The 56,523-nt window shown below is 61.1% G+C and carries 50 protein-coding genes and 1 tRNA gene (1 of these 51 only partly in view); 33 read left to right on the top strand and 18 right to left on the bottom strand.

Annotated elements, in window-relative coordinates:
* On the bottom strand, nucleotides 1–332 hold the 5' portion of the coding sequence (locus tag G5134_RS16535) for a DUF1456 family protein (RefSeq protein WP_005309414.1). Its footprint begins 148 nt before the window's first position; only the first 332 of its 480 coding nucleotides appear in the window; the start codon lies at nucleotides 330–332; its stop codon lies off the left edge, out of view.
* Between the two features lie 71 nt (nucleotides 333–403).
* The gene (gene barA / locus G5134_RS16530) at nucleotides 404–3,115 is read right to left on the bottom strand and encodes a two-component sensor histidine kinase BarA (RefSeq protein WP_065017323.1); all 2,712 of its coding nucleotides are present in this window, start codon (nucleotides 3,113–3,115) and stop codon (nucleotides 404–406) included.
* A gap of 153 nt (nucleotides 3,116–3,268) precedes the next feature.
* Here barA and rlmD point away from each other — a divergent pair, with 153 nt between their 5' ends.
* The 14 genes from rlmD to rpoS all read left to right on the top strand — a co-directional run bounded on the left by rlmD (nucleotide 3,269) and on the right by rpoS (nucleotide 17,893).
* On the top strand, nucleotides 3,269–4,591 hold the full coding sequence (gene rlmD, locus G5134_RS16525) for a 23S rRNA (uracil(1939)-C(5))-methyltransferase RlmD (RefSeq protein WP_065017324.1): 1,323 nt from the start codon (nucleotides 3,269–3,271) through the stop codon (nucleotides 4,589–4,591).
* A gap of 264 nt (nucleotides 4,592–4,855) precedes the next feature.
* A complete protein-coding gene (gene relA, locus G5134_RS16520) occupies nucleotides 4,856–7,069 on the top strand; it encodes a GTP diphosphokinase (RefSeq protein WP_005309420.1) in 2,214 nt (737 codons plus the stop codon).
* An 82-nt stretch (nucleotides 7,070–7,151) separates the two neighbouring features.
* The gene (mazG, locus tag G5134_RS16515) at nucleotides 7,152–7,949 is read left to right on the top strand and encodes a nucleoside triphosphate pyrophosphohydrolase (RefSeq protein WP_017764744.1); all 798 of its coding nucleotides are present in this window, start codon (nucleotides 7,152–7,154) and stop codon (nucleotides 7,947–7,949) included.
* A 141-nt stretch (nucleotides 7,950–8,090) separates the two neighbouring features.
* Nucleotides 8,091–9,728 carry a glutamine hydrolyzing CTP synthase gene (pyrG, locus tag G5134_RS16510; RefSeq protein WP_005309423.1) on the top strand — a complete coding sequence of 546 codons (1,638 nt, stop codon included), beginning with the start codon at nucleotides 8,091–8,093 and terminating at the stop codon, nucleotides 9,726–9,728.
* Nucleotides 9,729–9,817: 89 nt separating this feature from the next.
* Nucleotides 9,818–11,119, top strand: a complete 1,302-nt coding sequence (gene eno / locus G5134_RS16505) for a phosphopyruvate hydratase (protein ID WP_065017325.1) — start codon at nucleotides 9,818–9,820, stop codon at nucleotides 11,117–11,119.
* Nucleotides 11,120–11,297: 178 nt separating this feature from the next.
* Nucleotides 11,298–11,615 carry a cell division protein FtsB gene (gene ftsB, locus G5134_RS16500; protein WP_005309428.1) on the top strand — a complete coding sequence of 106 codons (318 nt, stop codon included), beginning with the start codon at nucleotides 11,298–11,300 and terminating at the stop codon, nucleotides 11,613–11,615.
* Nucleotides 11,608–12,339: a 2-C-methyl-D-erythritol 4-phosphate cytidylyltransferase gene (gene ispD, locus G5134_RS16495; protein WP_065017326.1), complete on the top strand. Its 732-nt coding sequence runs from the start codon at nucleotides 11,608–11,610 to the stop codon at nucleotides 12,337–12,339. Before ftsB ends, ispD begins: the two co-directional genes overlap by 8 nt.
* A complete protein-coding gene (gene ispF, locus G5134_RS16490; RefSeq protein WP_065017327.1) occupies nucleotides 12,336–12,812 on the top strand; it encodes a 2-C-methyl-D-erythritol 2,4-cyclodiphosphate synthase in 477 nt (158 codons plus the stop codon). Before ispD ends, ispF begins: the two co-directional genes overlap by 4 nt.
* The gene (gene truD / locus G5134_RS16485; protein ID WP_065017328.1) at nucleotides 12,812–13,870 is read left to right on the top strand and encodes a tRNA pseudouridine(13) synthase TruD; all 1,059 of its coding nucleotides are present in this window, start codon (nucleotides 12,812–12,814) and stop codon (nucleotides 13,868–13,870) included. Before ispF ends, truD begins: the two co-directional genes overlap by 1 nt.
* Nucleotides 13,851–14,597: a 5'/3'-nucleotidase SurE gene (gene surE / locus G5134_RS16480; protein ID WP_005309435.1), complete on the top strand. Its 747-nt coding sequence runs from the start codon at nucleotides 13,851–13,853 to the stop codon at nucleotides 14,595–14,597. The genes truD and surE overlap by 20 nt, the downstream gene beginning before the upstream one ends.
* A gap of 4 nt (nucleotides 14,598–14,601) precedes the next feature.
* A complete protein-coding gene (locus tag G5134_RS16475; RefSeq protein WP_005309437.1) occupies nucleotides 14,602–15,219 on the top strand; it encodes a protein-L-isoaspartate(D-aspartate) O-methyltransferase in 618 nt (205 codons plus the stop codon).
* Complete coding sequence (locus G5134_RS16470) at nucleotides 15,216–15,797, top strand: YqaA family protein (protein WP_010635013.1); 582 nt, start codon at nucleotides 15,216–15,218, stop codon at nucleotides 15,795–15,797. The genes G5134_RS16475 and G5134_RS16470 overlap by 4 nt, the downstream gene beginning before the upstream one ends.
* Nucleotides 15,798–15,806: 9 nt before the next feature.
* Entirely contained in the window at nucleotides 15,807–16,862 is a 1,056-nt protein-coding gene (locus G5134_RS16465; RefSeq protein WP_065017329.1) for a peptidoglycan DD-metalloendopeptidase family protein, read from the top strand.
* A 47-nt stretch (nucleotides 16,863–16,909) separates the two neighbouring features.
* The gene (gene rpoS / locus G5134_RS16460; RefSeq protein WP_065017330.1) at nucleotides 16,910–17,893 is read left to right on the top strand and encodes an RNA polymerase sigma factor RpoS; all 984 of its coding nucleotides are present in this window, start codon (nucleotides 16,910–16,912) and stop codon (nucleotides 17,891–17,893) included.
* 84 nt (nucleotides 17,894–17,977) lie between these two features.
* On the opposite strand, the gene tsaD is transcribed toward rpoS, so the two are convergent.
* Nucleotides 17,978–18,991 (bottom strand): tRNA (adenosine(37)-N6)-threonylcarbamoyltransferase complex transferase subunit TsaD, encoded by a 1,014-nt coding sequence (gene tsaD, locus G5134_RS16455; protein WP_065017331.1) that lies wholly within the window; start codon nucleotides 18,989–18,991, stop codon nucleotides 17,978–17,980.
* Between the two features lie 179 nt (nucleotides 18,992–19,170).
* On the opposite strand from tsaD, the gene rpsU reads away from it, so the two are divergent.
* From rpsU to G5134_RS16430, 5 genes are all read left to right on the top strand, one after another.
* Nucleotides 19,171–19,386, top strand: a complete 216-nt coding sequence (rpsU, locus tag G5134_RS16450; protein WP_005309452.1) for a 30S ribosomal protein S21 — start codon at nucleotides 19,171–19,173, stop codon at nucleotides 19,384–19,386.
* Between the two features lie 15 nt (nucleotides 19,387–19,401).
* Nucleotides 19,402–19,845 (top strand): GatB/YqeY domain-containing protein, encoded by a 444-nt coding sequence (locus G5134_RS16445; RefSeq protein WP_017780947.1) that lies wholly within the window; start codon nucleotides 19,402–19,404, stop codon nucleotides 19,843–19,845.
* 88 nt (nucleotides 19,846–19,933) lie between these two features.
* Nucleotides 19,934–21,721, top strand: coding sequence for a DNA primase (dnaG, locus tag G5134_RS16440; protein WP_017764736.1), 1,788 nt, complete (start codon nucleotides 19,934–19,936; stop codon nucleotides 21,719–21,721).
* A 183-nt stretch (nucleotides 21,722–21,904) separates the two neighbouring features.
* On the top strand, nucleotides 21,905–23,800 hold the full coding sequence (gene rpoD / locus G5134_RS16435; RefSeq protein ID WP_264082799.1) for an RNA polymerase sigma factor RpoD: 1,896 nt from the start codon (nucleotides 21,905–21,907) through the stop codon (nucleotides 23,798–23,800).
* Nucleotides 23,801–23,993: 193 nt separating this feature from the next.
* Nucleotides 23,994–24,070 (top strand) — tRNA-Ile (locus G5134_RS16430).
* Nucleotides 24,071–24,137: 67 nt separating this feature from the next.
* Here G5134_RS16430 and G5134_RS16425 read toward each other — a convergent pair.
* The 4 genes from G5134_RS16425 to purH all read right to left on the bottom strand — a co-directional run bounded on the left by G5134_RS16425 (nucleotide 24,138) and on the right by purH (nucleotide 28,296).
* Nucleotides 24,138–24,701 (bottom strand): cytochrome b/b6 domain-containing protein, encoded by a 564-nt coding sequence (locus G5134_RS16425; protein ID WP_065017338.1) that lies wholly within the window; start codon nucleotides 24,699–24,701, stop codon nucleotides 24,138–24,140.
* On the bottom strand, nucleotides 24,682–25,056 hold the full coding sequence (locus tag G5134_RS16420) for a cytochrome b562 (RefSeq protein WP_005309462.1): 375 nt from the start codon (nucleotides 25,054–25,056) through the stop codon (nucleotides 24,682–24,684). Before G5134_RS16420 ends, G5134_RS16425 begins: the two co-directional genes overlap by 20 nt.
* 247 nt (nucleotides 25,057–25,303) lie before the next feature.
* Entirely contained in the window at nucleotides 25,304–26,593 is a 1,290-nt protein-coding gene (purD, locus tag G5134_RS16415) for a phosphoribosylamine--glycine ligase (RefSeq protein ID WP_065017339.1), read from the bottom strand.
* Between the two features lie 110 nt (nucleotides 26,594–26,703).
* On the bottom strand, nucleotides 26,704–28,296 hold the full coding sequence (gene purH / locus G5134_RS16410; RefSeq protein ID WP_290037352.1) for a bifunctional phosphoribosylaminoimidazolecarboxamide formyltransferase/IMP cyclohydrolase: 1,593 nt from the start codon (nucleotides 28,294–28,296) through the stop codon (nucleotides 26,704–26,706).
* Nucleotides 28,297–28,704: 408 nt separating this feature from the next.
* Between purH and zntR the strand changes: the two genes are divergently transcribed.
* From zntR to G5134_RS16395, 3 genes are all read left to right on the top strand, one after another.
* Entirely contained in the window at nucleotides 28,705–29,142 is a 438-nt protein-coding gene (zntR, locus tag G5134_RS16405; protein ID WP_005309469.1) for a Zn(2+)-responsive transcriptional regulator, read from the top strand.
* The gene (locus G5134_RS16400) at nucleotides 29,132–29,668 is read left to right on the top strand and encodes a dihydrofolate reductase family protein (RefSeq protein ID WP_290037351.1); all 537 of its coding nucleotides are present in this window, start codon (nucleotides 29,132–29,134) and stop codon (nucleotides 29,666–29,668) included. Before zntR ends, G5134_RS16400 begins: the two co-directional genes overlap by 11 nt.
* Nucleotides 29,669–29,796: 128 nt before the next feature.
* Nucleotides 29,797–30,015 (top strand): alternative ribosome-rescue factor A, encoded by a 219-nt coding sequence (locus tag G5134_RS16395; RefSeq protein ID WP_017783463.1) that lies wholly within the window; start codon nucleotides 29,797–29,799, stop codon nucleotides 30,013–30,015.
* A gap of 116 nt (nucleotides 30,016–30,131) precedes the next feature.
* Here the strand turns inward: G5134_RS16395 and hemW are convergent, their stop codons facing one another.
* Together hemW and rdgB are read right to left on the bottom strand one after the other, a co-directional pair.
* Nucleotides 30,132–31,277: a radical SAM family heme chaperone HemW gene (gene hemW, locus G5134_RS16390; RefSeq protein ID WP_017785671.1), complete on the bottom strand. Its 1,146-nt coding sequence runs from the start codon at nucleotides 31,275–31,277 to the stop codon at nucleotides 30,132–30,134.
* 128 nt (nucleotides 31,278–31,405) lie between these two features.
* Complete coding sequence (rdgB, locus tag G5134_RS16385; protein ID WP_017785672.1) at nucleotides 31,406–32,002, bottom strand: RdgB/HAM1 family non-canonical purine NTP pyrophosphatase; 597 nt, start codon at nucleotides 32,000–32,002, stop codon at nucleotides 31,406–31,408.
* A 221-nt stretch (nucleotides 32,003–32,223) separates the two neighbouring features.
* Here rdgB and G5134_RS16380 point away from each other — a divergent pair, with 221 nt between their 5' ends.
* The 3 genes from G5134_RS16380 (at nucleotide 32,224) to G5134_RS16370 (ending at nucleotide 35,100) form a co-directional block, all read left to right on the top strand.
* Nucleotides 32,224–33,387 (top strand): multidrug effflux MFS transporter, encoded by a 1,164-nt coding sequence (locus G5134_RS16380; protein WP_026141725.1) that lies wholly within the window; start codon nucleotides 32,224–32,226, stop codon nucleotides 33,385–33,387.
* Between the two features lie 108 nt (nucleotides 33,388–33,495).
* The gene (locus G5134_RS16375; protein WP_290037350.1) at nucleotides 33,496–34,545 is read left to right on the top strand and encodes an oxidoreductase; all 1,050 of its coding nucleotides are present in this window, start codon (nucleotides 33,496–33,498) and stop codon (nucleotides 34,543–34,545) included.
* Between the two features lie 309 nt (nucleotides 34,546–34,854).
* Nucleotides 34,855–35,100, top strand: coding sequence for a hypothetical protein (locus tag G5134_RS16370; RefSeq protein WP_005309486.1), 246 nt, complete (start codon nucleotides 34,855–34,857; stop codon nucleotides 35,098–35,100).
* Between the two features lie 98 nt (nucleotides 35,101–35,198).
* Here the strand turns inward: G5134_RS16370 and rimJ are convergent, their stop codons facing one another.
* Together rimJ and G5134_RS16360 are read right to left on the bottom strand one after the other, a co-directional pair.
* Nucleotides 35,199–35,750: a ribosomal protein S5-alanine N-acetyltransferase gene (rimJ, locus tag G5134_RS16365; RefSeq protein ID WP_065017344.1), complete on the bottom strand. Its 552-nt coding sequence runs from the start codon at nucleotides 35,748–35,750 to the stop codon at nucleotides 35,199–35,201.
* Nucleotides 35,750–36,304: a GNAT family N-acetyltransferase gene (locus G5134_RS16360; RefSeq protein ID WP_065017345.1), complete on the bottom strand. Its 555-nt coding sequence runs from the start codon at nucleotides 36,302–36,304 to the stop codon at nucleotides 35,750–35,752. Before G5134_RS16360 ends, rimJ begins: the two co-directional genes overlap by 1 nt.
* A 352-nt stretch (nucleotides 36,305–36,656) precedes the next feature.
* Between G5134_RS16360 and G5134_RS16355 the strand changes: the two genes are divergently transcribed.
* Nucleotides 36,657–38,426, top strand: coding sequence for a M4 family metallopeptidase (locus G5134_RS16355; RefSeq protein ID WP_010634996.1), 1,770 nt, complete (start codon nucleotides 36,657–36,659; stop codon nucleotides 38,424–38,426).
* Between the two features lie 52 nt (nucleotides 38,427–38,478).
* Here the strand turns inward: G5134_RS16355 and G5134_RS16350 are convergent, their stop codons facing one another.
* Nucleotides 38,479–39,378, bottom strand: a complete 900-nt coding sequence (locus G5134_RS16350; RefSeq protein ID WP_017764724.1) for a LysR family transcriptional regulator — start codon at nucleotides 39,376–39,378, stop codon at nucleotides 38,479–38,481.
* A gap of 209 nt (nucleotides 39,379–39,587) precedes the next feature.
* Between G5134_RS16350 and mdtH the strand changes: the two genes are divergently transcribed.
* On the top strand, nucleotides 39,588–40,781 hold the full coding sequence (gene mdtH, locus G5134_RS16345) for a multidrug efflux MFS transporter MdtH (protein WP_005309498.1): 1,194 nt from the start codon (nucleotides 39,588–39,590) through the stop codon (nucleotides 40,779–40,781).
* A gap of 61 nt (nucleotides 40,782–40,842) precedes the next feature.
* Here the strand turns inward: mdtH and G5134_RS16340 are convergent, their stop codons facing one another.
* From G5134_RS16340 to aspA, 3 genes are all read right to left on the bottom strand, one after another.
* Complete coding sequence (locus G5134_RS16340) at nucleotides 40,843–41,934, bottom strand: porin (protein WP_025202181.1); 1,092 nt, start codon at nucleotides 41,932–41,934, stop codon at nucleotides 40,843–40,845.
* 201 nt (nucleotides 41,935–42,135) lie between these two features.
* Nucleotides 42,136–43,455 carry an anaerobic C4-dicarboxylate transporter gene (locus tag G5134_RS16335; RefSeq protein WP_005309503.1) on the bottom strand — a complete coding sequence of 440 codons (1,320 nt, stop codon included), beginning with the start codon at nucleotides 43,453–43,455 and terminating at the stop codon, nucleotides 42,136–42,138.
* A 127-nt stretch (nucleotides 43,456–43,582) separates the two neighbouring features.
* Entirely contained in the window at nucleotides 43,583–45,025 is a 1,443-nt protein-coding gene (aspA, locus tag G5134_RS16330; protein ID WP_005309505.1) for an aspartate ammonia-lyase, read from the bottom strand.
* A gap of 449 nt (nucleotides 45,026–45,474) precedes the next feature.
* Between aspA and G5134_RS16325 the strand changes: the two genes are divergently transcribed.
* Complete coding sequence (locus G5134_RS16325) at nucleotides 45,475–45,951, top strand: FxsA family protein (protein ID WP_042051174.1); 477 nt, start codon at nucleotides 45,475–45,477, stop codon at nucleotides 45,949–45,951.
* Nucleotides 45,952–45,974: 23 nt separating this feature from the next.
* On the opposite strand, the gene G5134_RS16320 is transcribed toward G5134_RS16325, so the two are convergent.
* Entirely contained in the window at nucleotides 45,975–47,375 is a 1,401-nt protein-coding gene (locus G5134_RS16320; RefSeq protein ID WP_019839813.1) for an MATE family efflux transporter, read from the bottom strand.
* Between the two features lie 181 nt (nucleotides 47,376–47,556).
* Here G5134_RS16320 and G5134_RS16315 point away from each other — a divergent pair, with 181 nt between their 5' ends.
* The 5 genes from G5134_RS16315 (at nucleotide 47,557) to G5134_RS16295 (ending at nucleotide 52,321) form a co-directional block, all read left to right on the top strand.
* On the top strand, nucleotides 47,557–47,850 hold the full coding sequence (locus G5134_RS16315) for a co-chaperone GroES (RefSeq protein WP_005309514.1): 294 nt from the start codon (nucleotides 47,557–47,559) through the stop codon (nucleotides 47,848–47,850).
* A 42-nt stretch (nucleotides 47,851–47,892) separates the two neighbouring features.
* Complete coding sequence (gene groL, locus G5134_RS16310) at nucleotides 47,893–49,527, top strand: chaperonin GroEL (RefSeq protein ID WP_005309517.1); 1,635 nt, start codon at nucleotides 47,893–47,895, stop codon at nucleotides 49,525–49,527.
* 95 nt (nucleotides 49,528–49,622) lie between these two features.
* Nucleotides 49,623–50,120, top strand: a complete 498-nt coding sequence (locus G5134_RS16305) for a molybdopterin-binding oxidoreductase (protein ID WP_021464683.1) — start codon at nucleotides 49,623–49,625, stop codon at nucleotides 50,118–50,120.
* A gap of 23 nt (nucleotides 50,121–50,143) precedes the next feature.
* Nucleotides 50,144–52,075: a putative bifunctional diguanylate cyclase/phosphodiesterase gene (locus tag G5134_RS16300; RefSeq protein WP_005309523.1), complete on the top strand. Its 1,932-nt coding sequence runs from the start codon at nucleotides 50,144–50,146 to the stop codon at nucleotides 52,073–52,075.
* Nucleotides 52,076–52,132: 57 nt separating this feature from the next.
* Nucleotides 52,133–52,321 (top strand): hypothetical protein, encoded by a 189-nt coding sequence (locus G5134_RS16295; RefSeq protein ID WP_080628999.1) that lies wholly within the window; start codon nucleotides 52,133–52,135, stop codon nucleotides 52,319–52,321.
* A 73-nt stretch (nucleotides 52,322–52,394) separates the two neighbouring features.
* Here G5134_RS16295 and rluA read toward each other — a convergent pair whose 3' ends face one another.
* Together rluA and rapA are read right to left on the bottom strand one after the other, a co-directional pair.
* Nucleotides 52,395–53,051 (bottom strand): bifunctional tRNA pseudouridine(32) synthase/23S rRNA pseudouridine(746) synthase RluA, encoded by a 657-nt coding sequence (gene rluA / locus G5134_RS16290; protein ID WP_139432155.1) that lies wholly within the window; start codon nucleotides 53,049–53,051, stop codon nucleotides 52,395–52,397.
* A 130-nt stretch (nucleotides 53,052–53,181) separates the two neighbouring features.
* Entirely contained in the window at nucleotides 53,182–56,049 is a 2,868-nt protein-coding gene (gene rapA, locus G5134_RS16285) for an RNA polymerase-associated protein RapA (protein WP_260752943.1), read from the bottom strand.
* Nucleotides 56,050–56,523: the final 474 nt, after the last annotated feature.

Here is a 56,523-nt window from a genome sequence, read left to right as displayed (position 1 = left end):
AGCATCTCCTCTTCCTTGAAGTTGAGGCCGATGCGCAGCTTGCGCAGGATCATGTTGTTGTTGATCCGGTTCGGGATCACTTGGGGCGGTGCATCTTCCCGCGCGCCGCGGCGCACCAGGATCAGGCCGTCGAGGAACTGGCTCAGGGCTGAATCCGGGCAGGCGGCGAAGCCAGCCTCCTGCACCTCACCCTCTTCTGCCTCTTTCATCAGCCAGCCGTGCAGCTGGGCGTGGGTGACGGTCAGGTTGCCCTTGGCGAACATGTCGACCATCTGGTCGTTGCTGATGCTGAGGGCGTAGCGCAGGCGGCGCAAAATATCGTTGTTGGTCATGTCGACTCCTGTGGAAACGGCGCAACTTTACCATCTGGCGGGGCCCGCGTCAGAAAAAGCGGGCCACCGGGTCAGGCGAGGTAGCGGGGGGCCTCCTGGCGCACCTGCTCCATCGCATCCTGCAGCTCCAGCAACTCGGGCTCGAGTTCGGCCACCGCCACCCCGTCCCGCAACTGCTGCTCCAGCTGGGAGAGCAGTCGCTGCAGGCGAGGCACCCCCGAGTAGGCGCAGCCGCCGTTGAGTCGATGGAGCTGGGCCAGCACCTCACTGTCCTCCACCTGGCCGGCGAGCGCCGCCTCCAGCACAGGATCCACCTCGTCGAAACTGGCCATCAGCATGGTCAGCATCTCCTTGGCGAGATCCCGCTTGCCCGCCGCCTGGCGCACCGCCAGCGACCAGTCGATCTGCTGGCTGGCGTGATTCTGGTGGCGACGATGGGCGAAGTCGGTGATGAGCTTGGCCAGCATGGCCTCGTCGATGGGCTTGGCCAGGTAGTCGTCCATGCCCTGGCGGATCAGCCGTTCCCGCTCGCCGGGAATGGCGTGGGCGGTGACCGCGACTATGGGGGTCTCGGTGTTGAGGGACTGGCTGCGAATCGCCTGGGTGGCGCTGATGCCGTCCATGATCGGCATCTGGATATCCATGAAGATGATGTCGAACGGCTGGCTCTGGGCCAGTCTGACCGCCTCCTTGCCGTTCTTGCACACAACTACCTGGCTCACCATCTCCTTGAGCATGGCGGCGATGAGCTTGAGGTTGGCGGCGTTGTCGTCCACCGCCAGCACCTTGATCTCCTGCACGCTGCGCGGGGAGGGCTCTGGCAGCGGGGCGCTGCGCACCGCCTCGGGGGAGAGCAGGGCGTGCAGCAGCTTGCGGTGGTTGATGGGCTTGGAGAGGCAGTGCTGGGCACCGTGGGCCAGCATGGCCTCGTAGAGCGAAGGCTCATGGCTGCTGAGCAGCACTATGGTGTTCTGCTGGCCATCCAGCCCGTCGAGACGCGCCACCACCTGCTGCGGGCTGTGCTGGGTACCGCTGCCGATGATCACCATGTCCTGGCTGCTCATCTCGGGCCAGGGGTCGTCGTCGGTCAGGGAGTGCACCTGCAACTGCCACTCCGCCAGCAGGGCGCAGATGGCGGAGTGGCTGAAGGGATCCGGTTCCAGCAGCCAGACCCGCTTGCCCTGGATGCGATCCAGCGGCAACCGGTCGGTCTGGGGCAGGGGTGAGACCTCCAGATCCAGGCTGAAGGAGAAGACAGATCCCTTGCCGAGTTCCGATTCGAAGCGGATCTGCCCTCCCATCTGCTGCACCAGCTTCTGGGTGATGACGAGGCCCAGGCCGGTGCCGCCATAGCGGCGGGAGATGGAGGAGTCGGCCTGGTTGAAGGCCTGGAACAGCTGGCGCTGCTGCTCTTCCGAGATGCCGATGCCGGTGTCGCGGATCAGCACGTTGAGCCGCACCTTGTTGCCGCTGAGGCTGCCGGTCTGCTCGATGCGCACGTCTACGTTGCCGCGCTCGGTAAACTTGATGGCGTTGCCGGTGAGGTTGGTCAGCACCTGCTGCAGGCGCATGGGGTCGCCGGTGAGGTAGTCCGGCACCTCGGCATCCACCTGCAGGGAGAGCTCCAGCTGCTTGTCGTGGGCGCTGGGGCCGAGCAGGTGCATGGTCTCGTTGAGGGTGTCGCGCAGGCTGAAGGGGATGTGCTCCAGCTGCAGCTTGCCCGCCTCCAGCTTGGAGAAGTCGAGGATGTCGTTGATGATGCCGAGCAGGTTGCGGGCCGACTTCTCGATGGTCTGCATGTAGTCGGTCTGGCTCGGAGTCAGGCTGGTCTTGAGCAGCTGGCGGGTAAAGCCGATGACCCCGTTGAGCGGGGTGCGCAGCTCGTGAGACATGTTGGCGAGGAACTCCGACTTGACCCGCGCCGCCTCCTGCGCCCGCTTCTTGGCCATGTCGAGCTCGACGTTCTGGATCTCGATCTGCTCCAGCGTCTCGCGCAAGTCTGAGGTGGCCTGATCGATGCTCTGCTGCATCTCCTCGTGGTATTCCGAGAGCGCCTTGGCCATGGCGTTGATGCCGTTTTTCAGCATGTCCAGCTCGCCGGTGAGCTGACCGCTGACCCGGGTATCGAGCCGCCCCTCCCTGATCTTGTGCACCGCCTGCACCATGTCGGTGATGGGCTGGGTCACGCTCTTGACCAGCCGAAAGCCGAACAGGGTGCTGAAGGCGATGCCAATGAGCACCATGATCACCGCGAAGAAGGTGTCGCGGTACTGCAGGATCATGGCCCGGTCTGTGGTCATCTGCATGGAGATGTAGCCGATCATCGGCGGCTCCACGTCGCTTGGCAGCGGGAAGCCGTCCATGCTGGTCTCGGCCTGGATCGGGGTGCGCAAGATGATGTCGTCGCCATAGAGGGTGACGCTGGTGAGCTCGGGGATCTGGCTGCCGTCCGGCAGCCGCAGCCGGGTGAAGTCCCTGTGGTAGTTGGACGTCACGAACAGCTGGTTGTCCTGGGTGAAGACGGCGATGGACTTGATGAGCGGCGAGTTCTTGCGGTGGGTGAGGCCGATCAGCCGCTTGAGTGATTCGCGGCTGTGCTGGGTCATGCCGTATTCGCTGGCGATGGCCAGCGGCTCTATGATGTTGATGCCCTGATCGATCAGGTTGTTTTCCAGCTGCTGATAGCGGTGGAAGGTGAAATAGCCGGCCATCAGGCCGCCGATGATCAGGGTCGGCAAGATGGTAAAGGCCAGCACACGCGCCCGAAGGCCGTATTTGGTCATGCGGATGATCCCCCGATGAGCAGGGTTGGCAATGGCGTAAACGAGCGGGTGCGGGCCCACAGGCCGTATTTGGTCATACTATTATTCTTGTGGGACAATAGCCTGCTGCAGATTCCACAATCATGACATAGCCACCTATAGGCACCAAGTTTTATGGCCCAGTTTTTCAAGCCCCAAAAGAAATCCACCCAGCCCCAACGTATTGAATTTACGGTAGACAGCCTGGATCACCACTGCGTCGGTATCGGCCGCCATCAGGGCAAGGCGATCTTCATCGAAGGGGCGCTGCCCGGTGAGCAGGTCAAGGCCCGCATCCTCGAAGACAAGAAGCAGTATGCCCACGCAGCCCTGCAACAGGTGGTGACCCCGGCGGCCAATCGCATCGCCCCCTTCTGCAGCCACTACCGCGAGTGTGGCGGCTGCAGCGCCCAGCACCTGGCTGAGGCGGATCAGCGCGCCACCAAGGAGGCCGGCCTGGTCAGCCTGTTCGAGCGGCTCGGCAACATCCAGCCCCCGGCGCTCGAGCCCGTGCTGGGCGGGGAGTCCCGCGCCTATCGCCGGGTCTGCAGGTTGGCCATCAAGTTCGACAAGAACGGCCGCTGCACCCGGGTGGGCTTTCGTCGTCGCCAGTCGAACGATCTGGTGGAGATCAGTGGCTGCCCCGTGCTGGCCGAACCGCTCTCCGCGCTGATCGCCCCGCTGCGCGAATGCCTCAACCGCCTCAAGAGCCAGCGTGAGCTGGGCCATGCGGAGCTGATCCAGGCCGAGCAGGGGATCCTGATGTTGCTGCGCCATACCGGCCGGCCGACCGAGGCGGATCGGGCGCAACTGATCGAGTTTGCCGAGGCGCAGGGGATCGACCTCTATCTGCAGGCGGCCGACGAGCAGATTGAGCCGCTGCACCGACAATTTGCACCCTCCTACTCGCTGGATGGCCTGTCTCTTGCATTCGCTCCCGGTGACTTCATCCAGGTCAACGGTCCGGTCAACCAGCGCATGGTGGAGCAGGCACTGAACTGGCTCGAGGCGGGCAAGGATGACAAGGTGCTCGATCTCTTCTGCGGCATCGGCAACTTCACCCTGCCGCTGGCCTGTCAGGCCCGCGAAGTGGTGGGGGTGGAAGGGGAGCTGGCCATGGTGGCCCGTGCCGAAGAGAACGCCCGTCGCAACGGCATCGAGAACGCCCGTTTCTACAAGGCGGACCTGAGCGGTGACATCGCCGGCATGTCCTGGGCGCGGGAAGGGTTTGATCTGGTGCTGCTGGATCCGGCCCGTCCCGGTGCGTTCGAGGTGATGGAGCACGTCGTGAAACTTTCACCCAGACGGGTGGTCTACGTTTCCTGTAATCCGGTCACCCTGGCGCGCGACAGCCAGGTGCTGGTGAAAGGGGGCTATCGGCTGGTGCGCCTCGGCATGCTCGACATGTTCCCGCACACCGGCCACCTGGAGTCCATGGCGCTGTTCGAGCGCAAATAGACGGGCGGTAATGGGCAAAACGGGCGTGGTGGCGGTGCCATGAAAGGGCCGCCGTCAGCTGACAATGGTGGCGTCCATAACGCTGTCTGGGCAGGCATGATTGGGGTAATCTAGACCCTTGTAAATCGGCAGGGCCTGGCGGAGAACTCTATTGTTTTTCTTGACAATATGCCTTGAAAAATTCTCCGCAGATCCCCATTTGAGGCAATCTCATGAGGGGAGGGGGCGACAGCCTTCGGCCCAATAATTTAAAGGATTGATACCATGGTTGCGGTTCGCGATATTCATTTGAAAGACAACTTCACCCTGGAGGAGTGGGTCAGCTCGCTCACCCTGAGTGACAGTGACAAGGATCAACTGCGAACCGTCTACCAGTACTGTCTGACGCTCGGTGACGAAGCGCTCACCAACCGGCTGCTGGTGCGCGGGGTCGAGATGGTAGGCATCCTGCTGATGCTCAGCATGGATCTCGGCACCCTCAAGGCCGCCATCATCTACCCCTTCGTCGAAGCCGGTCTCATCAGCCAGGAGCGGATGGACGAGGACTTCGGTCCCAAGATCGCCAAGCTGGTGGAAGGGGTGCTGGAGATGGAGGCTATCCGCTCCCTGCAGACCCTGCACCGCAGCGAAACCTCGCCGGAGCAGGTCGACAACGTGCGGCGCATGCTGCTCGCCATGGTCGAGGATGTGCGCGCCGTGGTGATCAAGCTGGCGGAGCGGATCGCCTGCCTGCGGGAGGCGAAGAAGGCCGATGAAGAGACCCGGGTGCTGATGGCCCAGGAGATCACCAACATCTACGCCCCGCTGGCCAACCGGCTCGGCATCGGTCAGCTCAAGTGGGAACTTGAAGATCTCGCCTTCCGCTACCTGCACCCGGATACCTACAAGCAGATCGCCAAACAGCTCGACGAGAAACGGCTCGATCGGGAGCGCTACATTCGCGAGTTCGTGCAGTCACTGCGCGATGCCCTGAAAGAGGCGGGAGTCGAGGCCGAGGTCTACGGCCGGCCGAAACACATCTACAGCATCTGGCGCAAGATGCAGAAGAAGCACCTCGAGTTCAACGAGCTGTTCGACGTGCGTGCGGTGCGGGTGGTGACCAAGCGGCTACAGGATTGCTATGCGGCACTTGGCATCGTTCACACCCACTTCCACCACATTCCCCGCGAGTTTGACGATTATGTCGCCAACCCCAAACCCAACGGCTACCAGTCCATCCATACCGTGGTGGTGGGGCCCGAGGGCAAGACGGTGGAGATCCAGATCCGTACCGACCAGATGCACCAGGATGCCGAACTCGGTGTGGCTGCCCACTGGCGCTACAAGGAAGGGGCTCAGGCCGGTGGCAAGGCCAACAATTTCGAAGACAAGATCGAGTGGCTGCGCAAGCTGCTCGCCTGGCAGGAGGATCTCTCCGAGAGCGGTTCCCTGCTCGAGGATCTGCGCAGTCAGGTGTTCGAGGACAGGGTCTACGTCTTCACTCCGAAAGGGGATGTCATCGACCTGCCAGCGGGGGCCACGCCCCTCGACTTTGCCTATCACGTCCACAGCATGATCGGCCACCGCTGCATCGGCGCCAAGATCGACGGCCGCATCGTGCCATTCACCTATGCGCTGCAGACCGGCGATCAGGTGGAGGTGATCACCCAGAAAGAGCCGAACCCGAGTCGCGACTGGATGAACCCCAACTCAGGCTTCCTGCGCTCCAGCCGGGCGCGGGCCAAGGTGGCCACCTGGTTCAGAAAGCTGGATCGGGACAAGAACATCGTTGCCGGGCGCGAGTTGTTCGACAAGGAGCTGGATCGCCACAACCTCAGCATGGCCAAGATCGACAAGGGCAACATGCTGCGCCGCTTCAATCTGGAGAGCACCGACGATCTGCTGGCCGGCATCGGCAGCGGCGACATCCGCATCAACCAGGTGATCAACTACCTGGACACCTGCTACAACAAGCCGACGGCGGAGGAGGAAGATCGCCGCCTGCTGGAGAAGCTGGAGCAGAAGGCCAATGCGCCGTTCCGCCACAAGCCCAAGGATCACATCGTAGTGGAAGGGGTCGGCAACCTGATGACCCACATCGCCCGCTGTTGCCAGCCGATCCCCGGGGATGCCATCCAGGGCTTCATCACCATGGGGCGCGGCGTCTCCATCCACCGGGAGGATTGCGAGCAACTCAAAGAGCTGTCGCGCCGCAACCCGGAGCGGTTGATCGACGCGGTATGGGGGGAGAACTACTCCGGCGGTTACGGTCTCACCATCCGCATCCTCTCCAACGACAGATCCGGCCTGCTGCGCGACATCACCACCGTGCTCGCCAACGAGAAGATCAACGTGATGGGGGTGCGCTCGCGCTCCAACGTGCGCGAGCAGACCGCCGAGATCGACATGGAGCTGGAAATTTACAACATCAACGCCTTCAACCGGGCGTTGGCCAAGCTCAGCCAGCTCAACGACGTGATCAGCGCCAAGCGCCTCTGATCGTACGCAACACTGCACTCGTGACCGACCGCCAGGTCGGTCACTGTTTTCTCCCGGTAGCATCAAGAAAAGCGAACATCCCATGTCCCAACGTTACGACCTGCCCCAACTGCTCGCCATCATGGCCAAATTGCGCGACCCGAACGGGGGCTGCCCCTGGGATCTCAAGCAGAGCTTCCAGACCATAGTGCCGCACACCCTGGAGGAGGCCTATGAGGTAGCCGACGCCATCGAGACCGAAGATTGGCAGGGGCTGAAAGGGGAGCTGGGGGATCTGCTGTTCCAGGTGGTGTTCTATGCCCAGCTTGGCAAGGAGCAGGGGCTGTTCGACTTTGCCGACATCGTCGACACGGTGAGCGAGAAGCTCATTCGTCGCCACCCCCATGTCTTCTCCGATGCCGACCTCGGCGACGAGCAGGCGGTGAAGGTGAACTGGGAGGCGGAAAAGGCCAGGGAGCGGGCGGCGCTCGACAAAGAGAGCGTGCTTGACGACATCCCCCTCTCGCTGCCGGCCCTGACCCGCGCCGCCAAGATCCAGAAGCGCTGCGCCACCGTCGGTTTTGACTGGAAGACCCTGGGCCCGGTAGTGGACAAGATCCACGAGGAGATCGACGAGGTGATGGAAGAGGCGCTGATGGCCGACGTGGATGAAGCGCGGGTGAGTGACGAACTCGGCGATCTGCTGTTTGCCACCGTCAATCTGGTGCGTCATCTGGGCAAGGATCCGGAGCAGGTGCTGCGGGGCGCCAACGCCAAGTTCGAACGCCGCTTTCGTCAGGTTGAACAGTTTATCGCCGCGGAAGGGCTGAAAATGACCGACTGCAGCCTCGAGAAGCTGGATGCCGCCTGGGTCAAGGCCAAGGAAACCGAACAAAGTTGATTTGGCGCAAGATGGGGGCGCCGGGAGCCTGATAGATTTTTGTTCATTGTTTGGGAGAGGGGGTTTTGGTATACTGTTTCCCCGTCCTGCTTCATCCCCGAAGCACCCCTTAAAATTCCCTAAACTTCTTTCAGGTTCAGCATGACGACAAAATATATTTTTGTAACTGGTGGCGTTGTTTCATCCCTCGGCAAAGGCATTGCCGCAGCTTCTCTGGCAGCCATTCTGGAAGCCCGTGGTCTGGATGTGACCATCATGAAACTGGACCCCTATATCAACGTGGATCCGGGCACCATGAGCCCGACCCAGCACGGTGAAGTGTTCGTAACCGAGGACGGGGCCGAGACCGATCTGGACTTGGGCCACTACGAGCGTTTCATCCGCACCAAGATGACCCGCCGCAACAACTTCACCACCGGTCGCATCTACGCCGACGTGCTGCGCAAAGAGCGCCGCGGCGACTATCTGGGCGCCACCATTCAGGTGATCCCGCACATCACCAACGCCATTAAAGAACGGGTGATTGCCGGTGCCGAAGGCCATCAGGTTGCCATCGTCGAAGTGGGCGGTACCGTGGGCGACATCGAGTCCCTGCCGTTCCTCGAAGCCATTCGTCAGCTGGCTGCCGAAGTGGGTCGCAACAACGCCATGTTCATGCACCTGACCCTGGTGCCTTATCTGGCCGCCGCCGGCGAAGTGAAGACCAAGCCGACCCAGCACTCCGTGAAGGAGCTGCTCTCCATCGGTATCCAGCCGGATGTGCTGATCTGCCGTTCCGACCGCGCCATTCCGGCCAACGAACGTGCCAAGATCGCCCTGTTCTGCAACGTGCCGGAGCGTGCCGTCATCTCCATGAAGGACGTCGACTCCATCTACAAGATCCCGGCGCTGCTGAAATCCCAGAACCTGGACTCCTACATCACCGAGCGCTTCGGCATCGAGTGCAAGGAGGCCGATCTGGCCGAGTGGGAACAGGTCATCTATGAAGAGGCCAACCCGACTGCAGAAGTGACCATCGGCATGGTAGGCAAGTACGTCTCCCTGCCGGATGCCTACAAGTCCGTCAACGAGGCGCTCAAGCACGGCGGTCTGAAGACCCGTCTCTCCGTCAACATCAAGTACATCGATTCCCAGGACATCGAGACCCGTGGCGCCGAGCTGCTGGAAGGTCTGGACGCAATCCTGGTGCCGGGTGGCTTCGGTGAGCGCGGCGTGGAAGGCAAGATCCTGGCGGCCCAGTATGCCCGCGAGAACAAGATCCCGTATCTCGGCATCTGCCTCGGTATGCAGGTTGCGATGATCGAATTCGCCCGCAACGTGGCCGGCATGGCCGGGGCTCACTCCTCCGAATTCAAGAAAGATTGCGCCTACCCGGTAGTGGGTCTCATCACCGAGTGGGTGGATGACGAAGGCAACGTCGAGACCCGGACCGAGAAGTCCGATCTGGGCGGCACCATGCGTCTGGGTTCCCAGCTCTGCCACCTGGTGGAAGATTCCAAGGTGCGTCAGATGTACGGCAGCCCGACCATTTACGAGCGCCACCGTCACCGTTATGAAGTGAACAACAAGCTGCTGCCGCAGATCGAAGCCGCGGGCCTGAAAGTGACCGGTCTCTCCGCCGACAAGAAGTTGGTGGAAATCATCGAGATCCCGGATCACCCCTGGTTCGTGGCCGCGCAGTTCCACCCGGAGTTCACCTCGACTCCTCGTGATGGCCACGCCCTGTTCGCCGGTTTTGTGAAGGCGGCGGGCGAGTATCAGAAGCGTAATCTGAAGTAATTGAAAATAAATGCGGTTGGGGCCCTGTGCCACAGCCGCTTTTTTTGGCATATTTTTGTTGTTTTTTTACGAAACCTGAGGAAATACACATGTCCAAGATCGTTAAAGTGATCGGTCGTGAAATCATCGACTCCCGTGGTAACCCGACCGTTGAGGCCGAAGTTCACCTGGAAGGTGGTTTTGTTGGTATGGCAGCCGCTCCGTCTGGCGCGTCCACCGGTTCCCGCGAAGCGCTGGAACTGCGTGACGGCGACAAGAGCCGTTTCCTGGGTAAAGGCGTGCTGAAAGCCCTCGAAGCCGTCAACGGCCCGATCGCTCAAGCGCTGCTGGGTAAAGATGCCAAGGACCAGGCCACTGTCGACCAGATCATGATCGACCTCGACGGTACCGAGAACAAATCCAAGTTCGGCGCCAACGCCATCCTGGCTGTTTCCCTGGCCAACGCCAAAGCTGCCGCTGCTGCCAAAGGCATGCCGCTGTACGCCCACATCGCCGAGCTGAACGGCACCCCGGGTGTCTACTCCATGCCGCTGCCCATGATGAACATCATCAACGGTGGTGAGCACGCCGACAACAACGTCGACATCCAGGAGTTCATGATTCAGCCGGTTGGCGCCAAGACCCTGAAAGAAGCCGTTCGCATGGGCGCCGAAGTGTTCCACAACCTGGCCAAAGTGCTGAAGTCCAAGGGCTACAACACTGCAGTTGGTGACGAAGGTGGTTTCGCTCCGAACCTGAAATCCAACGCCGAAGCGCTGGAAGTGATCGCCGAAGCCGTTGCTGCTGCCGGTTACAAGCTGGGCACCGACGTGACCCTGGCCATGGACTGCGCTGCTTCCGAGTTCTACGACGCAGACAAGAAAGAGTACAACCTGAAAGGCGAAGGTCGTGTCTTCACCTCCAACGGTTTCTCCGACTTCCTGGAAGAGCTGACTGCCAAGTTCCCGATCGTCTCCATCGAAGACGGCCTGGACGAATCTGACTGGGAAGGCTTCGCCTACCAGACCCAGAAACTGGGCAAGAAAATCCAGATCGTGGGTGACGACCTGTTCGTAACCAACACCAAGATCCTGAAGCGCGGTATTGACAACGGCATCGCCAACTCCATCCTGATCAAGTTCAACCAGATCGGTTCCCTGACTGAAACTCTGGCTGCCATCAAGATGGCCAAAGACGCTGGCTACACTGCCGTCATCTCCCACCGCTCCGGTGAGACCGAAGACGCGACCATCGCCGACCTGGCTGTGGGTACCGCTGCTGGCCAGATCAAGACCGGTTCCATGAGCCGTTCTGACCGTGTTGCCAAGTACAACCAGCTGATCCGTATCGAAGAAGCCCTGGGTGCCAAGGCTCCGTTCCGCGGTCTGAAAGAAGTGAAGAACCAGGCTTAATCGTCGCCTGTTCTCTTGCTTCACAAAGCCCCGCCATCCGGCGGGGCTTTTTCGTCTGTGTCACCCCCATCCCCGGATTCTGCATTTTTTGTTCCGACCGAACCCATCCGGGACACAGGCTTTCTTTTGTCTTGCCTGCGAATATGGGAAACTAGGCCGCTTGAAGGAGACTCAGTGCATGCGGCTACTCACTCTTATCCTGCTCTTCCTGTTGGGAGGGCTTCAATACGACCTCTGGCTGGGGAAGAATGGCCTGTCTGACTATCGCGAGCTGTCCGATGCCATCACCCGGCAGCAGCAGGACAATCTGGTACTCAAGGATCGCAACAACCTGATTTATCGCGAGATTGATGACCTGACCTCGGGTCTGGAAGCCATCGAGGAGCTGTCGCGCAACGATCTTGGCTACATCAAGCAGGGCGAGACCTTCTACCGCATCATTCCCAAGGACAAAGACAAGGGCTCCAGTTCCGGAGACGCAGCCTACGATGACTGATCATCACAGCGGACTGACCGCCATCGTGCCGGCCGCCGGCATCGGCAGCCGGATGGGGGCCGAGTGCCCGAAACAGTATCTGCAGCTGGCGGGCATGACCATTCTGGAGCACACCCTGACCCGGCTGCTCTCCCACCCGGCTATCGGTCAGGTCATAGTGGCGCTGGCTCCCCATGACCGCTGGTTCGATACACTGGCCGTGGCCGCCGATCCGAGGATCCTGCGAGTGGAAGGGGGCGCCGAGCGCGCCTTCTCCGTGCTCAATGCGCTGCACGTGGCGCAAGGGGAGTGGGTGCTGGTGCATGACGCCGCCCGCCCCTGCCTGACCCACGGCGATCTCGATCGCCTCATCGCCACCGCCATGGCCTGTGGCGGAGCCATCCTCGGCAGCCGGGTGCGCGACACCATGAAGCGCTCCGACGCCGCCGGCAACATCCTCGCCACCGTCGAGCGCGAGGAGCTCTGGCACGCCCTGACCCCGCAGATGTTTCCCACCGGCCCCCTCAGGCGGGCGCTGGAGGAGGGGCTGGCACTGGGTGCCACCATCACGGATGAGGCCTCCGCCATGGAGCGGGCCGGCTTCTCGGTGCGAATGGTGGAAGGGCGAGCCGACAACATCAAGGTGACCCGGCCGGAGGATCTCTCCCTGGCGGGGCTCTATTTGCAGCAACAGGACGCGCGCCGGCCGGCGCGACCCGATTCACCCACAGAGGAGCTGGCATGATCCGGATTGGACATGGTTTTGATGTACACAAGTTTGGCGGGGTTGGCCCCTGCATGCTGGGCGGGGTGGCGGTGCCGTATGAACAGGGCCTGCTGGCTCACTCCGATGGTGACGTGGTGCTGCATGCGGTGAGCGATGCCCTGCTGGGGGCCATCGGCGCCGGCGACATCGGCCGCCATTTCCCCGATACTGCGGCCGAATTCAAGGGCATCGACAGCCGCATCCTGCTGCGGGACGTGTTTGCCCGGGTGCAGAAGGCGGGTTATGCCATCGGCAATCTGGATGTGACCATCATCGCCCAGGCGCCCAAGATGGCGCCCCACATCGATGCCATGTGCGGCGTGCTGGCCGCCGATCTGCAATGTGATTTGAACCGGGTGAACGTCAAGGCGACGACCACCGAACAGCTTGGATTCACGGGGCGCAAGGAAGGGATCGCCACCGAAGCCGTCGTCTTACTGGTGAAACAATAATGCTCGAACAACTGGCCTACCTGCACGGGGCGCCCACTGCCCGTGGCATCCTCAAGGCGCAAGCCGCCGACTTCGTGGTCAATGAAGATCTCGGGTTTGACCCCTGCGGCGAGGGTGAGCACATCTTCGTCCAGGTGCGCAAAACCGGCGAGAACACCGCCTGGGTGGCGGGCCTGCTGGCCGATGCGGCCGGGGTTGCCCGCAATGCGGTGACCTGGGCCGGGCTGAAAGATCGCCACGCGGTGACCGAACAGTGGTTCGGTATCCACCTGCCGGGCAAGGCAGAACCGGACCTCTCGGTCATCGAGAGCGACAGCATCCGGATCCTACAGGTGAAACGCCACAACAAGAAGCTGCGAGTCGGCTATCTCAAGGGCAACCACTTCACCCTGCGCCTCACCGCGCTGGAGCAGGCCGACGGGCTGGAGTCCCGCCTGCAGGCCATCGCCGATCAGGGCGTGCCCAACTACTACGGCGAGCAGCGTTTCGGCCGCGGTGGCAACAATCTGGAGGCCGCCAAGGCGATGTTCGCCGGCAAGCGGATCAAGGATCGCAACAAGCGCTCCCTCTACCTTTCCGCCGCCCGCAGTATGCTGTTCAACGCCATCGTCAGCGCCCGCATCGAGCAGGGGCTGGCCCATCAGCTGCTGGCTGGCGACTGCGTGATGCTCAAAGGCAGCCACTCCATCTTCAGCGAAGAGAGCGTGACGCCCGAGCTGGAGGCGCGTCTCGCCTCCGGCGACGTGCAGCTCACCGCGCCTCAGTGGGGGCGTGGTCGCTCTGCCAGCCAGGGCGCCGCCGCCGAGTTCGAGCAGGCGGTGCTGGCACCCTATAGCGATTGGTGCGAGGGGCTGGAGAAGGCGGGGCTGGATCAGGATCGCCGTCCCTTGCTGCTCAAGCCGCAGGCCATGAGCTGGCAGCTGGAAGGGGCCGTGCTGACCCTGTCGTTCTTCCTGCCGGCCGGGGCGTTTGCCACCAGCGTGGTGCGCGAGTTAATGCAGGCCGAAGAGGCCGATCATGGTTTCAGGAATCAATCCGATGAGAATTCTGGTCAGTAATGACGACGGTGTGCATGCCGAGGGGATCCGTGCCCTCAGCGAGGCGCTGGCCGCCTGCGGCGAGGTCATCGTGGTGGCGCCGGATCGCAATCGCAGCGGGGCGAGTCACTCCCTGACGCTGGAAGTGCCGCTGCGGGTCACCCGCATCGCCGAAACCGGATATCATGCGGTGAAGGGAACGCCGACCGATTGCGTGCACCTGGCCGTCAACGAGCTGGTGCGCCCGGAACCCGACATGGTGGTGGCCGGTATCAACCACGGTGCCAACCTGGGGGATGACGTCATCTACTCGGGCACGGTGGCGGCTGCGACCGAGGGGCGCCACCTCGGCTTCCCCTCGCTGGCCATCTCGCTGGTAGGCAAAACCCATTTCGCCACGGCGGCCCACTACGCGGCCTTGCTGGTGAAAGGCATGATGGTGCACCCGCTGCCTGCCGATCAGATCCTCAACGTCAATGTGCCTGACCTGCCCCTCGATCAGATCAAGGGGATTCGGGTGACGCGCCTTGGCAACCGCCACCGGGCGGAGTCGGTGATCTGCACCGAGGATCCCCGCGGTCAGCCCATCTACTGGATCGGCCCCCCCGGCAGCCAGCAAGATGCGGGAGAAGGCACGGATTTCGCCGCCATCGAGCAGGGCTACGTCTCGATCACCCCCCTGACCATCGATATGACTGCCTACAGCAGTCTGGCGGGGCTGGGGGCTTGGTTGGACCTGCAGGGATGAAGGTGTGATAGTACAGCGCCTGTTAAACCAGCTGATCGCGCAGGACATTCGCGATTTCCGCGTACTCGCGGCGATTGCCAAGGTGCCGCGCCAGCTGTTCGTGGATGAAGCCATGGCCCACAAGGCCTGGGACAATACGGCCCTGCCCATCGGTCACGGCCAGACCATCTCGCAGCCCTACATGGTGGCGCGCATGACCGAACTGCTGATCCAGAACAATCCGGCCCACGTGCTGGAGATTGGCACAGGATCGGGTTATCAGACGGCGGTGCTGGCTCATCTGGTGGAGCACGTCTACACGGTGGAGCGGATCAAGTCGCTGCAGTTTCAGGCCCGGCGCCGGCTGCGCCAGCTCGACCTGCACAATGTCTCCGCCAAGCACGGCAATGGCTGGCTGGGTTGGCCCAATAAAGGACCGTTTGACGCCATTTTGGTCACGGCGGCCGCCAGCGAGGTGCCGACGGCCCTCACCGATCAGCTGGCCGACGGTGGTCGGCTGGTGTTGCCGGTGGGGGATAGCCAGCAGACCCTGCAGCTGATCGAGCGGTCGGGCTCCCAGCTCACCAGCCGGATCCTGGAGCCGGTCCGTTTTGTTCCCCTGATTGACGGAGATGTCGAGTGAAGTTGTTTTCCCGCCTCTATGTGCTGGTGATGCAGTGGGCGCGCCACAAGTATGCCCCCTGGTATCTGGCGATCACCGCCTTCATCGAGTCGGTGTTTTGGCCCATCCCGGTGGATGTGATGTTGGCCCCTATGGCGCTCGGCAAACCCCGGCGGGCCTGGCACTATGCCGCGCTGGCCACCCTGTTTTCGGTACTGGGCGCCCTGGTGGGTTACCTGCTCGGTTATGCCCTGTGGGAGCCTGTCGTCCAGCCGCTGGTTGCGTCGGTCGGCTATGAGGACAAGATTGCCGTGGCCGAACAGTGGTTCCAGCAGTGGGGCATCTGGGTGATTTTTATTGCCAGCTTCACGCCGATCCCCTACAAGGTGTTTACCGTGACGGCCGGTCTGCTGCAAATGGCACTGCTGCCTTTCATCGTGACCTCGCTGATCGGGCGTGGCATGCGCTTTTTCCTGGTGGCGGGTCTGATGCGCTGGGGTGGCGAAAAGATGGAGCGCAAGCTGATGCACTATGTGGATGTGCTGGGTTGGCTCTGTATTGGTTTGGCCGTCGTGGCCTATTTCTGGTTTAGTCGTTGAGGATCCACTATGCGTTCGCGTATTTGGCAAGGAAGCAGTGTCGTCGTGTTGTCATGGCTGTTGCTTGCTTGCGCTTCCAGCAAGACCGCCGCCCCCGTCCAGGGACTGGGCAATGACGGTCTTGTTTCCACCATTCCGGCGCGCCAGATGGCGGCCCAGCCCACCATTCAGGGCAACAGCTACACGGTGAAGAAAGGGGATACGCTCTACTCCATCGCCTTCAACTCGGGCAATGACGTGCCCTCGCTGGCCAGCCTCAATGGCATCAGTCCCCCCTACAACATCTATCCGGGTCAGCAGATCCGGCTCGACGCCTCCGGCAGCACCATGGCGGTGGCACGCAGCGCGGGCACCTATCAGGTTCGACCCGGTGATACCCTGAGCAGCATTGGTCGCCAGTTCGGCATGTCGAATCAGACCCTGGCCCAGAACAACAATCTGAGAGCCCCCTTTGCCCTTCAGGTGGGGCAGGTGCTGAACGTGCAGTCCTCCGGGGCGAGCAGTGGCCAGATGGTGGCGGCGACTTCGCCGGTGACCGCTCCTGTGGTCAGCCAGAACAGTGGCCCCAAACCCCTGGCGCCGGCGACGTCAGGTACGACCACTCCATTCATCAAACAAAAAACCGTTGCTCAGCCATCTTCAAAAGAATACGCTCAGGCAAAAGAACAAAAAAACGACAATAAGCCTCAGTCGAGACTTTCTTGGCACTGGCCGACCAAAGGCCGGATCGTCGAGGGTTTCTCTGTTGCAGAACAGGGGAACAAGGGCATAGATATCGCTGGCCAGAAGGGGCAACCCATCTACGCGGCGAGCGGCGGTAAGGTCGTCTATGCGGGTAGCGCACTAAGGGGTTATGGCAAGCTGATCATCCTCAAGCACGATGATGACTACCTTTCAGCCTACGCTCACAACGATGAGCTGCGGGTCAAGGAAGGGGATTCGGTGCAGGGCGGATCTGTCATTGCCAACATGGGTAGCACGGACGCGCCGGATGTGCGATTGCACTTTGAAATCCGGTACAGAGGCAAGTCGATCAACCCGATGAGCCATTTGCCAAAGCGTTAGACCCAGAGAGTTAAGTCTTACTCTGGTGCAGGTCAGGGAGACACGCCATGAGCCAAGAACAACTGGTAATGCAGGATGCAGAGTTAGAGTTCGACGAAGAGCTGGAGAATCAGGAAGAAGAAGAGATACAGGAAGTTGCGGCCGAGGCCGAAGAGACGATTTCCGATGAGCTGATGGCACCTGAACTGAACAAGGTGATGGATGCCACCCAGCTCTATCTCGGGGAGATTGGTTTCTCCCCCCTGCTCACGGCTGAAGAGGAAGTCTATTATGCTCGCCGTGCCTTGCGGGGTGACAAAGCCGCCCGCAAGCGCATGATCGAGTCCAACCTGCGACTGGTGGTCAAGATCGCCCGTCGTTACAACAACCGCGGCCTGGTGCTGCTGGATCTCATCGAAGAGGGCAACCTCGGTCTCATCCGCGCGGTCGAAAAATTCGATCCGGAGCGCGGCTTTCGCTTCTCCACCTATGCCACCTGGTGGATCCGCCAGACCATAGAGCGGGCCATCATGAACCAGACCCGTACTATTCGTCTGCCCATTCATGTGGTCAAGGAATTAAACGTTTACCTGCGCACCGCGCGCGAACTCTCTCATCGCCTCGATCATGAACCGACTGCCGAGGACATTGCCCAGGCGCTCGATCGCTCGGTGGATGATGTGAACCGCATGCTCAAGCTCAACGAGAAGATCACCTCGGTCGATACCCCGATTGGTGGCGATCGCGACAAGGCGCTGCTGGATGTGCTCTCTGATGAGCGTGGCATGGGCCCTGAGCTGGAGTCGCAGGATGATGACATGCGCGCCAGCATAGTGCACTGGCTGGAAGAGCTGAATCCCAAGCAGCGTGAGGTGCTGGCCCGTCGCTTCGGTCTGCTCGGTTATGAGCCGGCGACCCTGGAAGATGTGGGGGCCGAGATTGGCCTGACCCGGGAGCGGGTGCGCCAGATCCAGGTGGAGGGGCTGCGCCGTCTACGGGAGATCCTGCTGGGGCAAGGGCTCTCCATCGAGGCGCTGTTCCGCACCAACTAATGGCTGCGAGTGAACGAAGATGCTTACCAAACAAAACAAAAAGGGGCCTAAGGCCCCTTTTTCAGGTCGGCAGGATCCTCAGGATCAAACCGGATCCAGCGTATCCAGCGGCCAGCGCGGCACGGCCTTCACGGCCAGCGGCTCGAACACGCCCGCTTTCAGGCGTTGCATGCCGGCATAGGCGATCATGGCGCCGTTGTCGGTGCAATATTCGGTGCGCGGATAGAAGACTTCCCCCTTGAGGTTCTCCATCAGCTCGGCCAGCTGGGCGCGCAGGTGACGGTTGGCGCTGACGCCGCCGGCGACTACCAGGCGATTGAGATCGGTCTCCTTCAGGGCGCGGCGACACTTGATGGCCAGTGTATCGACCACCGCATCTTCAAACGCTCTGGCGATATCGGCACGGGTCTGTTCATCATCACCGTTGGCGGCGATGGTGTTGGCGGCAAAGGTCTTGAGGCCGGAGAAGCTCATGTCGAGCCCAGGACGGTCGGTCATGGGACGCGGGAAGGTGAAGCGGCCCTTGAGGCCTTTCTCCGCCAAGCGGGAGAGCAGTGGGCCACCGGGATAGTCCAGACCCATCAGCTTGGCGGTCTTGTCGAACGCCTCGCCGGCGGCATCGTCGATAGACTCGCCCAGCAGCTGATAGCTGCCGATACCGCCGACCCGCACCAGCATGGAGTGGCCGCCGGAGACCAAGAGCGCCACAAAGGGGAACTCGGGGGCCTTCTCTTCCAGCATGGGCGCCAGCAGGTGGCCTTCCATGTGGTGCACGGCGATTGCCGGCTTGTTCCATGCCATCGCCAGCGAGCGGCCTATGGTGGCCCCCACCAGGATGGCGCCAACCAGACCCGGGCCCGCGGTATAGGCGATGCCGTCGATGTCATCCTTGCCCAGTCCGGCCTCTTGCAATGCCGCCTGGATCAAGGGGATCGTCTTGCGCACATGGTCCCGGCTGGCCAGCTCGGGAACGACGCCGCCGTAGTCCGCATGCAGCTTGACCTGGCTGTATAACTGGTGGGAAAGGATCCCTTTTTGATCGTCGAAGATCGCGATCCCGGTTTCGTCACAGGATGTCTCTATGCCCAATACACGCATTGCTAAAAAATTTCACTGCTAAAATGAGACGGCTATGGTAACCTTCGCGGGTTTTTTAAACCAGAGCGATCTCTGCGGGTTTACTTTCATTCCCTGTCCAGAGTATAATTTCGCACCATTTTAAGACATGCTGATCGATTGAAGGTCAGCTAACAATTTATCACTGAGGTGAAAGGCACATGCCAGTAATCAAAGTCCGTGAAAATGAGCCGTTTGACGTTGCTCTGCGTCGCTTCAAGCGTTCTTGCGAAAAAGCCGGTATCCTGTCCGAAGTTCGTAGCCGTGAGTTCTACGAGAAGCCGACTACCATTCGCAAGCGTGCCAAAGCGTCCGCCGTTAAGCGTCACGCCAAGAAGCTGTCCCGCGAAAACGCACGTCGTATCCGCCTGTACTAATCAAGGGATCATGCCGTGTCTCTGAAAGATCAACTCAAGGATCAGCAAAAGCTCGCCATGCTTGCCAAAGACAAGCAGCGGTTGGGCGCGATCCGTCTGTTGATGGCTGAAATCAAGCAGCGTGAAGTTGACACCCGTGTCGAGCTCGATGATCAGGATATCCTCGCTGTGGTGACCAAGATGGTCAAACAGCGCCGTGATTCCATCAGTCAATTCGAGGCCGCCGGTCGCCAGGATCTCGCCGACAAAGAGTCCGCCGAGATCGCTGTGTTGCAGGAATTCCTGCCGCAACAGCTGACCGCAGCCGAGATTGCCGCACTGATTGAGCAAGCCATCGCTGAAAGTGGTGCTGCCGTCATGGCTGACATGGGCAAAGTCATGGCTGTCTTGAAGCCGAAAATTCAGGGGCGTGCCGATGTCGGCGCCGTCAGTGCGCAGGTGAAAACTCGCTTGGCGTAACAGGCAACTCTCTTGTTTGGTCAAAGAAGCCGTGCTTCCCTGGGAATGCGCGGCTTTTTTATTTTCTACGCAATGAAACAGGACGGTTATGGCAGGCAGGATCCCACAATCCTTTATCGATGATCTGCTGGTACGCACAGACATTGTCGAGTTGATCGACTCCCGTGTGCGACTGAAGAAAGCCGGTAAGAACTACCAGGCTTGCTGCCCTTTTCATAACGAAAAAAGCCCCTCCTTTACCGTCAGTCAGGAGAAGCAGTTCTATCACTGTTTCGGCTGCGGTGCCCACGGCAATGCCATCGGCTTTGTGATGGAGTATGACGGGCTCGAGTTTCCCGACGCCATCGAGGAGCTGGCCAGCCTGCATGGCATGCAGGTCCCCCGTGAGCAAACTGCAGGGGGAGCCAGTAATAGCCAACCGGCCGTCAGCAAGGACCTGTTCGAACTGATGAACCAGATTGCGCGCTTCTACGAGAGCAATCTCAAGAACGCGCCGCAGGCGGTGGAGTATCTGAAGGGCCGGGGCTTGACTGGCGAGGTGGTCAAGCGCTTCAACATCGGGTATGCCCCCGGAGACTGGGATCAGGTGCGTCGCCGCTTTGGATCCAGCCGGGAGCACGAGCAATTGCTCATCTCGGGCGGCATGCTGATCCCCCGTGACAGCGGCCCGGGCAGCTATGATCGCTTCCGCGATCGCATCATGTTCCCTATCCGCGACAAACGCGGCCGGGTCATCGGCTTCGGTGGCCGGGTGTTGGGGGATGGCACGCCCAAGTATCTTAACTCTCCCGAAACGCCCATCTTCCATAAAGGGCGGGAGCTGTTCGGTCTCTACGAGGTCAAGCAGGCGCACAAGGATCCACGTCGGATCCTGGTGGTGGAGGGCTATATGGATGTGGTGGCGCTCGGCCAGTACGACATCGATTATGCGGTGGCGGCGCTGGGAACCGCGACCACCAGCGACCATATCCATACCCTGTTTCGCACCACGGCCGAGGTGGTCTGCTGTTACGACGGCGACAATGCCGGCCGTGAGGCGGCTTGGCGGGCATTGGATAACGCGCTGTCCCATCTGCAGGATGGCCGTGAACTCAAGTTCGTGTTTCTGCCGGATGGCGAGGATCCTGACTCGCTGGTACGCCAGATCGGCAAGGAGGGGTTCGAAGCGCTGCTCGATCAGGCTCAGCCGTTTGCCGACTTCATGTTCGAACGTCTCGGTCGTGATGCGGCCCTCTCGGGTGAGGCTGGCAAGTTCGAAGTGGCCAACAAGGCCGCCGAGCTGATCCGCCGGGTGCCGGAAGGCTTTACCCGCGAGGGGTTGATCACCCGCCTCTCCAGCATGATGCGTTGGGGTGAAAACAAGCAGCGGATCGCCGAACTGTTTGCCCGCAACAGTCAGCCGAAGGCCGAGGTGAGCAAGCCCAAGGCGGCCAAGCTGACACCACTGCGCCGGGCGTTGGCATTGATGGTGCAATATCCGGCGATCACCGCGGAGTTGCCAGCCATGCCTGAGCTGGCTGGCCTGCGTCTGCAGGGGATCCAGTTCCTGCTGCAACTGCATCAGCAGATCCTGACTCAGCCCGGGGTTACGACGGGTATCCTGCTGGAACACTGGCGCGGTACCAAAGAGGGAGAGATCCTGGCCCAGCTGGCGATGCACGATCTGTTTGAAGAGGTAAAGCTCGACCAGGAGCCCGATATTCTGGGAGAATTGCAGGATACTTTCGTCGGTTTCATCAACCTGTTCCTGAAGCAGCGCATCGAGGAATTGCAGGCCAAGGTGGCGCAGGAAGGGCTAAGCTCTGAGGAAACTCAGGAGCTGATGATGCTGATCAGAGAGGTGCAGATTGAGAAAAGAAATGAGAGTGGGGCTTGATATTTGAGTGATTAATCCCAATATGAATACCGTTGCCCGAATGGACGGGATTAAAAGCAAACATTTTATAACCGCCTGGCCCCGACAATACTGCGGGCAGGGGTTTCTCATGACCGACGCCGCAACCAGACATAGCATGTCTGGCGGTTTTCTATTAGAATTGGCTATTTGCGCAGCAGCGCACTGTACGCGCAACCTAGCAACACCAACCGGATGAGTTCTATGGAGCAAACCCCGCAGTCTCAGCTTAAACTCCTCGTTGCCAAAGGTAAAGAACAGGGCTACCTGACCTATGCCGAGGTGAACGATCACCTCCCGCAAGACATTGTCGACTCTGACCAGATCGAAGACATCATCCAGATGATCAACGACATGGGTATCCAGGTGGTGGAAAACGCCCCGGATGCCGATGATCTTATCATGGCTGAAGGTGGTACCGCCGATGAGGACGCTGCCGAAGCAGCGGCCCAGGCTCTGGCATCTGTTGAATCCGAGATTGGTCGCACGACCGATCCCGTCCGCATGTACATGCGGGAAATGGGTACCGTCGAACTGCTGACCCGCGAAGGCGAAATCGATATCGCCAAGCGGATCGAAGACGGTATCAACCAGGTACAAAGCTCCGTCGCCGAGTACCCGGAAGCGATTACCTATCTGCTTGAACAATATGACAAGTATGAAGCCGAACAGCTGCGCCTGTCCGACATCATCTCCGGCTTCATCGATCCCAACGAGACCGACGACGTCGCACCGACCGCCACTCACATCGGCTCCGAGCTCAGCGAGGAAGATCTGGCTGACGAGGATGAAGATGAAGACGAAGACGAAGATGGTGATGGTGATGACTCCGACGATGATGGCGACGGTGGTCCGGATCCGGAAGTTGCTCGCGAGAAGTTCGGTGAGCTGCGCGCCCAGTACGAGGTAACCCGCCTCTCCATTCAGCAGAATGGCCGCGCGCACGAAGATACCCAGAATGCCATCGCCCAGCTGGCCGACGTGTTCCGTCAATTCCGCCTGATGCCCAAGCAGTTCGATCGCCTGGTCAACAACATGCGCGAGATGATGGAGCGGGTTCGCGTGCAGGAGCGCATCATCATGAAACTCTGCGTTGAGCAGGCCAAGATGCCGAAGAAAACCTTCGTCGCGGCCTTCACCAACAACGAGTGCGAAACTGCCTGGTTCGAATACCAGAAGCAGGCTGGCAAGGCATGGTCTCCCCGTCTGGTGGAGATGGACGAAGACGTGCTGCGCGCCATCGGCAAGCTGCAGCAGATCGAGGAAGAGACCGGTCTGTCCATCGCCCAGATCAAGGACATCAACCGTCGCATGAGCATCGGTGAGGCCAAGGCCCGCCGCGCCAAGAAAGAGATGGTTGAGGCCAACCTGCGTCTGGTTATCTCCATTGCCAAGAAGTACACCAACCGTGGTCTGCAGTTCCTGGATCTGATCCAGGAAGGCAACATCGGTCTGATGAAGGCGGTCGACAAGTTCGAATACCGTCGTGGCTACAAGTTCTCGACCTACGCCACCTGGTGGATCCGTCAGGCCATTACCCGCTCCATCGCGGATCAGGCCCGTACCATCCGTATCCCGGTGCACATGATCGAGACCATCAACAAGCTCAACCGTATCTCCCGTCAGATGCTGCAGGAGATGGGGCGCGAACCGAACCCGGAAGAGCTGGCCATGCGCATGGGCATGCCGGAAGACAAGATCCGCAAGGTACTGAAAATCGCCAAAGAGCCCATCTCCATGGAGACGCCCATCGGTGATGATGAAGACTCCCACTTGGGCGACTTCATCGAAGATACCACCCTGGCCCTGCCGGCCGATGCGGCCACCAGCGAGAGCCTGCGCAACGCGACCCGCGAAGTGCTGGCCGGTCTGACCGCTCGTGAGGCCAAGGTGCTGCGCATGCGTTTCGGTATCGACATGAACACTGACCACACCCTTGAGGAAGTGGGCAAGCAGTTCGACGTGACCCGTGAGCGTATCCGTCAGATCGAAGCCAAGGCGCTGCGCAAGCTGCGCCATCCGAGCCGCTCTGAAGTGCTGCGCAGCTTCCTGGACGAATAATCCCGGACGTTCCAACCCGGAACAGCAGCCCAAAAGCCCCGCCATGCGGGGCTTTGTTTTATTCGTGGCGATGGGGCGCTGACGATGAACCACGGAACCGCTTGAATATGGATGAAATCTCGCCAAGTGGTTGATATGCCTATGGACTGGCTAACGGACATCCCCTATAATCCACGCCGCAAAAGCACATTTCGGCCCCTTAGCTCAGTTGGTTAGAGCAGTCGACTCATAATCGATTGGTCGCCCGTTCAAGTCGGGCAGGGGCCACCAAATTCCATAAAAAGGCCGCTCATCATGAGCGGCCTTTTTGCTTTCTGGCGTTTCGCCTCAAACTGGGTCAGGAGCCCTGATCCTGCTGGATGGGGGCCTGCTTGGGGGCGCCCGGGCGTCGGGCGGGCAACATGCGTCTCACCAGATTGCTGCGCTGGCGCCAGGAGGTGAACAGGATGGCCAGCAGGTGCAGCGCTATCATCCCCTGCAGGGCCCAGGTGCACCAGACGTGCCAGTCGTCAGCCCCCAGTTCGAACCCCATCTCGGTATTCTGGAACCAGCCGGTGCCGGCGGTGGCCAGGATCAGTAGCCAGAGCGTCCATACCGCCAGCTTGCCGCTGCCGTGGTGACCGGGGGCCGGTGGTGTGCGCTCGCGCAGCTCCACCGCTTGCTGGCGAAAATCTTCCCGGCTTGGGATGAGGGCTCGCAACCGGGCATGACCCCTGGCAAACGAGAGCCCCCACGCCAGGCGCAGGCTGATCAGGGCGATGGCCAGGTAACCCAGCCGCTCGTGCCACTCCTCGCCCGCCTCGTTGAGCCAGAGGTTGCCGATACAGATGGCCGCCACACCCCAGTGGGTGAGGCGGACCAGACTATCCCAGTGGAAGGGATCAGCCTTTTTGCTTGGCATATTTGTGGTACTCCTTCTTCAGGTCGTTGACCTTGGCCAGGTGCTCGCGCGCCTTGGCTTCGTCACCCGCCTTGAGGGCCGCCAGGCTGGCGTCCAGTTCGGTCTGCACTTCGTTCATGCCTTCCAGAAACTTCTCTTTCTTGGCGGCCGGCATGTTCTTCTGCTTGGCGATGTCAAACTGTGCCTTCATCTCGTTGATGTACTTCTCCATGGTGGCGGCATCCTCGGCCTTGACCGCCTGCTTGTAGTTGAAGCCGATCTTCTTCATCGGCTGCTCCAGCTCACCGGCCATGGCGGGCAGGGTCATCAGGCCAAACATCAGGGGCAGCAACAGGGGGCGTACAGTTTTCAACATGGGATTTCCTTATTTAAACGACATGCTTATCGATTCTATGTGGCTTCTTATGAACCCTTGTCTGGATTCATCACAGGCATGATGCCATGACAGTACGTGAACTGTTTGTGAATATTGCTGTTTTTTGTCACAAAGGGTAACGGGGAGGGGGAAGGGGCAAGGAAGATGTTGAGCCAATCGAACTATGCCATATGGGCCATGCTGGCCGAGGGCAAGCTAAAGAGAGGGCCCTTGCGGGCCCTGTTCATTACTGCTGCTGTTCACGCTCGATGGCGCGCCAGCCGATGTCGTTGCGGTAGAAGACGCCGTCCCACTTGATGCGCCCTGCCAGCTGATAGGCCCGCTGCTGCGCCTCGGCGACCGTGTGGCCGAGGGCCGTGGCACACAGTACGCGTCCCCCGGCAGTGACTACGGTATCGCCTTCCATGCGGGAGCCGGCGTGGAATACCTTCTCGCCGCTTGCCTCTTCCACTGGCAGGCCACTGATGGGCTTGCCCTGCTGGTAGTTGCCGGGATAACCGCCGGCGGCCAGCACCACGCCGATGGCGACGCGGGTGTCATAGATGGCCTCGACCTGATCCAGCTTGCCGGCACAGGCCGCCAGGCAGAGCTCCACCAGATCGGAGCGCATGCGCAGCATGATGGGCTGGGTCTCGGGATCGCCGAAGCGGCAGTTGAACTCGATCACCTTGGGATTGCCCTGGCCATCGATCATCAGACCGGCGTAGAGGAAGCCGGTGTAGACGTTGCCTTCGGCCGCCATGCCGCGCACCGTCGGCATGATCACCCGCTCCATCACCTTGCGATGCACCTCGTCGGTGACCACGGGGGCCGGGGAGTAAGCCCCCATGCCGCCGGTGTTGAGGCCGGTATCGCCATCTCCGACCCGCTTGTGGTCCTGACTGGTGGCCATCGGCAGCACGTGCTCGCCGTCCACCATGACGATGAAGCTCGCCTCTTCCCCCTCGAGGAACTCCTCGATCACCACCCGGGCCCCGGCGTCACCAAAGGCGTTGCCGGAGAGCATGTCGCGTACTGCCTCTTCGGCCTCGCTCAGGGTCATGGCAACGATGACCCCCTTGCCGGCGGCCAGGCCGTCAGCCTTGATGACGATGGGCGCGCCCTTCTCGCGCAGGTAGGCCAGGGCCGGCTCCACCTCGGTGAAGTTCTGGTACTCGGCGGTCGGGATGGCGTGACGGGCCAGAAAATCCTTGGCAAAGGCCTTGGAGCCCTCCAGCTGGGCGGCGGCGGCGGTCGGGCCGAAGATGGCCAGCCCCTCGGCGCGGAACGCATCGACCACCCCTTTCACCAGCGGCGCTTCCGGCCCGACGATGGTCAGACCGATGCGCTGCTCTTTGGCAAACGCCAGCAGGGCCGGAATGTCGGTAGCCGAGATGGCCACGTTCTCGATACTCCCTTCGTGGGCGGTGCCGGCATTGCCGGGGGCGACGAAGACCCGGGTCACCAGGGGGGATTGCTTGGCCTTCCAGGCCAGGGCGTGTTCACGGCCGCCGTTGCCAATGATCAGTACTTTCATCGTATCGCTCGCTTCTATTCGTGGTCACGGGCGGGCCTGGGGCCTGCGCCGGTGAAAATAGCCAGGTGAAAAGAGACAACAAAAGGGCCGCCGGCGGCGGCCCTGATCCATCAGTGACGGAAGTGGCGCATGTTGGTGAACAGCATGCACATGCCGTGTTCGTCGGCGGCGTCGATCACCTCCTGATCGCGCATCGAGCCACCGGGCTGGATGACGCAGGAGATGCCGGCGGCGGCCGCGGCGTCGATGCCATCGCGGAACGGGAAGAAGGCGTCGGAGGCCATGACGGAGCCCGCCACGGTCAGCCCTTCATCCTCGGCCTTGATGCCGGCAATCTTGGCCGAGTAGACGCGGCTCATCTGGCCGGCGCCGACGCCGATGGTCTGGCCGTCTTTGGCGTAGACGATGGCGTTGGATTTGACGAACTTGGCCACCTTCCAGCAGAACAGCAGGTCGTTCAGCTCGGCCTCGGTGGGCTGGCGCTTGCTGACCACGGTCAGATCCCCCTGGGTCACCATGCCAAGGTCGCGCTCCTGCACCAGCAGGCCGCCGTTGACGCGCTTGAAGTCAAAGCCTTGTGCCGGCGCGATCCATTGGCCGCACTCGAGCAGCCGCACGTTCTGCTTGGCGGCGACCGCGTCGCGAGCCGCCTGGCTCACGGTGGGGGCGATGATCACCTCGACGAACTGACGCTCGACGATGGCCTTGGCGGTGGCGCCATCCAGTTCACGGTTGAAGGCGATGATGCCACCAAAGGCGGAGGTGGGGTCGGTCTGCCAGGCGCGCTCGTAGGCGCTCAGCAGGTCACTGCCGATGGCCACGCCGCACGGGTTGGCGTGCTTGACGATGACGCAGGCCGGCTGGTCGAACTCCTTGACGCACTCCAGCGCCGCGTCGGTGTCGGCGATGTTGTTGTAGGAGAGGGCCTTGCCCTGCAGCTGGATGGCGCTTGCCACCGAGCCCGGGGCGGCCTGCTCTTCGGCATAGAAGGCGGCGGCCTGGTGGCTGTTCTCGCCGTAGCGCATGTCCTGCTTCTTGATGAACTGGCTGTTGAAGGTGCGCGGGAAGCGGGACTCCTCGTCACCCTCCTTGTTGTCACCGTAAGAGGGAACCAGAGTGCCGAAGTAGTTGGCGATCATGCCGTCGTAGGCGGCGGTGTGTTCGAAGGCGGCAATGGCCAGATCGAAGCGGGTGGCCAGTTTCAGGCTGTTGCCGTTGCCATCCATCTCGCGGATGACGCGGTCATAGTCGGCAGCCTTGACCACGATGGCCACATCTTTGTGGTTCTTGGCGGCGGAGCGAACCATAGTCGGCCCGCCGATGTCGATGTTCTCGACCGCATCGGCCAGGGTGCAATCGGGCTTGGCGACGGTGGCGGCGAAGGGATAGAGGTTGACCACGACCATGTCGATGGGGGAGATGTGGTGCTGAGCCATGATGGCGTCATCTTGCTCGCGACGGCCGAGAATGCCGCCGTGGACCTTGGGATGCAGGGTCTTGACCCGGCCGTCCATCATCTCGGGGAATCCGGTGTAGTCGGAGACCTCGGTCACCGGCAGACCCGCCTCGGCCAGCAGCTTGGCGGTACCACCGGTGGAGAGCAGGGCCACGCCGCGCTCGTTGAGTGCCTTGGCAAATTCCACGATGCCAGTCTTGTCAGACACACTCAGCAGTGCACGGCGAATGGGTCGAGCTTGTTCCATCACACTATCATCCTCAGCATAACGGGGACCGTTCCATGGGAGGCGAGGCTCAACACAGAGAGTCCCCAAATAAATGGAAGTGGGGGATTTCGCAAACCGCTCTCGCCTGAAACCTGCCGCCAGGCAAAAGCGTTTTAGGAAATACCCGCTTGACGCGTCGCTCTCTTGTGGGCGCGTATTCTACACAAAAAATGTGACCCGTGGTGGATTTTTTAAAGTGACAAAGCCTTGTCTGGTGCGGTGTTAAACGTTTTCTGGTGGTTTTTTGTGAAACGTTTGTCTTTTCAGTGTCTTGATGGCAAAAGGGTGGCCGCATCCTCTTTCCCGCTGCCGACTGGCAATCGTCCGGCAAAGGGGCGATAGTGGGTGCCGGTTGTGGTTCTTGACTCATTTGGGAGGGGGAAAGGCATGTATCGGATCGGGGAGCTGGCCAAGGCGTGCGGGGTGAAGGCGGATACTCTGCGCTTTTACGAGAAAAACGGTCTCATCTCGCCGGGCATTCGCAACGAGTCCGGCTATCGCCTCTATGGCGAGCAGGACAAGCGGCGGCTGGAGTTCATCATCCGCGCCAAGTCGGTAGGGTTCTCGCTGGCCGACATCGGCGAGCTGCTGGATCTCGACACCAACAAGGCCAAGGTCACCTGTCAGGAGGTGAAGGCGGTGGCTGACACCAAGCTCGAACAGGTGGAGCAGAAGATCGTCGAACTGACCCGTTTTCGCGACAACCTGCGGGAGCTCTCCAACATCTGCTGCGGTGGCCCGCGCTCGGCGGAGCACTGCGCCATCCTCGAGACGCTGGAATCCGGTGCTCCCTCCCGCCACGAGCACCACGATCATGAGCACTGAGCAGCGCCGGCCCCGGGTATCCGCCTTTCTCGCCCTCTCCCTCGACGGCTTCATTGCCGGGGAGGGGGGTGATCTGGCCTGGCTTGAACCCTACAACGGCGACTCCCAGGAAGAGACCGGCTACGGCGCGCTGATGGCCAGTGCTGATACCCTGCTGATGGGGCGCAACACCTATGACATTGTGAGCGCCTTTCCCGAGTGGTTCTATGGTGACAAGCCGGTGGTGGTATTGACCCACAGACCCGCCGCTCCCCGTGAGCATGTCTCCTTTCGGCAGGGGGCGCTGGCGCAGGTGCTGGACGAGCTGTGGCAGGCGGGCAGCCGCCACCTCTATCTGGATGGCGGCGAGCTGGTGAGGCAGGGTCTGCAGGGGGCCCTGGTGGACGAACTGATCCTGTTCTGGGTGCCGATCACCCTGGGACGCGGGGTGCCGCTCTTTGCTGGATCCCTGCCCGGTGCACTGAGGCCTGTGTCCAGTACCGTGCTGCCGAGCGGGCTGGTGCGGGTCGTCTATCAACTGGCCTGAAGATCCTGCCGACCCCCTTGCAGGCGGGCCGAGAGAGGCGCACAATCGGCGCGTTTTTCGCCACCAGCCCTCCCAAATAAGGTGACAGGGGCGATAGGCAAACACGACAACCCCATCAAGGAGCCGATATGGCCAAGAAGAAGGTGACTTCCGTCACCGCCGAACCCGTCTGCGAACATCAGCGCGGCATCATTCAGGACAACCACCTCAAGGCACTGGTGACCTCTCCCCTGTTTCAGGCCCGGGTCGAACCGAGCAAGAAGGGCAAGGGCAGCTATCAGCGCAAGGCCAAGCACGGCAAGCGGTGGGAGCCCGGCCAACAGCAGATGGTACGCGTCTGCTGCTGAGCGGGCTCCTGCCGCAAGGCATCAGCTAACACAATCAGGGCACCAATGGCGCCCTGATTGTTTCTCTATTCGTTGGTGCTGATTCACTCTCTTGCCGCTAGAGAGTGAACCCGTGCTCATTCGTCCATAAAGAGCTCGAGCAGCACGTTGAGATAGCGATGGCCGAGGGACGTGAGCTGCCAGCTGTCGCCGAGATCCTCGATAAGCTCCTTGCTCTGGGCGATGGCCAGCATGGTTTCTACCCGCTCCAATTCAAGGCCGGTGTAGGCCTCGAACTCCGCCTTGGGGGCCGGTTCAAACAATCTGAACCGGTTCATGAAGTACTCGAGCGGCAGATCGTCCGCGCTCACCTGCCACTGCTCGTCCAGATAGGGGCGGCTCGGGTCCAGATATCCCTTGGGATGCTTCACCTTGGCGGTGCGCAGGATCTGCTGGTTGGCGAGATCCGTCACCTTGCCGTGGGCGCCGCAGCCGATCCCCAGATAGTCGCCGAAGCGCCAGTAGTTGAGGTTGTGGCGGCACTGGTAGCCCGCCTTGGCATAGGCCGAGATCTCGTACTGCTGATAGCCCTTGGCAGTCAGCATGGCGTGGCCCTGCTCGTAGATCTCCCACAGGGTGTCATCTTCCGGCAGTTTGGGCGGCTTGGAAGCAAACGCCGTGTTCGGCTCTATGGTGAGCTGATACCAGGAGAGGTGCGGCGGCGCACAGTCGATGGCCTGCTGCAGGTCGTAGAGGGCATCGTCCAGGCTCTGATCCGGCAGGCCGTGCATCAGATCCAGGTTGAAGGTGGGCAGTGCGATGGCGTGGGCCAGTTCGGCGGCCTTGCGCGCCTCCTCGGGGCCGTGGATGCGGCCGAGCCGGGTCAATTTTTCCTGCTGGAAACTCTGCACCCCGATGGAGATGCGGTTGATGCCGGCCCGCTGGAAGCCGGCGAACTTGTCCGCCTCCACCGTGCCCGGGTTGGCCTCCATGGTGATCTCGCAGTCCGCAGTGAGTTCGATGCGTGCGCGCACCCCGTCCAGCAGCGCCTGCATGGCTTCCACGGAGAGCAGGCTCGGCGTGCCGCCACCGATAAAGATGGAGGAGAGGGGGCGCCCCTGGGCCCAGTGCAGGTCTTGCTCCAGATCCTCCAGCAGGGCAGCCACATACTCGAGGTGGGGCAGCTCCCCCTTCTGGGCGTGGGAGTTGAAGTCGCAGTAGGGGCACTTCTGGACACACCAGGGCACGTGGATATAGAGGGAGAGGGGCGGCAGTTGCAGCATGGGGTTTCCAGTATTCAACAATCAAAAGGGGTCGGGTTGCCCTTGTCGTCGATGACAACGGGGCGCCGCGAACGAAACGGGGGCCGACGGCCCCCATTGTAGATGACAACGCGGCGGGAGACAGCGCTTTAGTTGACCGCCGCCAGGGCCGCTTTCAGCTTGGCCAGGGCCTGACCGCGGTGGCTGAGCTGGTTTTTGAGCTCGGCCGGCATCTGGGCCGAGGTGCAGTCATGGTCGGGGACGAAGAACACAGGGTCATAGCCAAAGCCGTGCTGACCGCGCGGTTCGTCGATGATCATCCCCTCCCAGCTCGCCTGGCAGATGATGGGGGTGGGATCGTCGGCGTGGCGCATGTAGACCAGTACGCACCAGAAGCGGGCGCTTTTCAGGTAATCCGGGGCGCCCTTGAGCTCGGCCAGCAGCTTGTCGATGTTCTCCTTGTCGCTGGCACCAACGCCGGCAAAACGGGCGGAGTAGACGCCGGGGCGGCCGTGCAGCAGATCCACTTCCAGACCGGAGTCGTCGGCAACCGCCGGCAGGCCGGTGACGCGGGCGGCGTGGCGGGCCTTGATGATGGCATTCTCGACGAAGGTGGTGCCGGTCTCGTCGGCATCGGAGACCGCAAACTCGCTCTGTGGGATCACCTGGATCTTCATATCGGCCAGCATGGCGGCCAATTCTTTCACCTTTTTCTGGTTCCCTGTTGCCAGGACAAGCTTGTTCATCGAGCACCTCCGCAAAAATAATCTGCGCATTCTATGCGGGGCTGGCGCCCAGGAAAAGCGCCAATTGCCCTGGATCACCCTCACCGGGGTCATGGCAAGATGTGGATAAAATGAATGTTTCCTGAATGGAATAACAGAAGTGATTAAATACCATTTCAATTCATTACTGTGAGTAAGTAGACTCGCGCCCCAATCCATTTCCCCATGCCACGAGGTGACTGATGCCATTGATTCTTCTGCTTGTACTCCTGGTGCTGTTCAGTCCGCTGGCCATCGACATCTACCTGCCCGCCATTCCGCAGATGGCCGAGCAGCTGGGCGCCGAGGTGACCCTGATGCAGGGCACCATTACCTGGTTCCTGTTCAGCATGGGACTGGGGCAACTGTTGGTGGGGCCGCTGGCCGACCGCTACGGCCGCAAGCCCATCGCCCTCGGCGGCGTGCTGCTCTATGGTCTGAGCGCCCTGGGTGCCGGCTTTGCCGCGAGCCTCGGCGAGCTGATGCTGGCGCGGGTGCTGCAGGGCCTCGGCGCCTGTGCCACCTCGGTGGCCGCCTTCTCGGTGGTGCGTGACAGCTACGGCCCCAAGAAGAGCGGTCAGATGATCTCCTACCTGAACGGTGCCATCTGTTTCATTCCGGCGTTGGCTCCCTTGCTCGGTGGCTGGCTCACCGCCAAGGCTGGCTGGTCGGCCAACTTCTGGTTTATGGCCGGTTATGCGGTCATCGTCGGCAGCTGGCTGCTGTGGCGGATGCCGGAAACCCGTCCGGAAGAGACCCGCAGCGGCGGCCCGCTCATCAGCTGGTCGCGCTACAGCCCGGTGCTGCGCTCCCCGAGCTTCCTGTTCAACGCGACGCTGTGCATGCTGGCGATGGCGGTGATCCTGGCCTATGTCACCGCGGCGCCGGTGCAACTGATGGTGAGGCTGGGGCTGGACATGAGTGGCTTCAGCTACTGGTTTGCTGCCAACGCGGCGCTCAACATCCTGGCCTGCTTCCTGGCGCCCCGTTTCATCGCCAGGGTGGGGCCAAGACGCACCCTGCGCATCGGCCTGCTGGTGCTGTTGCTCTCCGCCATCTCCCTGAGCCTGTCGATGCACATCGATCATCCGCTGGCCATGATGGGTCCGGTATTCCTCTCCAGCATCGGCTTTGCCATGATCCTGGGCTCGGCCGCCGGCATGGCGCTGGCACCATTCGGTCACTGCGCCGGTACCGCCGCCGCCCTGCTCGGCCTGTTCCAGATGAGCGGCTCCGGTGCGCTGGTGGGCTTTATCGGCGCGCTGATGCACGACCCGCTGAACCAGCTGGCGCTGCACATGTGGCTGTTGCTGCCCCCGCTGGTGGTGCTGATGACCCGCCAGGGCCGGCGCTTGTGTTTGCAATAAATCCTGTGCTCTGATGGGCACACTCAGGGGGCCTTGGGCCCCCTTCTCTTTTGGCAGGCCAAAGGTTCGCCTGCATCTCATGACACAGCTACCCGTGGAGAAAACCGGATGAGCCACACAATCAATGCCGCCCTGGTGGGCTACGGCTTTGCAGGCCAAACCTTTCACGCCCCGTTTCTGACCAGCACGCCCGGGCTCTCTCTCGGCTGGGTGGTGAGCCGCGATGCCGCCAGGGTGCAGAGCGATCTGCCCGGCAGCCGGGTCGGTTCGCTGGCCGAGGTGCTGGCGGACCCCTTGGTCGATCTGGTGGTGATCGCCACTCCCAACGACACCCATGCCCCCATCGCCCGCGAGGCGCTGCTGGCCGGCAAGCACGTGGTGATCGACAAGCCGTTCGCCCTGGACCTGGCCGAGGCGCAGGCGCTGGTCGAGCTGGCGGAGAAGCAGCAGCGACTGCTCAGCATCTTCCACAACCGGCGCTGGGACGGGGACTTTCTCACCGTACGCCGCCTGCTGGCGGAGGGGGCGCTCGGTCAGGTCGCCCAGTTCGAATCCCACTTCGACCGTTATCGCCCCGAGGTGCGTCAGCGCTGGCGCGAGGCGGGCGGTCCGGGCTCCGGCCTCTGGTTCGATCTCGGTCCCCACATCCTCGATCAGTCGCTCCAGCTGTTCGGTCAGCCGGACTGGCTGCAGGCGGATCTGGCCCAGCAGCGCCCCGGAGCCCTGGCGGATGACTACTTTCACGTGGTGCTGGGCTATGGCGAGATGCGGGTCGTGCTGCACGGCAGTTGCCTGGTGTCGGCCACCATGCCGCGTTTCGTCATCCACGGCAGCGAGGGTTCCTTCATCAAGTTCGGCATGGATGTGCAGGAGGAGCAGCTCAAGCTCGGCAAGCGGCCACCGGCGGCAGACTGGGGGGTGGACAACGAACCCGGCCAGCTCAGCCGGATCCGCGATGGTCAGCTGCAGCAGCAGAGCGTGGCTGGCGAGGCGGGGGATTACGGCGCCTACTATCGCGGCGTCTGCGCCGCCATCCGCGGGGAGGGAGAGAACCCGGTGCCGGCCGGCGAGGCACTGGCGGTGATGGCGCTGCTGGATCTGGCCCGCGACAGCGCTCGCGAGGGTAAGCGGCTGGCTTGTCAGATCCTGTCTGACTGAGGCGGGGTCCGCGCGTGATGGCCGGCACCATGCAATAGCCGTTTATTGCCAGTCATCACGGGGCCTGCGGTGTTTTATTGTACGAAATTGCGCCGTTTACAGTGTTTTGTGTTAATGTTTGTCGTTGTAGTAGTTCTTTTCATCCAGCCAACGAGAAAATATCATTGTGATACTCGTTTTCATTGGGCGCGTATGGGGATATATTTCGCGCGCCTCTTGGCTCCCGGCATATGGGTTTTTCACCGGGTGAAAGGACGCACTGTGATGGTTGTACCAACCATCTCTCCATATTTTTCTGAGGGTATGCACATGAACAAAGTACTGGTAGCCGGTATCCTGGGTCTGATGTTGACCGCTTGTGGTCAGAAAGAAGAAGCCGCCGCACCGGCCGCTACTCCGGCCGCCGACGTTGCTGCAACTGTTGAGAAAGCCGCTAGCGAAGCCACCTCTACCGTAGAGAAGGCTGCTTCCGAAGCGACTGCAACCGTTGAGAAGGCTGCCGCTGACGTAGCCACCAAGGCAGAAGCCGCAGTGAGCGATGCCAAGGCCAACTAAGCCTGCAACTCATCTGAAAAACGGGCCCGAAGGTAACTTCGGGCCCGTTTTTTATGTCCGCTCGGGCCAGCTCCCCGCCTTGGGCTGGACACCGCCGGCTAGCACGCCGGATTGAGGCGGGAGGTGAGGATGTGATCCTCCCAGCGGCCGTTGATCATCAGGTAGCCTTTGGCGTACCCCTCCCGCTCGAAGCCGAGCCGCTCGAGCAGGGCGCCGCTGCGCTGATTGGCCGGCATGTAGCTGGCCATGATGCGGTGCAGGCCGTGCTCCCTGAACAGATAGTCGATGCCGGCCCCGACGATCTCCTGCATCAGCCCCTGTCCCTGGTGGGCCTGATCGATGGCGTAGCCCAGGTGGCAGGCCTTGAAGGCCCCCATCAGGATATTGGTGAAGTTGCAGGTGGCGATCACCTGCTCGCCATCCGGCTCGAGCGCTACCAGGTGCACCCCGCTGCCGTTGAAGAACTGGCCGTAGCTGTCGCGCAGCCGGCCGTGCCAGTGGCTCAGGGTATAGAAGCTCTCGTCCCGGCTGGGCTCCCAGGGGGTGAGGTGAGCGCGGTTGCGCAGATAGAAATCCAGCATCAGATCGGCCCGCTCGGGAGGCAGTACGGTGAGCCGGCTGCGGGCCGTGCACAGGTGTGGCAGTGCCATCAGTGATCCCTCTGCCCAAGCCACTCGTCGCGCAGCAGGCTGTAGTGAACGTGATCCACGACTCTGTTGGCCAGCCGCTCGGCACGGCGGGTGATCCCCTCCTGCTGCATGCCGAGGCGCTCGCAGACGGCCCGGCTGGGCTCGTTGTCGATGGCGGCGCTGATCTCCACCTTCTCCATCCCCATCTCTTCGAAGGCGTGATGGATCAGGGCCTGGCAGGCGCGGGTGATGATGCCGTTGCCCTGCCAGCGCTCGGCCAGCCAGTAGCCGATGCTGACCTTGGCCAGCGCCTTGTCGATCTGGTTGTAACCGATGACACCGACCACCTCCCCCTGATACTCGATGGCGGTGGTCAGCCCCTCGCCGCGGGCGAATTTCTCGATGGCGTGGCGGATGAAGGTGGCGCTGTCGGCGGGTTGCTGAATGTAGGGGGGCCAGGGTAGCCACTGGGTCAGGTAGTCGCGATTCTCCCGACACAGGGCAAAGAGTTCGCTGGCCATGTCGGGCTGCAGGAACAGCAGCGCCAGCTCGTCATCCAGTTGCCATGAAAACATCCGCACCTCCCGTTGCCGCAGGGGCCCGCAATGGGCCGTCGAACCGCCAATGTAGCCAATCAACCCCTTGTTAGCCAAGGACTTTCAGCCGTTATCAAGGCTGCGCTATCCCCATATGGAGGGGCGGCTCCGACCGTCATTGGGGCGCCTTGTCATTGTTCGGCCTTTCCTGGTGTTATTCGCCATTTTTTCGGCTCTTTACGCTACCAAAAACAGGCAACAGCAGATTCTGCTATGGATTCATGCTGGGCTGTCACATATGACAGGCAGCAATTCCGATCGCGCCAACTAGTGTAGGAGCGCTGGGCAACGGACCCGGCGTGTAATCTTCATCGACTTAAGGAAAAGACGGATGAACAAAGTCTATTTGGCCGTGGTATTGGCCTGCTGGGGAAGCGCAGCCTTGGCTGCAGAACAGGTTGACGTACATCAGGTTGCCGGCATTCAGGGAGCACCGAGCGGTGCCGCCGGCGTCAGCGCGCTGGCCGGGGATGGCGAGTTCCGCCAGGTGCGGGCAGTCAAGCTGCCCAACGGCCAGCAGCGGGTGCGCTATGAGCAGACCTGGCACGGTATCCCGGTCTGGGGTCAGGTGCTGGTGGCCGAGCAGTCCCTCGGTGGCCAGATCAGTCAGGTCTCCGGCCAGATCCTGCGCCAGATCGATGCCGATCTGGCCAGCCCGACCGCGGCCCTGTCGCCGGCCGATGCCGCCAGCAAGGCGCGGGCCGGGGCCAAGGGCAGCAACGAGCGGGTCAAGCTGTTCGTGATGCAGGATGACGCGGGTCAGGCCAAGCTGGTCTATCTGGTCTCTTGGCTGGCGGCGAGCGAAGAGCCGAGCCGTCCCTTCGTGATGATCGATGCCCAGACCGGCAACGAGCTCAAGCGCTGGGAAGGGATCAACCACAAGGATGCCACCGGCCCGGGCGGCAACATCAAGACCGGCAAATATTTCTACGGCTCCGACTTCGGCCCGCTGCAGGTGGATGACAACTGCCGCATGACCAGTGCCAACGTTGACACCCTCAACATGAATCACGCCACCACGGGCGGCACCATCCACCAGTTCACCTGCCCGGAGAACACGGTCAAGGAGATCAACGGTGCCTACTCGCCCCTCAACGATGCCCACTACTTCGGCAACGTGGTGTTCGACATGTACCGCAACTGGTACAACACGGCGCCGCTGACCTTCAAACTGAAGATGCGGGTGCACTACAGCCGCAACTACGAGAACGCCTTCTGGGACGGCAGCCAGATGACCTTCGGTGACGGCGCCACCACCTTCTATCCGCTGGTGAGCCTGGATGTGGCAGCCCACGAGGTGAGCCACGGTTTCACCGAGCAGAACTCGGGGCTGGTCTACTCCGGCCAGTCGGGCGGCATCAACGAGGCCTTCTCCGACATGGCGGGGGAAGCGGCCGAGAACTACATGAAGGGCAGCAACGACTGGCTGGTGGGCGCCCAGATCTTCAAGGGCAACGGCTCCCTGCGCTATTTCGAGGATCCGACCCGGGATGGCAGCTCCATCGGCCACGCCAGCGACTACTATGACGGCATCGACGTGCACCACAGCTCGGGTGTCTACAACCGCGCCTTCTACCTGCTGGCCAACACCAGCGGCTGGAATACCCGCAAGGCCTTCGAAGTGTTCGTGCTGGCCAACCGTCTCTACTGGGGCGCCAACACCACCTTCGATCAGGGCGCCTGTGGCGTGACCAAGGCGGCGACCGATCTCGGTTACAGCGTGACCGACGTGGCGGCCGCCTTTACCACGGTCGGGGTCAATGCCACCTGTGGCGGCACCACTCCGCCCACTGGCAGCGTGCTGCAAAACGGGGTACCGGTGACCGGTCTCTCCGCCGCCAAGGGTGGCAAGCTGAACTTCACCATCGACGTGCCGGCCGGCAAGAGCCAGCTGGTGATCGCCAGCAGCGGCGGTACCGGCGATGCGGACCTCTATGTGAAATTCGGCAGCGTGCCGACCAGCAGCAGCTATGACTGTCGTCCGTACAAGAGCGGCAACGCCGAGACCTGCACCCTGAACTCGCCCAAGGCGGGGACCTGGAACGTGCAGCTGAGCGCCTTCAGCGCCTTCTCCGGAGTGACCCTCAAGGCCAGCTACTGATCATCAGTGGCCGTTGACAACAGTGAAGCGCCGGACTTGTCCGGCGCTTTTTTTATGCGGGTTTGCCCGCCCAGCGGGCGGCCAGGGTGCGGGCGGCCTCCAGCACCCGCTCCTTGGCGGGGTTGGGGCGCTTGCCGCTGCGCCAGGCCATCATCACGTCCCAGTGATCCGGCGGCAGATCCACCACGTCCAGCTGCACCAGCCGGCCAAACTCCAGATCCCGGGCAATGGCGAGCGCCGGCATCAGGGTGATGAAGCCGTGTTCCAGCGCCAGCTCCCGCGCCGCGCTGGCGGGCTGGATGGCGTGCAGCGGGCTCGCCACCTGGCGCAGCAGGCGCAGCTGCAGGATCAGCTCGTCGCAACCGGTGCCCCACTGCTGGGGCGCCAGCCGTTCATTGGCGATGTCCTGCAGGGTCAACCCCTGTCGCCCGGCCAGCGGATGGGTGGCGCAGGCCACCGCTATGATGGGGGAGCGGTAGAGCAGCTCGAGCTGGATGCCGGCGATGGCGGGGCACTTGAGGATGAAGCCGACGTCGGTCTCGCCGGTCAACAGCTCCTGCATGATGATGCCGGAGTGATCCGTGTTGCAGCGGATCTCGAAGGTCTCGTCGACCAGTGCCAGCAACAGGGGGCCGAACACCACTGTCGTCAGAGAGGGCAGGCAGGCGAGCCGGATGCGCGGCAGCGCCGGTGCCCCCTGCATGGCCAGCCGGCCCCCTTCCAATGCGCTGAGGGCCGCGCTCGCCGCGGGCAGAAACTGCTCGCAGGCCGGGGTGGGGGTGGCGCCGCGCCGATGGCGGCGAAACAGGGGCTGGCCCAGATCCTGCTCCAGTACGGCGATCCGCTGGCTCACCATGGGTTGCGACCAGCCGCGCACGGCCGCCGCCTTGCTGAAACTGCCGCGATTGACCACATCCAGCAGCAACTGCAGATCGTCGAGGGTCATAGCCATAAGATAATCCAATATGAAATATAGCCAGTTGTCGGCTACCACTATATCTGGCGTCCTTCCAGAATAGCAGTATCAATCGTTGTGCTTTGGCATATTGCCACACCGGCTCAGGGGCTTGCAGCACCTTGAGTCCGTTTGGTGACGGCGTCATTCGGGCGACGAGCAGTAATCGATATGAATGTCATCAGAGCAGCAGGGGACGGGTAGTCATGGTGGATCGGGCGAGGCGGTTGGGGCGGTGGTTTTTGGCGTTGGATTCCCTGTTGGTGATCCTGGGGTTCTTCGTGGTGATGCCCATGATCAGCCTGCGCTTCGTGGATCAGCTCGGCTGGGCGGCCGGGGTGGTCGGGCTGGCGCTGGGGTTGCGCCAGCTGACCCAGCAGGGGCTGGGCATTCTGGGGGGCTCGCTGGCGGACAAGTTCGGGGCGCGCCCGCTCATCGTGGGGGGCATGCTGCTGCGGGCGGCGGGTTTTGCCAGCCTGGCCTATGCCCAGAGCGGCCTTGAGCTGATCCTCTCCTGCATCATCTCGGGCCTCGGCGGCTGCCTGTTCGACCCGCCCCGGGCGGCGCTGGTGATCAAGTTCACCCGGCCGCGGGAGCGGGGTCGCTACATCTCCTTGCTGATGATGCTGGAGAGCGCCGGCGCCGTGGTGGGGGCCCTGCTCGGCAGCTGGCTGCTCAACTTCGATTTCGAATATGTCTGTCTGCTGGGGGCCGGCCTGTTCGTCTGCGCCGCCCTGTGCAACCTGCTGATCCTGCCCCCCTACAAGCTCTCGGTGCGGCCGACCCCGATCCGGGCCGGTCTCGGCCAGGTGCTGGCCGACAAGGCATTCTGCCGGCTGGTACTGATCCTGAGCGGCTACTACGCGCTCTGGGTGCAGGTGATGCTGATCTTCCCCATCCTGGTCAAGCAGATGGCGGGCAGTACCACGGCGGTGGGCTGGATGTATACCCTGGAGACCGCCATCTCGCTGGCGCTGCTCTATCCGCTGGCACGCTATGGCGAGCGGCGCTTCAAGCTGGAGAGCCGGCTGATGGCCGGGGTACTGCTGATGACCACAGGCATCGGGCTGGTGGCCTTTGCCAACACCCTGCCAGCCGTGTTCATGCTGCTGGCCTGCTTCTATCTGGGGATCGTCATCGCCGAGCCGGCGCGGGAGACCCTGATGACCAAGCTGGCGCAGCCGGGGGCGCGCGGCAGCTACATGGGCTTCAGCCGGCTAGGGCTGGCGCTGGGAGGCATGACGGGTTACGTGGGGGGCGGCGCCCTGCATGACTACGCCATGGCTCAGGGGCAGCCCTGGTTGCCCTGGCTGGTGCTGGGCACAGTGGGCGTGACCACCTTGCTGCTGCTGGCCAACTGCTTTCATCGCGAGTCGAGTCTGGCGCGGGTCAATGTCTGAATGGGCATAAAAAAACCGGCCGCAAGCGGCCGGTAAAAAATACAGTAGGCTACAGGAAGACTTAGAAGTTGTACTGCAGGGCCACGGCGACCACGTCGTCGGTGTTCTTGCCCAGCGAGTTGGTGTGGGTGCCGTTGACGTTGTCCAGCAGGTTGATCTTGTAGTCAACGTAGGCGTTGAAGTTGTCGGTGAAGTTGTACCAGGCACCGATGGAGACGTATTCGGTGGCGGTGTCATCGATGCCGCGAGCGTTGTCCTTCACGTCGGTGCGCAGGTAGGCCACGGACGGCTTGAACTTGCCGAAGGCATACTGGGCCACGGCTTCGTAGCCATCCATCTTCTCGGCGTAACCGTTGAAGGTGCTGACGTACATGTGGTCTTCACCGTGGGAGTAGGTGGCAGCCAGGTAGAGGTCGCCGACGGCGTACTTGGCGCCCACGCCGTACAGTTTGGCATCGCTGTCGCCACCGAAGGAGGCGTTGGCGGCCTGCTCGTCGGTCTTGCCGGCCTGGTTGTAGGCGGCACCCAGGCTCAGACCCATGTCGAAGTCATAGTTGGCAGACACGGCGAAACCTTCGGCGGAACCCTTCGGATTCCAGGTGCTGTTGGTGCCAGTCAGGTTGGAGCGATCGGCGTTCTGCGGATCGTTGTTGCCAGTGAACTGGGCACCCAGGGTCAGGCCCTGATAGGTGTAGATGTACTGGGCCAGGCCATTGGTACGACCGGTGCCGAACACTTCGGTGTCCTTGCCCAGGCCGTCACCGCCCCACTCGGGCAGCACGTCGGTGTAGTTGTTCACGGCTTTGGTGAACAGGCCGTCCTGACGACCGTAGCTGAAGGCACCGAAGCGATCGTGCTTGATGCCGGCGTAGGCATAACGCAGCTCGTCATTGTCTGAACCTGAGGTCGGCAGGTTGTACTCGGCAAAGCCGAAGGCCTGCATTTCCGGAGCAATCTTGGTTTCGCCGGCGATGTGCAGACGCAGGTAGCTGGCGTCGCCTTCAGAACCGTTGTCATCAGTGCCGTAGTACATGCCCTGGGCACGACCACCGATGTCGAGCTTGGTGTCGTTCTGGTTGTAAACGGTCGCGGCTTGCGCACCACCGGCCAGCAGCAGGCTGGAGATGGCCATGGTCAATGCTGTTTTTTTCATTGTTCGTTCCTCTGGTGTAAACACTGTCGGACCTGTGCTCGGCCCTGTTGATCGGTTATCTGTTCCGATAGCCCAGAGTAGCCCTGCGAACCTTGATAGAAACTGAAGCGGACAAGGATTAATTAATGGTTTGACCAGAAAGGCAGGCATAAAAAACGGCCCAGAGAGGGCCGTTTGAACATTTGTGGAATTAAATGCTGTTTAGAGCATCATGCCACCGAAGAAGAAGCCGAGCGCCACGGCGATGGCGATGGTGGCCACACCCGGTACGAAGAAGGGGTGGTTGAACACCGCCTTGCCGATGCGGGTGGAACCGGTGTCGTCCATCTCGACCGCGGCCAGCAGGGTCGGGTAGGTGGGCAGCACGAACAGGGCGCTCACGGCGGCGAAGGAGGCGATGGCGGTCAGCGGGCTGACACCCAGTGCCAGGGCGGCCGGCATCAGGGCCTTGGTGGTGGCGCCTTGTGAGTAGAGCAGCATGGCGGCGAAGAACAGCACCACGGCCAGCAGCCAGGAGTACTGGTTCAGCAGGTCGCCGGCGATGAGCTGGATGGTATCCATGTTGCCCTTCACGAAGACGTTGCCGAGCCAGGCCACACCCAGTACGCAGATACAGGCGGACATACCGGACTTGAAGGTCGGCATGTTGGTGACCTGGGTCACGTCCAGCTTGCACACCAGAGTCATGATGGTGGCCGCGGCCAGCATGATGCCCATGATGGCGCCGTCACGGGGGATCGGCGGGTTGGTGATGAGGCCGACTTTACCTGAGATGGCGGTGGCATAGGCCATCACTGCCACGATGGCGGCGATGAAGATCCAGACCGACAGCTTGGCGTAGGGTTTGATCTCGAGCTGGGTGGTACCACGCAGCTTGATCTGCCCCTTGGCCTTGCGCTCCAGGTAGACTTCGTCCTGGTCCAGCGGCTTGCCCAGCATGTTGGCGACGAAGGCGCCGAGGATGCAGGCGATGAAGGTGGAGGGGATGCAGATGGCCAGCAGGGTCAGGTAGTCAACACCGAACGGCTCCAGCATGCCGGAGAAGGCGACCACGGCGGCGGAGATGGGCGAGGCAGTGATGGCGATCTGGGAGGCGACGACCGCGATGGAGAGCGGACGGGAGGGGCGGATACCCTGCTCCTTGGCCACTTCGGCGATCACCGGCAGGGTGGAGAAGGCTGTGTGACCGGTACCGGCCAGCATGGTCATCAGGTAGGTGACCACAGGGGCGGCGAAGGTGATGTATTTGGGGTTCTTGCGCAGGGCTTTTTCGGCCAGGTGCACCAGGTAGTCCATCCCGCCGGCCAGCTGCATGCAGGCGATGGCGCAGATGACGGACGCGATGATCATGATCACGTCCCAGGGGATGTAGGTGACCAGCTGATCGCTCGGGATCTGCACCCCGAGGCCCCAGGTCAGTACCAGTACCCCCAAACCACCGGCAAAGCCGATGCCGATGCTGCCTATCCGGGCCCCCAGATAGATAGCGGCGAGCACGACGAGCAACTCGATTCCAATCATAGTGAACACTCCATTTTCCAGTTTTTTTAGGTTTTATTTGGCAGAAAAGCCAATTCCCGATGGGGCTGGGCAAGACCTATCGGGAACTGACTCTATGGGCCGGGATGATCCCGGCCCATTTGCTCGCTTATACGGTGGCTTCGCGGGTGTAACGCTTGGCTTTGTATTGCGGGTTCATCAGGTTCTCGATGGAGAGGATTTCGTCCAGCTGTTCGGCGGTCAGCAGGCCGCGTTCCAGCACGACTTCACGGACGTTCTTGCCGGTCTGTGCACAGATCTTGCCGACGATGTCGCCCTCGTGGTGGCCGATGAAGGGGTTCAGGTAGGTCACGATACCGATGGAGTTCAGCACGTGGTTCATGCAGATTTCCGGGTTGGCGGTGATGCCTTCCACGCACTTCTCGCGCAGGGAGATGCAGGCCTTTTCCATCAGGCTCAGGGATTCGAACATCGCCTGACCGATCACCGGCTCCATGACGTTCAGCTGCAGCTGACCGGCTTCGGCGGCGAAGGTGATGGTGACGTCGTTGCCAAATACCTTGAAGCAGGACTGGTTGACCACTTCCGGAATGACCGGGTTGACCTTGGCCGGCATGATGGAGGAGCCAGCCTGCATTTCCGGCAGGTTGATCTCTTTGAGTGCGGTGCGCGGGCCGGAGGAGAGCAGACGCAGGTCGTTACAGATCTTGGAGAGCTTCATCGCCATGCGCTTGATGGCGCCGTGCAGCATCACGTAGGCGCCGCAGTCGGAGGTCGCTTCGATCAGATCTTCAGCCGGCACATAGGCGCGACCGGTGATCTCGGCCAGGCGCTTGATGGCCAGGGCGGAGTACTCGGGCGGGGTGTTGAGGCCGGTACCGATGGCGGTGGCGCCCAGGTTCACTTCCAGCAGCAGCTCCTGGCAACGCTTGATGGACTTGATCTCTTCGCGCAGGGTGACGGCGAAGGCGTGGAACTCCTGACCCAGGGTCATGGGTACCGCGTCCTGCAGCTGGGTACGACCCATCTTCAGGATGTTCTTGAACTCGGCAGCCTTGGCATCGAAGGCGGCGATCAGCGCTTCCAGGGCAAACAGGGTGGTGTCGGTGCTGTTCACCACGGCGACGCGGAAACCGGTGGGGTAGGCGTCGTTGGTGGACTGGCACTTGTTGACATGGTCATTGGGGTTGATGACGTCGTAGCGGCCTTTTTCCAGACCCATCAGCTCGAGGGCGATGTTGGCCAGTACTTCGTTGGTGTTCATGTTGACGGAGGTGCCGGCACCGCCCTGGTAAACGTCGACCGGGAACTGGTCGAAGCATTTGCCGGTGTTCAGCATCAGGTCGCAGGCTTCCACGATCTTGTCTGCAATTTCAGGACGGATGGTGCCCAGCTCGCCGTTTGCCAGCGCGGCGGCCTTTTTGGTCAGCACCATGCCGCGGACGAATTCCGGAACGTCAGAAATCTTCTGAGAGCTGATCTTGAAGTTCTCGACGGCGCGCAGGGTGTGTACGCCGTAGTACATGTCGTTGGAAACTTCTTTGGTGCCCAGCAGGTCTTCTTCAATGCGGACGTTCTTGATGTCGCTCATTGTAATGCCTCAGAAATCAGATAAATGGAAACGATCCTCACCGAGTGGTCGCGAGTTCCTTACGCACGGTTCATCCTGAAGCACCACACATCGAGTGGGGCGGTTGGAGGCCTTTTTTGCCTCCTTCATTACTGGCGTCGATATTACCCCAATTGAGGTATCTGATATTAGACCTGGATCACTAAATTTGAGACAACCTCAAATAACTTGTGGTCATTAAACAGATATTGCAATCGACCGATTAACTTTGACAGAACAATGACTTCAATCACAGTCCGGCAAGCCGGTTTTTCTGCGGATCCGGCGCTGCGTCACCCTCCGCACTTGAAAAGTGCGCGCTGACCCCCATTTTAATCAACAGGAACCGATATCATGGTGGGTTGGCAGCGGCATCGACGGCTGTCTGGTCTGCCGGCGGTTCATTCACATTCACCCGCACTGAGGTTGTTATGGGCAAGTTGTTTCTATTGTTGGTCGGTCTGGTGGTGCTCGAGCTCACCGTGATGATCGAGGTGGGCTCCGTGATCGGCGCCTTGCCGACCGTCGGCCTGCTCATTCTGACGGCGGTGCTGGGCTCCTCTCTGGTGCGCAGCGAAGGGATCAAGACCCTGTTCAACGCGCAGCAGAAGATGCAGCAGGGGGAGATGCCTGGACGTGAGGTGATGGGGGGCATGATGCTGGCGCTGGCCGGTCTGCTGCTGATCATTCCGGGCTTCGTGACCGACTTCTTCGGCATCCTGTTGCTGCAACCCTGGCTGCGCAACAAGCTGGCCGACAAGCTGATCGGCAGCAACCAGTTCAGAATGCAGATGGGCGGTTTTCAAAGCCGTCAGCAGCCGTTCGACGAGGTGCCTGGCAGTGACCAGCCGGGTCAATCCCCGCGCGCCGGTACCACCATCGAAGGGGAGTTCGAGCGCAAGGAGTAAGTGCTGCGCTCAATCCCGGGCCATCAGGGCTTGCCCTGATGGCACAACTGCTCGAAGCGGTGGCGGGCATACCACCAGGCCAGAGTGCCCGCCGCCAGGTTCGCCAGCAGGATCCCCAGATAGATCCCCTGTTCTCCCCCCAGTTTTGCCCCCAGCCAGGCTCCTGGCAGCAAGAAGACAAACAGTCGCAAGCCGTTGAACAGAAAAGAGATGCTGGATGCCCTCACGCCATTCAAGGCGGATGCCAGCAGCATCACCATGCCCTGAAAGCCATAACCGATGGGTACCAGGTGCAGATAGAGCACGATGAGGCGCACCACCTGCGGGTGATCGCTGAACAGATCGGCGATGAAGGGGGCCAGCAGCCAGGTCAGCGCGTAGACCGCCAGCTGGAACAGCAGGGCGAAGCGCATGCAGAGCTGCAGCGCCGCCTTGGCGCGGGCCGGGTTGCCGGCGCCGCAGTTCTGCGAGATGAAGGGAGCCAGCACCGAGGAGAGCGCCATCATCACGATGAGCAGCAGGGCCTCGACTCTCGAGGCGGCGCCGTAGGCGGCCACTACTTCGGTGCCCAGTCCGGCGAAGATGGTCATCAGCACCGCATTGGCCAGCGGGTTGAGCATGTTGGTGAAGGAGGCAGGCACGGCCACGTGCAGCAGGGCGCGCCAGTGGGCCAGTAGCTGCGGGCGCGGGGAGAGGCGCCAGCGCAGCAGGCCCTCGCGGTGGCGCAATATATAGAGGCTGACCAGCATGGCCATCAGCCAGGAGAGGGAGGTGGCGATGGCGGCGCCGCGGATCCCCCACTCGGGAAAGGGGCCTATGCCGAAGATGAGCAGGGGATCCAGCACGCCGTTGACCAGCCCGGCCACTGTCATCACCAGGCTCGGGGTCTTGGTATCGCCGGTGGCCCGGATGGCGGCATTGCCCACCATGGGCAGCACCAGCATGGGGACGGTCAGATACCAGATCAGCATGTAGTCGTAGATGAGGGCGATCAGCGCATCGCTGGCACCGAGCAGCCGGAACAGCGGGTGTATGGTGAGCGCCCCCGCCACGGCGATGAGGGTGACCAGCAGTACCGCCAGGAACAGGTTGTCGGTGGTGATGCGGGCGGCCTCTTCATGCTTGCCCTGGCCGAGGGCATGACCCATCACGGCGGAGAGGCCGGCCCCCAGCCCCATGGCCAGCGAGGTGACCACGAAGGTGACCGGAAAGGTGAAGCTGATGGCGGCCAACGCCTGGGTGCCCAGCATGCCGATGAAGAAGGTATCGACCAAGTTGAAGGCGAGGATGGCGACGATGCCGAGGATCATGGGACCCGTCATGCGCAGCAGTACGGACGTCATGGGGGCTGTCAGCAGGGGATTGGGTCGGGTCACGGGCTGGTCTCTGTACATCTGGCGGAGTTCTGGCTGCTGGCAGCACAAACCGGTTTCCTGACCGGGACTCGGGCGATCCATCGAAGACCTTCATAGTACGTGAAAATATTTTTTTTGTATTTGCCCTTGAAGGGTTAACAAACGTACCCCACATCGGAGACATATCTAATTTGGCCAGGAATGGCCATTCCTCAAAGCAACACAGAGACTCATTTTGGGAGAGTTATCGATGAAAATTCGTCCACTGCACGACCGCGTCATCATCAAGCGCATCGAAGCTGAAGCCAAATCCGCTGGCGGCATTGTCTTGACTGGTACGGCGGCCCAGAAGTCCACCCGTGGTGAAGTTCTTGCCGTGGGGACTGGCCGAATTCTGGATAATGGCGACGTCAAAGCCCTCGCCGTCAAGGTTGGTGACAAGGTGATCTTCAACGAAGGCTACGGTGTGAAGACCGAGAAGCTGGATGGTCAGGACGTGCTGATCCTGTCTGAAACCGACATCCTGGCGATTGTCGAAGAGTAATCCACCCCTTTCCCCCAAGAATTGATTGAAGGACTGAACAAAATGGCAGCTAAAGAAGTCAAGTTTGGCAACGAAGCCCGCATCAAGATGCTGGAAGGCGTCAACATCCTGGCCGATGCAGTCAAGGTGACCCTGGGCCCGAAAGGCCGCAACGTGGTGCTGGACAAATCTTTCGGCGCTCCGACCATCACCAAGGATGGCGTCTCCGTCGCTCGCGAAATCGAACTGGAAGACAAGTTCCAGAACATGGGCGCCCAGATGGTCAAGGAAGTTGCTTCCAAGGCCAACGACGCCGCCGGTGATGGTACCACCACCGCGACCGTACTGGCCCAGGCCATCGTCAACGAAGGCCTGAAGGCCGTTGCCGCCGGCATGAACCCGATGGATCTGAAGCGTGGTATCGACAAGGCCGTGGTAGCCGCCGTTGCCGAGCTGCAAGCGCTGTCTCAGCCCTGCGCCGACAACAACGCCATCGCTCAGGTAGGCACCATCTCCGCCAACTCCGACGAGAAAGTCGGCAAGCTGATTGCCGAAGCCATGGACAAAGTGGGCCGTGACGGCGTCATCACTGTAGAAGACGGTCAGGGTCTGGAAGACGAGCTGGCTGTGGTTGAAGGTATGCAGTTCGACCGTGGCTACCTCTCCCCGTACTTCGTCAACAAGCCGGAAACCGGTGCCGTCGAGCTGGACGACCCCTTCATCCTGCTGGTCGACAAGAAAATCTCCAACATCCGCGAAATGCTGCCGGTGCTGGAAGGCGTGGCCAAGGCTGGCAAGCCGCTGATCATCGTCGCCGAAGACGTTGAAGGTGAAGCGCTGGCGACTCTGGTGGTCAACACCATGCGTGGCATCGTGAAAGTGGCTGCGGTCAAGGCGCCGGGCTTCGGTGACCGTCGCAAGGCCATGCTGCAGGATATCGCCATCCTGACTGGCGGTACCGTGATCTCCGAAGAAGTGGGCATGGAGCTGGAAAAAGCGACCCTGGAAGACCTGGGCCGTGCCAAGCGCATCGTCATCACCAAAGAGAACACCACCATCATCGATGGCGTGGGTGATGCAGGCCTGATCGAGAGCCGTGTGGCCCAGATCCGTCAGCAGATCGAAGAGACTTCTTCTGACTACGACCGTGAGAAGCTGCAAGAGCGCGTAGCCAAACTGGCTGGCGGCGTTGCGGTGATCAAGGTGGGTGCTGCCACTGAAGTCGAGATGAAAGAGAAGAAGGCACGCGTTGACGATGCCCTGCACGCGACTCGCGCTGCGGTGGAAGAAGGCGTGGTTGCCGGTGGTGGTGTGGCGCTGGTGCGCGTTGCTGCCAAACTGACCGGTCTGCGTGGCGACAACGAAGACCAGAACGTGGGTATCAAGGTTGCCCTGCGCGCCATGGAAGCTCCGCTGCGTCAAATCGTCATCAACGCCGGTGAAGAGGCCTCCGTCATCGCCAACGCGGTGAAGAACGGCGAAGGCAACTATGGCTACAACGCCTACACCGAACAGTATGGCGACATGCTGGCCATGGGCATCCTGGATCCGACCAAGGTGACCCGTTCTGCCCTGCAGTTTGCCTCTTCCGTTGCCGGTCTGATGATCACCACCGAGTGCATGGTCTCCGAGCTGCCGAAGAAAGATACCCCTGCCATGCCTGACATGGGCGGCATGGGTGGCATGGGCATGATGTAATTCAGCCTGGGTTACCAAACGGCTCGCTTTTGCGAGCCGTTTTTTTTATGGCGACTAGACTGAGTCTATTGTCAGTGACTTTATCCGAGGTGAACATGCGTGTACTGGGTTTGATTTCATTACTGTTTTCTCTGGCCATGCCGGTAATGGCGCTGGAAACGCCGCAAGGTCCCGTCATCCTGAAGGTGACCGGCAATGTCCAACCGGCGGAAGCGACCGAAGGGGTGGTCTCCTTCGATCTGGCGATGCTCAAAGCCTTGCCGCAGCACGAGATCGTGACCGCCAACCCCTGGGTCGACAAGCCGCACAAATATGTGGGCCCCAAGCTGGCCGATCTGCTGGCCGCCGTCGGCGCGGATGGCAAGGCGATCACCTTGACCGCATTGAACAGTTTTCAGATCAGGCTCAACTGGGATAAGGTCAAGCAATACGACCCGATTCTGGCCTGGCAAGATGATGGGGTCACCATGCGGGTACGGAATAAGGGACCGCTTTGGTTTATTCTACCGCTGGATCAATATCCCGAGCTGAAACGCTCGGAGTTTACCGACATGATGATTTGGCAATTGAATGCCATTGATATTCAGCATTGATGTAGTGGCTTCTGGGAGCACGAGTGAAAGCAAAGACCAAGGCGTGGCCTTTACTCATCGTTCTTTATCTATCCATCCTGCTGTTCACCGGGAGCACTCTGTATTGCCTCGCACAAATACAGAATGCGACCCGGGTGATGGAGAAGTATACCTATGACGTCTCCTGGGCCCTGATGCAGTTGCAACTGGAGTTGGGGCGTTTCCTCAACTCCGTCGAGATTTACCATTATGGCGGTATCGATCACGATACCCTGATGTTGCGCTACGACATCCTCTGGAGCCGCACCCCCATCCTGCTCAGCGGCCAGCTGCGTCAGAGCATGAAGGACAAGCAGAAGACCCTGCGGCTTGTGCAGTTGATCGAAAGCAATATCCGCGAGATGGAGCCCAACATCACCAACCTGAAGTCGGGAACGCCGGATTATCAGCAGATCATGATGCGGCTGTCGCCTCTGCAGGAACCACTCTCCTATTCCCTCGCCTCCGTGATGCAGAAGAACATCAATGTCTATTCGGGCAATGACAAGCGCTTCGGCCAGTTGCGCAATGCCCTGCTGTTCATGGTATCCGGGCTGGTGTTGTCGGTGATGCTGCTGAGCGGTCTGCTGATCCGCGAGGCGCGCCGCCATTTCAGAGTGGCACGGATAGATCCCCTGACCGGGCTCTCCAATCGCCTGGCCCTGCTTGAGAAGATGGAATCCTACGCCAGCAAGGAGACGCCGTTTGGTCTGGTGCTGGTGGACATCAATGACTTTCGCGACATCAACAGCAAGTTCGGTTACAACACCGGTGACTTCCTGTTGCAGGAGCTGGCGAAACGGATGCGTAGCCTGTGTGAAAACGGTGAGTGGGTGGCCAGGCTTGGTGGTGACCAGTTCGCCATGATCCAGCGCGAGAGCAGTGATCTGCGTCAGGTGAGGGAGCTGGTAGCCCGTCTGCTGCACGCGCTCAAGCAGGACATCATCATCGACAACTATCCGTTCCGGCTGGAGGTGGGCATCGGCATCGCCTTCTTCCCGATGGACAGCAAACAGGCCCAGGAACTGCTCAGCCGGGCCGAGCAGGCACTGTTCCACAGTCGCAAGACCCATGTGCCATACGTCATCTACGACAGCTCGCTGCTCAATGAGACGGCGCGTCGCAAGCATCTGGCCAGCGACATGATCATGGCGCTGGAGCACAATGCGCTCGAGCTCTACTATCAGCCCATCGTCAACCTGGAAAGTGGCCGCTGCGAGGCGGTCGAGGCCCTGCTGCGCTGGCGTCACCCTGAGCTTGGTTTCATCCCTCCTAACGAGGTGATCCAGGTCGCCGAAGAGTTTCAGCTGGCCGAAAAGCTGGGTAGCTGGGTGCTGAACACCGCCTGTGAGCAGCTCTATCAATGGCAGCAGCTGGGCCTGGTGGATCTGCAGATGTGCGTGAACATCTCTCCCGGCATGTATCAGCGCAACCTGTTGAAGCTGGTGGCCAAGGCGCTGATGGACCACCATATCCCGGCTGCCAGCCTGGTGCTGGAAGTGACGGAAGACACCACCATGCGCGAGGTGAAAAACTCCCTGCAGCTGATGCAGGACCTCAACCAGCAAGGGGTACAGCTGGCGCTGGATGACTTCGGGACGGGCTACTCGTCCCTCAGTTATCTGCAGAAACTGCCGGTCAGCAAGGTGAAGATCGATCGCTCCTTCATTCAGGGGATCGATACCTCCATCGAAGCGTCCGAGCTGGTCGCCAACATCTGCCGGATGGGCTCCATGCTGGGCAAGAGTCTGGTGTGCGAAGGGATTGAAACCCAGGCCCAGCTCGACGTGCTGCGCACCCTGACCGACATCCATCTCTATGGTCAGGGTTATCTGTTCAGCCGTCCCGAGCAGGCGGAGAAGGTCTATCAGACCCTGCTGGAGATGGAAGAGGAGTGGCTGGAGCGGCGTCAGCCCGACAAGGCGTATTTAATTTAGCCAAAGTGCTCATGTCTAGCCTAAGATGGCCGATAGTCTTAGGGCAGGAGGTACACCATGGATATATCTAGTTCTGCATCTGCGTCATTTGGTTCTGCATTGATGACGGCCAGCCTGGCCAAGAAACAGCAGACCCAAGAAGGTGAATCTGCATTGAAACTGCTGCAAACAGCAGCTCAATCAGCACCGGTTGCACCGACATCGGCCAACGCTTCTCTGGGAAGTAAAATCGATATTCGCGTCTGACCCTAACGAAAAAGCCCCCATCTCGTCGATGGGGGCTTTTTTATGTCTGCGATATCGCAATGTCTCTCTTGGCTCAGACCGGAAAAGGGGCTGGTGCCTCGAAGGTCATCCGTTCGCCGCTGCGGGGGTGGCTGATGGTCAGGCTGGCTGCATGCAGATAAAGGTGCGGTGCCGCCGCCAGCGCATCCGGATGGGCGTAGAGGTTATCGCCGAGGATGGGATGACCCAGCTCCAGCATATGAACCCGTAGCTGATGGGAACGACCGGTAATGGGGGTCAGCTTGATCAGGCTGTTGCCATTTTCTACCTTCAGCTTCTGCCACAAGGTCAGGGCGTGACGCCCCTCCTCAAAGTCCACCTTCTGCTTCGGGCGGTTGGGCCAGTCGACGCAGAGCGGCAGATCCACTTCACCCGCATCCAGTTCCGGCTCGCCCCACACCCAGGCCAGATAGTGTTTCTCGGTTTCCCGCTCGCGAAATTGCCGGCTCAGCTCCCGGTGAGAGTTGGGATTGAGGGGGATCACCAGCACTCCTGTGGTTGCCATGTCGAGACGATGGGCTGCCGCCGCCTTGGGGTGCTGTTGCTTCACCCGATGGAGCACGCTGTCTTCATTCTCGGGGCCGCGCCCGGGGACGCTCAGCAGGCCAGTGGGCTTGTTGACCACCATGATGTCCTTGTCCTTGAACAGGATATCGAGCCAGGGTTCCAGGGGCGGTGAGTATACAAACATAGCGTCTCGCATCTTTGGTCAAAGCGGGGGCAAGCCCCCATCAGTTATGGGTAACCACGATAAAAGTACATGGCAGCCAACTCGCGTTGGGTCTGGTCGTTATCAACCAGACGATGCTTTCACCGTTTTATCAGTTATGGGTAACCACGATAAAGCGGATGGCATCCAGTTTGAGTTGGGTCTGGTCGATCAGGTGGTGCAATTCTGCCTGCAGATTGCGCAGATAATCCAGTTCGCTGTCGCGCACGTTCGGGTTGACCGCCTTGAGCGCCTCCAGACGATCGAGATCCTGCTGCAGAGTTTGCGCCATCTGGGCACGGGCCTGGTCGACAATATTCGCCTTCAGTCCTTCGGCAATCGCCTGACCCTGGCCAATCAGACCGTGGATCACCGGCTGGGAAGCGGTGACCAGCTTGCTGCCCAGGTGGCGGTTGACCGGCGTCAGTTGGCGGTTGAAGGCATCGAAGGCCACCTTCTCGCCCAGGTTGTTGCCGTTCTTGTCCATCAGCAGCCGGATCGGGGTCGGCGGCATGAAGCGGTAGAGCTGGGGATGGGCCGCAGACTCGGCGACGAAGATCAGTTCCAGCAGGATGGAACCGACCGGCAACGCCTTGTTCTTGAGCAGAGCCACTGAGGTGGCACCGATCTCGGAGCCGAGGATCAGGTCGATACCGCCGCGCATCATGGGGTGATCCCAGGAGAGGAACGACATGTCGTCCCGCGACAGGGCGGTGGTACGATCGAAGGTGATGGTCATGCCGTCTTGCGGCAGGCCCGGGAAGCTCGGCACCAGCATGTGATCGCCCGGCATCAGCACCAGCGCGTTCTCGCCGCGATCATCTTGATTGACGCCAATCTCGTCGAACATCTTGAGGGCGAAGGAGATCATACCGGTGTCGTCATCTTCGGCAGCCAGCTTCTCGACCAACTGTTTGGCAGCTTCGCCACCGCTGGAGTGGATCTCCAGCAGACGATCGCGGCCCTGTTCCAGTTTGGCCTTGAGCGGCTCGTGCAACTCGCGGGTGCGGGTCAGCAGTGCTTCTAGGGTCGCCTGCTCACCGGTGTTGGCGGCCAGCAGCTCGAACAGTTCGTCACGCACCGCTTCAAACACCGGGCGTGCGGTCGGGCAGGTCTGCTCGAACGCATCAAGGCCATCGTGATACCAGAGCTGCAGGGCGCGCTGGGAGGTGCCCTCCAGATAGGGAACGTGGATCTCGACAGTGTTCTGCTGGCCGATGCGATCGAGACGGCCGATCCGTTGCTCCAGCAGATCCGGGTTGAGGGGCAGGTCGAACAGCACCAGATGGCTGGCAAACTGGAAGTTGCGACCTTCGGAGCCGATCTCGGAGCAGAGCAGCACCTGGGCGCCCCCCTCAGCTTGAGCAAAATAGGCGGAGGCCTTATCCCGCTCGAGGATCGACATCCCCTCGTGGAAGACGGCGGCGCGGATCCCCTCGCGGGTACGCACGGCCTCTTCCAGCGCGATGGCGGTGGCTGCTTCGGAGCAGATCACCAATATCTTCTGCTGACGGGCAGAGATCAGCAACTCAAGCAGCCAGTCGACGCGCGGGTCAAACTGGGTCCAGCTGGCGTTGTCGCCTTCAAACTGCTGGAAGATCTTCTCGGGATAGAGGTAGCGCAGGGCACGGGTCTGCAGATCGCCGCCGTTGCCACCCATCATGCCCATCACCTTGATGGCGGTCTTGTACTGCTCCGGCAACGGCATGGGGTAGACGTTGAGATGACGCTCGGGGAAGCCCTGAATGTTGGCGCGGCTGTTGCGAAACAGCACGCGACCTGTGCCGTGCTGATCCAGCAGCTTGGCAACTGCCTGCTGACGGGCGGCCGCATCAGTGAGATCCAGCCCATCCAGCTGGCCTGCCAGGGTCTGTTTGGCGGCTTCGCTCAGGGCCTCACCATCCAGCAACTCCTGGGCGGCACTGGCGACTTGGCCATAGGCTTGCTCCTCGGCGAGGAAGGCTTCGTAGTCGTAGAAGCGCTCGGGGTCGAGTAGGCGCAGACGGGCAAAGTGGCTCTGATGGCCCAGCTGATCCGGGGTCGCGGTCAGCAGCAGCACGCCTGGCACCTGTTCGGCCAGCGCTTCCACCATTTCGTAGGCACGGCTCGGCGCCTCCTCGCTCCACTCCAGGTGGTGTGCCTCGTCGACGACCAGCAGATCCCATTCGGCTTCCAGCAACTGCTCGAAGCGGCGGCGTTTCTTGCGCAGGAAATCGAGGCTGCAGATCACCAGCTGCTCGGTTTCGAAGGGGTTTTCCGCATCGGCAAAGGCCTCGATGCAGCGCTCCTCGTCAAACAGGGAGAAGTGCAGGTTGAAGCGGCGCAGCATTTCGACCAGCCACTGGTGCTGGAGTGTTTCGGGCAGCAGGATCAACACGCGATGGGCGCGGCCGGAGAGCAGCTGCTGATGAATGATCATGCCCGCTTCAATAGTCTTGCCGAGGCCCACTTCGTCGGCCAGCAGTACGCGCGGGGCATAACGGTGGCCTACTTCATGGGCGATATAGAGCTGGTGCGGGATCAGGCTGACCCGGCCACCGGCCAGACCGCGGGTCGGATTGCGACGACGTTTGTGCTGGTTGACCAGCGCTTCGTAGCGCAGGGTAAAGCGGGACATCCGGTCGATCTGGCCGGCGAACAGGCGATCCTGCGGCTTGTTGAACTTGATGAAGTTGTTGAGAAACACTTCCTTGAGGGCAACCGGCTCATCATTGTCGGTGCGAACACCTACATATATAAGCAGGCCATCTTTCTCCTGCACTTCATCGACCATCATGGTCCAGTCTTCGTGACTGGCTATCTGATCGCCCACATTGAAGCTGACCCGGGTAACCGGCGCCTCTTCTTTGGCATACATGCGGTTTTCACCGGTAGCCGGAAACAACAGGGTAACCATGCGTCCTTCAACAGCAACGACAGTCCCCAAACCCAGATCCGTCTCTGTATCACTAATCCAACGCTGGCCAAGTGCAAAAGGCATTAAACTCTCCAAAGCCCAAGAGTGTGTGAATCGCAAAGGGGCGCTATGTTACCCGAAGGCGTGAGCGCGATCACCATGGATATGGCGATGGTGGCAGCCATTTCATCCTGCTGTTGATCCAGCACTTGTCCTGCATGATTGAAGATAGATGGCGTTGACTACGGGCGAGGAAATTGCTGGATTAAGCGACTTCTTGATTGATTGTTGAGCGGTTGAACGATTTCTTCGAATTTAATGCGAATTGTCGCTTGCAAGCATGTTCCAGATCCCTATAATGCGCCTCCATCGACACGGCAAGCGGCAACGCAAACAGCCGGGTCGATAGCCTCGAAAAGCCTTTGCAAATAAGGCTTGACTCGAGAAGGCGGTTGAGTAGAATGCCACTCCCGCAGCAGCTAAAAGCTGCGTCGCTCTTTAACAATTTGAATCAAGCAATCTGTGTGGGCACTCACAGCATCGAGCATCAAAAACAAT

Source organism: Aeromonas sp. 600276 (assembly GCF_049175815.1).
GTDB classification, from domain to species: domain Bacteria; phylum Pseudomonadota; class Gammaproteobacteria; order Enterobacterales; family Aeromonadaceae; genus Aeromonas; species Aeromonas dhakensis.
This window is presented reverse-complemented; position numbering and strand designations above follow the sequence as displayed.

What these genes read in the sequence shown, in the direction of transcription:
- barA (WP_065017323.1), bottom strand. Translation starts at nt 3,115, where the DNA reads ATGACCAAATACGGCCTTCGGGCGCGTGTGCTGGCCTTTACCATCTTG.
- rlmD (WP_065017324.1), top strand. Translation starts at nt 3,269, where the DNA reads ATGGCCCAGTTTTTCAAGCCCCAAAAGAAATCCACCCAGCCCCAACGT.
- relA (WP_005309420.1), top strand. Translation starts at nt 4,856, where the DNA reads ATGGTTGCGGTTCGCGATATTCATTTGAAAGACAACTTCACCCTGGAG.
- mazG (WP_017764744.1), top strand. Translation starts at nt 7,152, where the DNA reads ATGTCCCAACGTTACGACCTGCCCCAACTGCTCGCCATCATGGCCAAA.
- pyrG (WP_005309423.1), top strand. Translation starts at nt 8,091, where the DNA reads ATGACGACAAAATATATTTTTGTAACTGGTGGCGTTGTTTCATCCCTC.
- eno (WP_065017325.1), top strand. Translation starts at nt 9,818, where the DNA reads ATGTCCAAGATCGTTAAAGTGATCGGTCGTGAAATCATCGACTCCCGT.
- ftsB (WP_005309428.1), top strand. Translation starts at nt 11,298, where the DNA reads ATGCGGCTACTCACTCTTATCCTGCTCTTCCTGTTGGGAGGGCTTCAA.
- ispD (WP_065017326.1), top strand. Translation starts at nt 11,608, where the DNA reads ATGACTGATCATCACAGCGGACTGACCGCCATCGTGCCGGCCGCCGGC.
- ispF (WP_065017327.1), top strand. Translation starts at nt 12,336, where the DNA reads ATGATCCGGATTGGACATGGTTTTGATGTACACAAGTTTGGCGGGGTT.
- truD (WP_065017328.1), top strand. Translation starts at nt 12,812, where the DNA reads ATGCTCGAACAACTGGCCTACCTGCACGGGGCGCCCACTGCCCGTGGC.
- surE (WP_005309435.1), top strand. Translation starts at nt 13,851, where the DNA reads ATGAGAATTCTGGTCAGTAATGACGACGGTGTGCATGCCGAGGGGATC.
- G5134_RS16465 (WP_065017329.1), top strand. Translation starts at nt 15,807, where the DNA reads ATGCGTTCGCGTATTTGGCAAGGAAGCAGTGTCGTCGTGTTGTCATGG.
- rpoS (WP_065017330.1), top strand. Translation starts at nt 16,910, where the DNA reads ATGAGCCAAGAACAACTGGTAATGCAGGATGCAGAGTTAGAGTTCGAC.
- tsaD (WP_065017331.1), bottom strand. Translation starts at nt 18,991, where the DNA reads ATGCGTGTATTGGGCATAGAGACATCCTGTGACGAAACCGGGATCGCG.
- rpsU (WP_005309452.1), top strand. Translation starts at nt 19,171, where the DNA reads ATGCCAGTAATCAAAGTCCGTGAAAATGAGCCGTTTGACGTTGCTCTG.
- dnaG (WP_017764736.1), top strand. Translation starts at nt 19,934, where the DNA reads ATGGCAGGCAGGATCCCACAATCCTTTATCGATGATCTGCTGGTACGC.
- G5134_RS16425 (WP_065017338.1), bottom strand. Translation starts at nt 24,701, where the DNA reads ATGCCAAGCAAAAAGGCTGATCCCTTCCACTGGGATAGTCTGGTCCGC.
- G5134_RS16420 (WP_005309462.1), bottom strand. Translation starts at nt 25,056, where the DNA reads ATGTTGAAAACTGTACGCCCCCTGTTGCTGCCCCTGATGTTTGGCCTG.
- purD (WP_065017339.1), bottom strand. Translation starts at nt 26,593, where the DNA reads ATGAAAGTACTGATCATTGGCAACGGCGGCCGTGAACACGCCCTGGCC.
- purH (WP_290037352.1), bottom strand. Translation starts at nt 28,296, where the DNA reads ATGGAACAAGCTCGACCCATTCGCCGTGCACTGCTGAGTGTGTCTGAC.
- zntR (WP_005309469.1), top strand. Translation starts at nt 28,705, where the DNA reads ATGTATCGGATCGGGGAGCTGGCCAAGGCGTGCGGGGTGAAGGCGGAT.
- G5134_RS16400 (WP_290037351.1), top strand. Translation starts at nt 29,132, where the DNA reads ATGAGCACTGAGCAGCGCCGGCCCCGGGTATCCGCCTTTCTCGCCCTC.
- G5134_RS16395 (WP_017783463.1), top strand. Translation starts at nt 29,797, where the DNA reads ATGGCCAAGAAGAAGGTGACTTCCGTCACCGCCGAACCCGTCTGCGAA.
- hemW (WP_017785671.1), bottom strand. Translation starts at nt 31,277, where the DNA reads ATGCTGCAACTGCCGCCCCTCTCCCTCTATATCCACGTGCCCTGGTGT.
- rdgB (WP_017785672.1), bottom strand. Translation starts at nt 32,002, where the DNA reads ATGAACAAGCTTGTCCTGGCAACAGGGAACCAGAAAAAGGTGAAAGAA.
- G5134_RS16380 (WP_026141725.1), top strand. Translation starts at nt 32,224, where the DNA reads ATGCCATTGATTCTTCTGCTTGTACTCCTGGTGCTGTTCAGTCCGCTG.
- G5134_RS16375 (WP_290037350.1), top strand. Translation starts at nt 33,496, where the DNA reads ATGAGCCACACAATCAATGCCGCCCTGGTGGGCTACGGCTTTGCAGGC.
- G5134_RS16370 (WP_005309486.1), top strand. Translation starts at nt 34,855, where the DNA reads ATGAACAAAGTACTGGTAGCCGGTATCCTGGGTCTGATGTTGACCGCT.
- rimJ (WP_065017344.1), bottom strand. Translation starts at nt 35,750, where the DNA reads ATGGCACTGCCACACCTGTGCACGGCCCGCAGCCGGCTCACCGTACTG.
- G5134_RS16360 (WP_065017345.1), bottom strand. Translation starts at nt 36,304, where the DNA reads ATGTTTTCATGGCAACTGGATGACGAGCTGGCGCTGCTGTTCCTGCAG.
- G5134_RS16355 (WP_010634996.1), top strand. Translation starts at nt 36,657, where the DNA reads ATGAACAAAGTCTATTTGGCCGTGGTATTGGCCTGCTGGGGAAGCGCA.
- G5134_RS16350 (WP_017764724.1), bottom strand. Translation starts at nt 39,378, where the DNA reads ATGGCTATGACCCTCGACGATCTGCAGTTGCTGCTGGATGTGGTCAAT.
- mdtH (WP_005309498.1), top strand. Translation starts at nt 39,588, where the DNA reads ATGGTGGATCGGGCGAGGCGGTTGGGGCGGTGGTTTTTGGCGTTGGAT.
- G5134_RS16340 (WP_025202181.1), bottom strand. Translation starts at nt 41,934, where the DNA reads ATGAAAAAAACAGCATTGACCATGGCCATCTCCAGCCTGCTGCTGGCC.
- G5134_RS16335 (WP_005309503.1), bottom strand. Translation starts at nt 43,455, where the DNA reads ATGATTGGAATCGAGTTGCTCGTCGTGCTCGCCGCTATCTATCTGGGG.
- aspA (WP_005309505.1), bottom strand. Translation starts at nt 45,025, where the DNA reads ATGAGCGACATCAAGAACGTCCGCATTGAAGAAGACCTGCTGGGCACC.
- G5134_RS16325 (WP_042051174.1), top strand. Translation starts at nt 45,475, where the DNA reads ATGGGCAAGTTGTTTCTATTGTTGGTCGGTCTGGTGGTGCTCGAGCTC.
- G5134_RS16315 (WP_005309514.1), top strand. Translation starts at nt 47,557, where the DNA reads ATGAAAATTCGTCCACTGCACGACCGCGTCATCATCAAGCGCATCGAA.
- groL (WP_005309517.1), top strand. Translation starts at nt 47,893, where the DNA reads ATGGCAGCTAAAGAAGTCAAGTTTGGCAACGAAGCCCGCATCAAGATG.
- G5134_RS16305 (WP_021464683.1), top strand. Translation starts at nt 49,623, where the DNA reads ATGCGTGTACTGGGTTTGATTTCATTACTGTTTTCTCTGGCCATGCCG.
- G5134_RS16295 (WP_080628999.1), top strand. Translation starts at nt 52,133, where the DNA reads ATGGATATATCTAGTTCTGCATCTGCGTCATTTGGTTCTGCATTGATG.
- rluA (WP_139432155.1), bottom strand. Translation starts at nt 53,051, where the DNA reads ATGTTTGTATACTCACCGCCCCTGGAACCCTGGCTCGATATCCTGTTC.
- rapA (WP_260752943.1), bottom strand. Translation starts at nt 56,049, where the DNA reads ATGCCTTTTGCACTTGGCCAGCGTTGGATTAGTGATACAGAGACGGAT.